At 72.7% G+C, this 41,229-nt stretch carries 31 protein-coding genes (1 of these 31 running past the window's edge); 19 read left to right on the forward strand and 12 right to left on the reverse strand.

Annotated features, from left to right (window positions below; all coding sequences use genetic code 11):
* Positions 1-743, forward strand: partial view of a discoidin domain-containing protein gene (locus tag ACWD4U_RS12415; protein WP_363450969.1) — the final stretch only. The gene continues 1,210 nt to the left of window position 1, outside the view; only the last 743 of its 1,953 coding nucleotides appear in the window; its start codon lies off the left edge, out of view; it ends in the stop codon at positions 741-743.
* A 43-nt stretch (positions 744-786) separates the two neighbouring features.
* Here the strand turns inward: ACWD4U_RS12415 and ACWD4U_RS12420 are convergent, their stop codons facing one another.
* Entirely contained in the window at positions 787-1,845 is a 1,059-nt protein-coding gene (locus ACWD4U_RS12420; protein ID WP_363450971.1) for an AAA family ATPase, read from the reverse strand.
* Positions 1,842-2,414: a nicotinamide riboside transporter PnuC gene (gene pnuC / locus ACWD4U_RS12425; protein WP_363450973.1), complete on the reverse strand. Its 573-nt coding sequence runs from the start codon at positions 2,412-2,414 to the stop codon at positions 1,842-1,844. Before pnuC ends, ACWD4U_RS12420 begins: the two co-directional genes overlap by 4 nt.
* A gap of 169 nt (positions 2,415-2,583) precedes the next feature.
* On the opposite strand from pnuC, the gene ACWD4U_RS12430 reads away from it, so the two are divergent.
* The 3 genes from ACWD4U_RS12430 to ACWD4U_RS12440 all read left to right on the forward strand — a co-directional run bounded on the left by ACWD4U_RS12430 (position 2,584) and on the right by ACWD4U_RS12440 (position 7,735).
* Complete coding sequence (locus ACWD4U_RS12430) at positions 2,584-3,966, forward strand: hypothetical protein (RefSeq protein ID WP_363450975.1); 1,383 nt, start codon at positions 2,584-2,586, stop codon at positions 3,964-3,966.
* 209 nt (positions 3,967-4,175) lie between these two features.
* Positions 4,176-5,894 (forward strand): ABC transporter ATP-binding protein, encoded by a 1,719-nt coding sequence (locus ACWD4U_RS12435; protein ID WP_363450977.1) that lies wholly within the window; start codon positions 4,176-4,178, stop codon positions 5,892-5,894.
* Between the two features lie 125 nt (positions 5,895-6,019).
* Positions 6,020-7,735, forward strand: a complete 1,716-nt coding sequence (locus ACWD4U_RS12440; RefSeq protein WP_363451049.1) for an ABC transporter ATP-binding protein — start codon at positions 6,020-6,022, stop codon at positions 7,733-7,735.
* A 166-nt stretch (positions 7,736-7,901) separates the two neighbouring features.
* On the opposite strand, the gene glgP is transcribed toward ACWD4U_RS12440, so the two are convergent.
* Positions 7,902-10,586 (reverse strand): alpha-glucan family phosphorylase, encoded by a 2,685-nt coding sequence (gene glgP / locus ACWD4U_RS12445; RefSeq protein WP_363450979.1) that lies wholly within the window; start codon positions 10,584-10,586, stop codon positions 7,902-7,904.
* Positions 10,587-11,562: 976 nt separating this feature from the next.
* Between glgP and ACWD4U_RS12450 the strand changes: the two genes are divergently transcribed.
* From ACWD4U_RS12450 to pyk, 8 genes are all read left to right on the forward strand, one after another.
* Entirely contained in the window at positions 11,563-13,518 is a 1,956-nt protein-coding gene (locus ACWD4U_RS12450; protein ID WP_363451051.1) for an alpha-1,4-glucan--maltose-1-phosphate maltosyltransferase, read from the forward strand.
* Complete coding sequence (gene treS, locus ACWD4U_RS12455; protein WP_363450981.1) at positions 13,515-15,218, forward strand: maltose alpha-D-glucosyltransferase; 1,704 nt, start codon at positions 13,515-13,517, stop codon at positions 15,216-15,218. Before ACWD4U_RS12450 ends, treS begins: the two co-directional genes overlap by 4 nt.
* 325 nt (positions 15,219-15,543) lie before the next feature.
* Positions 15,544-16,947: a maltokinase N-terminal cap-like domain-containing protein gene (locus tag ACWD4U_RS12460; RefSeq protein ID WP_363450983.1), complete on the forward strand. Its 1,404-nt coding sequence runs from the start codon at positions 15,544-15,546 to the stop codon at positions 16,945-16,947.
* A 45-nt stretch (positions 16,948-16,992) separates the two neighbouring features.
* Complete coding sequence (gene glgB, locus ACWD4U_RS12465; RefSeq protein WP_363450985.1) at positions 16,993-19,383, forward strand: 1,4-alpha-glucan branching protein GlgB; 2,391 nt, start codon at positions 16,993-16,995, stop codon at positions 19,381-19,383.
* A gap of 113 nt (positions 19,384-19,496) precedes the next feature.
* Positions 19,497-20,411, forward strand: coding sequence for an undecaprenyl-diphosphate phosphatase (locus ACWD4U_RS12470; protein WP_363450987.1), 915 nt, complete (start codon positions 19,497-19,499; stop codon positions 20,409-20,411).
* A gap of 103 nt (positions 20,412-20,514) precedes the next feature.
* Positions 20,515-22,653, forward strand: coding sequence for a phosphate acetyltransferase (gene pta / locus ACWD4U_RS12475; protein ID WP_363450989.1), 2,139 nt, complete (start codon positions 20,515-20,517; stop codon positions 22,651-22,653).
* On the forward strand, positions 22,650-23,855 hold the full coding sequence (locus tag ACWD4U_RS12480) for an acetate/propionate family kinase (RefSeq protein WP_363450991.1): 1,206 nt from the start codon (positions 22,650-22,652) through the stop codon (positions 23,853-23,855). The genes pta and ACWD4U_RS12480 overlap by 4 nt, the downstream gene beginning before the upstream one ends.
* A 112-nt stretch (positions 23,856-23,967) precedes the next feature.
* Positions 23,968-25,398 carry a pyruvate kinase gene (gene pyk, locus ACWD4U_RS12485; protein ID WP_363450993.1) on the forward strand — a complete coding sequence of 477 codons (1,431 nt, stop codon included), beginning with the start codon at positions 23,968-23,970 and terminating at the stop codon, positions 25,396-25,398.
* 76 nt (positions 25,399-25,474) lie between these two features.
* Here pyk and ACWD4U_RS12490 read toward each other — a convergent pair whose 3' ends face one another.
* The 4 genes from ACWD4U_RS12490 to ACWD4U_RS12505 all read right to left on the reverse strand — a co-directional run bounded on the left by ACWD4U_RS12490 (position 25,475) and on the right by ACWD4U_RS12505 (position 29,615).
* Positions 25,475-26,689 (reverse strand): hypothetical protein, encoded by a 1,215-nt coding sequence (locus ACWD4U_RS12490; protein ID WP_363450995.1) that lies wholly within the window; start codon positions 26,687-26,689, stop codon positions 25,475-25,477.
* A complete protein-coding gene (locus ACWD4U_RS12495) occupies positions 26,686-27,273 on the reverse strand; it encodes a DUF6114 domain-containing protein (RefSeq protein WP_363450997.1) in 588 nt (195 codons plus the stop codon). Before ACWD4U_RS12495 ends, ACWD4U_RS12490 begins: the two co-directional genes overlap by 4 nt.
* A 144-nt stretch (positions 27,274-27,417) precedes the next feature.
* A complete protein-coding gene (locus tag ACWD4U_RS12500; protein WP_363450999.1) occupies positions 27,418-28,065 on the reverse strand; it encodes a DUF6230 family protein in 648 nt (215 codons plus the stop codon).
* Between the two features lie 566 nt (positions 28,066-28,631).
* Complete coding sequence (locus ACWD4U_RS12505) at positions 28,632-29,615, reverse strand: tetratricopeptide repeat protein (protein WP_363451001.1); 984 nt, start codon at positions 29,613-29,615, stop codon at positions 28,632-28,634.
* 335 nt (positions 29,616-29,950) lie between these two features.
* On the opposite strand from ACWD4U_RS12505, the gene ACWD4U_RS12510 reads away from it, so the two are divergent.
* The gene (locus ACWD4U_RS12510) at positions 29,951-30,571 is read left to right on the forward strand and encodes a TetR/AcrR family transcriptional regulator (RefSeq protein ID WP_363451003.1); all 621 of its coding nucleotides are present in this window, start codon (positions 29,951-29,953) and stop codon (positions 30,569-30,571) included.
* A gap of 7 nt (positions 30,572-30,578) precedes the next feature.
* On the opposite strand, the gene ACWD4U_RS12515 is transcribed toward ACWD4U_RS12510, so the two are convergent.
* Positions 30,579-31,466, reverse strand: a complete 888-nt coding sequence (locus ACWD4U_RS12515; RefSeq protein WP_363451005.1) for a sigma-70 family RNA polymerase sigma factor — start codon at positions 31,464-31,466, stop codon at positions 30,579-30,581.
* 92 nt (positions 31,467-31,558) lie between these two features.
* On the opposite strand from ACWD4U_RS12515, the gene ACWD4U_RS12520 reads away from it, so the two are divergent.
* Entirely contained in the window at positions 31,559-32,329 is a 771-nt protein-coding gene (locus tag ACWD4U_RS12520; protein WP_363451007.1) for an SDR family oxidoreductase, read from the forward strand.
* A 53-nt stretch (positions 32,330-32,382) separates the two neighbouring features.
* Here the strand turns inward: ACWD4U_RS12520 and ACWD4U_RS12525 are convergent, their stop codons facing one another.
* The 3 genes from ACWD4U_RS12525 to ACWD4U_RS12535 form a co-directional block, all read right to left on the reverse strand.
* A complete protein-coding gene (locus ACWD4U_RS12525; protein ID WP_363451009.1) occupies positions 32,383-34,068 on the reverse strand; it encodes an acyl-CoA mutase large subunit family protein in 1,686 nt (561 codons plus the stop codon).
* A gap of 173 nt (positions 34,069-34,241) precedes the next feature.
* Positions 34,242-34,583 (reverse strand): DUF3817 domain-containing protein, encoded by a 342-nt coding sequence (locus ACWD4U_RS12530; RefSeq protein WP_363451011.1) that lies wholly within the window; start codon positions 34,581-34,583, stop codon positions 34,242-34,244.
* A 78-nt stretch (positions 34,584-34,661) separates the two neighbouring features.
* Positions 34,662-35,201, reverse strand: coding sequence for a MarR family winged helix-turn-helix transcriptional regulator (locus ACWD4U_RS12535; RefSeq protein ID WP_363451013.1), 540 nt, complete (start codon positions 35,199-35,201; stop codon positions 34,662-34,664).
* A 461-nt stretch (positions 35,202-35,662) separates the two neighbouring features.
* Here ACWD4U_RS12535 and ACWD4U_RS12540 point away from each other — a divergent pair, with 461 nt between their 5' ends.
* On the forward strand, positions 35,663-37,309 hold the full coding sequence (locus ACWD4U_RS12540; RefSeq protein WP_363451015.1) for a M4 family metallopeptidase: 1,647 nt from the start codon (positions 35,663-35,665) through the stop codon (positions 37,307-37,309).
* Positions 37,310-37,385: 76 nt separating this feature from the next.
* Here ACWD4U_RS12540 and ACWD4U_RS12545 read toward each other — a convergent pair whose 3' ends face one another.
* The gene (locus ACWD4U_RS12545; RefSeq protein ID WP_363451017.1) at positions 37,386-37,706 is read right to left on the reverse strand and encodes a DUF3817 domain-containing protein; all 321 of its coding nucleotides are present in this window, start codon (positions 37,704-37,706) and stop codon (positions 37,386-37,388) included.
* 171 nt (positions 37,707-37,877) lie between these two features.
* On the opposite strand from ACWD4U_RS12545, the gene ACWD4U_RS12550 reads away from it, so the two are divergent.
* The 4 genes from ACWD4U_RS12550 to ACWD4U_RS12565 all read left to right on the forward strand — a co-directional run bounded on the left by ACWD4U_RS12550 (position 37,878) and on the right by ACWD4U_RS12565 (position 41,113).
* Positions 37,878-38,654 carry a DUF2127 domain-containing protein gene (locus ACWD4U_RS12550; RefSeq protein ID WP_363451019.1) on the forward strand — a complete coding sequence of 259 codons (777 nt, stop codon included), beginning with the start codon at positions 37,878-37,880 and terminating at the stop codon, positions 38,652-38,654.
* 94 nt (positions 38,655-38,748) lie between these two features.
* Positions 38,749-39,390 carry an AIM24 family protein gene (locus tag ACWD4U_RS12555; protein WP_363451021.1) on the forward strand — a complete coding sequence of 214 codons (642 nt, stop codon included), beginning with the start codon at positions 38,749-38,751 and terminating at the stop codon, positions 39,388-39,390.
* Positions 39,390-40,040: an AIM24 family protein gene (locus ACWD4U_RS12560; protein ID WP_363451023.1), complete on the forward strand. Its 651-nt coding sequence runs from the start codon at positions 39,390-39,392 to the stop codon at positions 40,038-40,040. The genes ACWD4U_RS12555 and ACWD4U_RS12560 overlap by 1 nt, the downstream gene beginning before the upstream one ends.
* A 197-nt stretch (positions 40,041-40,237) precedes the next feature.
* Positions 40,238-41,113, forward strand: a complete 876-nt coding sequence (locus ACWD4U_RS12565) for an AIM24 family protein (RefSeq protein WP_449787178.1) — start codon at positions 40,238-40,240, stop codon at positions 41,111-41,113.
* The last annotated feature ends 116 nt before the right edge of the window (positions 41,114-41,229 follow it).

Genomic DNA, 41,229 nt, shown 5'->3' on the forward strand with positions numbered 1-41,229 from the left:
CGCGTCCGACCCCGCCGGTCGCGTCGGGCCCGGACGGCACCCCGCCGAGCGCGCCGGGCGGTCTTCGGGTGACCGGGCAGGGGGACACCACGGTGGCGCTGGCGTGGGACGCGGCCACCGACAACGTCGGGGTGACGGGCTACCGGATCCGGCGGGTGGCGGGCGGCACCGCCACCCAGATCGGCACCGCGTCCGGCACCTCGTTCACCGCGACGGGGCTGAGCCCGGCCACCTCGTACACCTTCGACGTGCTGGCGGTGGACGCGGCGGGCAACGTCTCGGCGGCCTCCAACCAGGTCTCCGCGACCACCACGACCCCGTCCGGCAACCTGGCGCTGCACAAGCCGACCTCGGAGAGCGGGCACACCCAGGTGTACGGCTCCGGGAACGCGGTGGACGGCGACCCGAACAGCTACTGGGAGAGCGTCAACAACGCCTTCCCGCAGTGGTTGCAGACCGATCTGGGCGCGGCGCTCGGGGTGCGCCGGATCGTGCTGTCGGTGCCGCCGGCCACCGCCTGGGGCGCGCGCACCCAGACGGTGGCGGTGCAGGGCAGTACCGACGGCGGGACGTTCACCCAGTTGCTGGCGGCCGCCGGATACCTGTTCGACCCGGCGACCGGCAACACCGCCACGCTCACCCTCCCCGCCACGGCGAGCGCGCGCTACCTGCGGCTGGTCTTCACCGCCAACACCGGCTGGCCCGCCGGCCAGGTCGCCGAGCTGCAGGTGTACGGCAGCTGACGGCCCGTCACCCGGTGCGGCCCCCCGGCCGTACCGGGTGCGCTCACAGGGCGGCGAGCACGGCGGCCACCCGCGCGGCCCGGTCGCCGGACACCTCGATCCAGGGCTGCCCGCTCGCCGCCAGCACCTCGCGGAACCGGCCGGTCATCCAGCCGCGCAGGTGCTCGCCGTCCCGCAGACCGTCGTCCTCGAACGGGACGCCCTGGTCCGAGGTGAGCACGTACAGCGCGCGGGGCGGCTGGGCGGCGGCCGCGGCCCAGGTCTCGGGGGCGGTGCGGCCGAGGTAGCGCTCCTCCCAGACGGCGGTGGCCAGCAGGTCGGTGTCGCAGACCAGCACCGGGCCGCCGCCCCGCGCGGCGCGTTCCTCGGCCTCCGCCTGCCGACGCCGCACCAGGGCGAAGTCCCGTTCGTCCCAGTCGAGTTCGTCGACGGTCGGGGCGGGCCGGCCGGCCGGCGCGGCGTGCGCCCGGGCGACCGCCAGCTTGGCGGCGGTCAGCTCGCGGCCGTACTCGGCCACCCAGCCGGTCAGTGCGTGCACCCCGCCGCGGCCGCGCAGGGCGGCGGCCAGGTCGCGGGAGAGCGTGGTGGTGCCGGTGGACTCGGCGCCGACCACCACCACCCGGCGGGCCAGCCCGGCCCGTACCGCGGGCTCCAGGTCGGCCCAGTGCCCGGCCGGGTCGGCCCGCACCTTGGTGCCGGAGACCGGGAAGGTGGCCCGGTCGACGTCCAGCACCACCGGCGCGGCGGCGAACCGGCGGGCCAGCTCCACCCCGTAGTCCTCGGAGCTGAACACCGCGTCGACCGTCTCGCCGGGCCGCAGCGCGGCGCGCATCAGTGCGACGTGGCCGTCCCAGATCTCGGGGTCCTCGTAGTCGACCGGGATGTTGTCGACGGTGCCGGCCACCCGGACGTGCGGCTCGCCCTGCCAGACCTCGCGGATCCAGCCGACCCGGTCGGCGAGCGGGATGGTCTCGTCGTCGGCGGCCATCACCACCACGGTGACCTGCTCGGCGGCGTCGGCGGCGCTGCGGATCAGGAAGTGGTGGCCGGCGTGCGGCGGGTAGAACTTGCCGATCACCAGCGCGTGCCGGAAGCGCGTCACGCGGCCACCGCCAGCGCGGGGGCCGGGCGCAGTTCGCGGTGCCAGGCGCGCAGGCCGAGCAGGCACAGGCCGAGGAAGAGCACGTACACGGCGGCGGTCGGCCACAGGCCCTTGACCGCGTAGAGCGGGATGTAGACCAGGTCCGCGGCGATCCACAGGTACCAGTTCTCGATCCGCTTGGCGTTCAGCAGCCACTGCGCGGCCAGCGACAGGGCGGTGGTCAGCGCGTCCCAGAACGGCGCCGAGTCGCCGGCCCGCTGCAGCACCAGGGTGAGCACCGCCGTCACGGGCACCACCGCGCCCACCGCCACCGCGAGTTCCCGCGCCCCGCCGCGCCGGATCGCCGGCCGCTCGCCCTCGGCGCCGCGCCGCAGCCAGCGCCACCAGCCGTACGCCGCGAGCCCGAGGTACACCACCTGCAGCCCGGCGTCGGCGTACAGCGCCGCCTGCGCGAACACCACGAGGAAGAACGCGTTGTTGGCGATCCCGACCGGGAAGTTCCAGACGTTCGCCCGCACCGTCAGCCAGACGCACACCGCGCCCGTGACGAAGCCCAGCCACTCGACCATTGCCCCACCTCACCTTTAACGTCAGAGTGACGATAAAGGGTGGGGCGTTCCGGACGCAAGACCGTTTCGGTGGCCGAAAATCGACGGCTCGTCAGTGCCCTCATCCACTACGCTTCCCGCGCCCGCGGCGTCAGGACGACGCCCGCTGGCCCGACACAGGGGGAACTCGATGAGAAGTCCACTGGGCACGCGCACCCGCGTCGCCCTCGCCGCGGCTGCCGCCACCACCCTGGCGCTGCTGGCACCCGGGAACGCCGGCGCGGCCGGCGGCGTCCCGAACACGCCGACCGACCTGTACAACGGTCTGCTCGCCTGCTCCACCGACGCGAGCGCGCCGGTGTACGTCGCCGGCCGGGGCGGGCTGGAGCTGGAGGGCATCGCCTCCCACACCGACCCGACGGCCAACCACCTCTCCGAGGAGTTCCGGTACTGGCCGACCGCCGACCCGGCGCAGCTCGGCACCGCCGTCCGCGACTGGGCGTACCCGGGCTCGGAGGCGTCCGTCGAGGTGACCGGCCTGACCGACGGCGCGACGTACGGCTGGCAGGCCCGGACGGTCGGTCCGGACGGCGCGGCCTCCGACTGGTCCGCCGCCTGCTACGTCGCCGTCGACGACACCACCCCCGCCGCCGCACCGACCGTCAGCTCGCCCAACTACCCGCAGGGACAGACGAACCAGCCCGGCGCGCCGATCCAGATCGACCTCGGCGCGAACGGCGTCGGCGACGTCGCCGGCTACCAGATCACCTGGTACAGCACCTTCTCCGTCCCGGGCGCCTCGATCGGCGAGCACGGCATCCCGCACTTCCTGGACCCGTTCGACGGCACCCACGGCGTCCGCGCGCAGACCGTCGGCGGCACCGCCCGGATGACCCTGGTCCCGCCGGCCGGCCTCAGCGGGTGGCTCACGCTCGACGTCCGCAGCATGGACCGGGCCTACAACGCCTCGCAGCCCACCCGCTACACCATCCTGCTGAAGCCGGACGCGCCCACCGTCACCCGGCTCTCCCACGCGACCCAGTTCGGCAAGCCGACCCCGTTCCGCCTGAGCCCCGAGCCGGGCCTGCAGGCCGCCAGCCCGGTGGTCAGCTACACCGTCACGCACTACGGCACCACGGTCACCACCACCACCGTCCCGGCCAACCCCAACGGCACCGCCGAGACCACCGTCACCCTGGACGGCCCGAGCGGCGACAAGCTGGTCGTCAACACCACCAGCGCCAACGGCTGGACCAGCCAGCAGACCTGGTGGGACAACGGCTACCTGGACTCCACCCCCACCATCACCTCGCCCCAGTACCCCGACGGCGGCGAGAACACCGGCCCCGGCACCTTCCACTTCGCCCCGAAGATCAAGGGCGCCCAGATCGCGAGCTACACCTACTCCTTCGACTGGGGCAACAACCCCATCACCATCCCCGCCGCCGCCCACGGCGAAGCCGACGTCATCTGGACCCCGCCCACCAGCGGCTGGTACCTCCTGATCGTCCATGCCACCACGAAGGACGGCGTGGCCCTCGACGACACCTACTACTCCTTCACCGTCGACTAAAAGCCCCGCCCCTCCGGGCCCCGAAAGGGGCCCGGGGAACGGCGGGAGTGCGCGGCGGTGAGGTTCACAGGGCGCTGCAAGGTCCGGGCGCATAGAGGCCTCCAAGACCCCCAGCCAGCCTGAGACCACCCGACACTCACCTCGCCGTTCCCCGAGCCCCCAAAGGAAATCCCTCGCTCGCCCCCACACAGCCCCACTAACCTCACTCCGTGGACGACCCGATCGCCGGCCACCCCGGCACCCCCGACGCCCGCAGCCCACTGCGCTACCTGTGGTGGCTGGTCCTCAGCCAACGCCGCCGCTGCACCCTCGGCACCTTCTACGGCACGGCCTGGATGCTCGGCCTCACCGTCCAGCCCTACCTGCTCTCGCACGCGATCGACGACGGGCTGCGCCCCGGCCGGCTCGGGCCGGTCCTCGGCTGGGCCGGCGCCATGCTCGCCTTCGGCCTGCTCAACCTGGTGCTCGCCTGGGGCCGCCACAGCACGATGACCAAGGTCCGCAACGACGCCACCTTCCGCACCATCGCCGTCGTGCTGCAGCACAGCGTCCGACTCGGCGCCGCGCTGCCCCGGCAGGTCGCCGCGGGCGAGGTGGTCACCATCGGCATCTCCGACGTCGGCCGGATCAGCCTGGCGCTGACCTTCATCGGACCCGGTGTCGGCGCGGTGATCTGCTACCTCACCGTCGCCGCGGTCCTGCTCACCATCTCGCCGGCCCTCGCCGCCGTCGTCCTGCTCGGCCTGCCCTTCCTGGCCCTGACGCTGCGTCCGCTCTTCGCCCGCCAGCAGCTCACCGAGACCCGCTACCGCGAGCGCCAGGCCCGGCTCACCGCCCGGTTCGAGGACCTGGCCGGCGGGCTGCGGGTGCTCGGCGGTCTCGGCGGCAAGGAGGTCTACGCCGCCCGCTACCGCGCCGACTCGCAGCGCCTGCGGCAGGACGGCTACCGGGTCGGCGCGGTCTCCAGCTGGATCCAGGCGCTCGGCAACGGCCTGCCGATCCTGCTGCTCGCCGCGGTCACCTGGCTCGGCGCCCGGCTCGCCGCCCAGGGCGAACTGACGATCGGCCAGCTCGCCTCGGTCTTCGCCTACGCGGCGGTACTGGTCGCCCCGGTCTACTTCCTGATCGAGAACAGCCAGGACATCGGCCGCGCCCTGGTCTGCGCCCGCCGGGTCGTCGACTTCCTCAACCTGCCGCCCGAGGCCGACCACGGCACCACCCAACCACCGCTCCACGAAGCCGAGTTGACCGACCCGGAGTCCGGCGTCCGGCTCGCCCCGGGCAAGCTGACGGTGCTCGCCGCCGCCCGCCCGGCCGACACCGCCGCCGTCCTCGCCCGGCTGGCCCGGCTCGCCGACACCGCCGCCGACTGGGGCGACACCCCGCTCACCGACCTCCCGCTGGCGACCGTCCGGGACCGGATCACCCTCGCCGAGAACGAGGCCACCCTCTTCGCCGGCCCGCTCCGCCGCCTCCTGCAGGGCCGCACCACCGCCGACGACGACACCCTCCGCGCCGCCCTGGCGGCCGCGGCCGCCCTCGACGTGGTCACCGCCCTGCCCAGCGGACTCGACGCCGAGATCCCCGCCGACGCCCGGAACCTCTCCGGCGGGCAACGCCAACGCCTGCGCTTGGCAAGGGCGTTGACCGCCGACCCGGAGGTCCTGCTGGCCGTCGAACCCACCTCCGCGGTGGACGCCCACACCGAGGCCCTGATCGCCGCCCGCCTTCGCGCCGCCCGCACCGGCCGCACCACCGCCCTCGCCGGCACCTCCCCGCTCCTGCTCGACCAGGCCGACACCGTGCACTACCTGGTCGACGGCAAGGTCACCGCCAGCGGCCCGCACCGCGAGCTGCTCCGCACCCAGCCCGGCTACCGCGCCCTGGTCTCCCGTGACGCCGACTCCCCCACCGAGGACGCCAGTTGAGCACCCCAAAGCCGCGCATCCCCCAACCCGCCACCCCGCCGACCAGCGCCCCACAACCCGGCATCCCCCAACCCAGCACCCCCCAGCCCAGCACCCCACAACCCGCCACCCCAAAGCCCAGCACCCTGCCGATCGCCTCCGCCCGCCAGGTCCGGCACGCCGCCCGCGCGCTGCTACGCCAGGACGCCGCCACCTTCACCGCCGTTCTCGCCCTCAACGGCGCCGCCGCCCTGCTCGGCCTGGCCGGCCCCTGGCTGCTCGGCCGGATCATCGACCGGGTCGGCGCCGGCGCCACCACCGCCGACATCGACCGCCTCGGCCTCGCCCTGCTGGTCTGCGCCGCGCTCCAGGTCCTGACGAGCCGTCAAGCCCGCTATCTCGCCCACCGGTTCGGCGAGCGCGCCGCCGCCCGGGTCCGCGAACAGCTGCTCGACCGGATCCTCGCCCTGCCCGCGGGCGTCGCCGAACGCGCCGGCACCGGCGACCTCACCTCCCGGGGCACCACCGACGCCGCCGCCGTCGGCACCACCCTGCGCGACGCCGCCCCCGAACTGCTGGTCGCCGCCGCCCAGGCGCTGTTCATCCTCGCCGCGCTGCTCACCGTCAGCCCGCTACTGGGCAGTTGCGGTCTGCTCGGCGTCCTCGGCGTCTCGCTCGGCGCCCGCTGGTACCTCCGCCGGGCCCGCGCCGCCTACCTCGCCGACGGCGCCGCCACCGCGGGCCTCGCCGAGACGCTCTCCGCCACCGCGAGCGGCGCCCGCACCGTCGACGCCCTCGGCCTCCAGCAGCAGCGCCTCGCCGCCGGCCGCGACGCGCTCGCCGAGAGCCGGCGCACCCGCCTCGGCACGCTGTACCTGCGGCTGCGCTTCTTCGCGGTGATCAACCTGTCCTACACCGTCCCCGCGGTGCTGGTCCTCCCGCTCGGCGCCCTGCTGGTCTCCGCCCACGCCGTCACCCTCGGCGCCGCCGTCTCCGCCGCGCTCTACCTGCGCCGCATCGAGGAACCGCTGGACAGCATCGTCGTCCTGCTCGAACAGCTGCAGAGCAGCACCGCCTCCTACGCGCGGGTCGAGGGACTCGCCGCCGTCCCGGTCCCGGCGCAGGCCGCCGCCCGCGAACCCGCCGACGACCGGATCCGCGTCACCGGCGCCCGCTACGCGTATCCGGACGGCCCCGACGTCCTGCACGGCCTCGACCTCGACCTGCGCCCCGGCGAACGCCTCGCCGTGGTCGGCCCCTCCGGCTCCGGAAAGACCACCCTCGGCCGCCTGCTCGCGGGGATCGACCGCCCGCACACCGGCACCGTCACGGTCGGCGGCGTCCCGCTCGCCGACCTCGCCCCCGAACGCCTACGCCGCCAGGTCGTCCTGGTCACCCAGGAACACCACGTCTTCCTCGGCACCCTCCGCGACAACCTGCAGATCGCCGCCCCCGACGCCGACGACGCCGCGCTCACCGCCGCACTCGACTCCGTCGGCTGGCAGCACGACCTCCCCGACGGCCTCGACACCGAACTCGGCCCCTCCGCCACCCGGCTCGACGGCGCCCAGGCCCAGCAACTCGCCCTCGCCCGGGTCATCCTGGCGGACCCCCACACCCTCATCCTCGACGAGGCCACCGCCCTGCTCGACCCGACCGCCGCCCGCCACACCGAACGCGCCCTCGCCGCCACCCTCACCGGCCGCACCGTCATCGCCATCGCCCACCGCCTGCACACCGCGCACGACGCCGACCGGGTGGCCGTCCTCACCGACGGCCACCTCACCGACCTGGGCCCCCACGAGACGCTGCTCGCGACGGACGGCCCGTACGCCAAGCTGTGGAACTCCTGGAACGCGTAAGTTGCACAATCCAGGGGCCCGGGGAACGGCGGGGGTGCGTGGCGGCGAGGGTCCCGGGGCCCGCGAGGTCTGGGTGCATGGACGTCTCCCAGGCCACCAGCCGACCTGAGACCACCAGACACTCGCCTCGCAGTTCCCCGAGCCCCTGTTCTGGCTCCCATGTGCCTTACCGCAGCACCCCCGCGTCCATCCCCCCCGTCTCCGCCGGGACCGCCACCAGGCCGAGCTCCGCGATGGAGGCGAGCCGGGGGTGGGCGGGCAGGACGCGGACGGTGTAGCCGAACGGGCCGGTGCGGGAGAGTTCGAGGTGGCCCTCGTAGCGGAGGCGGCCTTCGAGGTCGGCGCCGCCGACCGCGGGCTTGAGGGCGAGGGCCGCTCCCTCGGAGATCCGGTCGCTCTCGTCAACGCGTCCGGAGACCACCTGCACCTCGACGTCCTCGGGCTGGAGGCGGCCGAGGGCGACCTGGACCCGGAGGGCCAGGGTGGAGCCGAGTTCCTGGGCCTCGCCCGAGCAGTCGGCCTCGACGTGTTCGACCCGCACCGCGGGCCAGGCCTCGCGGACGGCGGCCTTCCACGCGGCCAACGCCTGCGCGCCCGCGTAGTCGCCGCCCGCGCCCGCCAGCTCGCGCCGGGCCAGCGCCGCCGGGGCGTACAGCCGCTCGACGTACTCGCGGACCATCCGCCCGGCCAGCACCTTCGGGCCGAGGGTCACCAGGGTGTGGCGGACCATCGAGATCCACCGGTGCGGCAGGCCGTCCGCGCCGCGGTCGTAGAAGCGGGCCGCGACCTGGTGCTCGATCAGGTCGTAGAGCGCGGCCGCCTCGATGTCGTCGCGCCGCTCGGCCTCCTTGCTCTCCGGGTCGAGCACGCCCTCGCCGGTGCCGCCGTCGGCGGTGGGGATGGCCCAGCCGTTCTGGCCGTCGTACCACTCGTCCCACCAGCCGTCCAGGATCGACAGGTTGAGACAGCCGTTCAGCGCCGCCTTCATCCCGGAGGTGCCACAGGCCTCCAGCGGGCGGAGCGGGTTGTTCAGCCAGACGTCGCAGCCGGGGTAGAGCAGCTTGGCCATCGCCATGTCGTAGTCCGGCAGGAAGACGATCCGGTGCCGCACCGCGGGGTCGTCGGCGAACGCGACGAGCTGCTGGATCAGCCGCTTGCCGCCGTCGTCCGCCGGGTGCGCCTTGCCCGCGACCACGATCTGCACCGGCCGCTCCGGGTCGAGCAGCAGCGCGCGCAGCCGCACCGGGTCGCGGAGCATCAGGGTGAGCCGCTTGTACGAGGGGACCCGCCGGGCGAAGCCGATGGTCAGCACGTCGGGGTCGAGGACCGCGCCCGTCCAGCCGAGTTCGGCCTCGCCGGCGCCGCGCTGCTTCCAGGAGGCGCGCAGCCGCCGCCGGGCCTCCTCGACCAGTTGGGCGCGCAGGCTGCGGCGCAGTTCCCAGATGTCGGCGTTGCCGATCCGCTCCAGGCCGGTCCACTGGCCGGAGGTGCCGACCGCCATGGCGGTCTCGGCGCGTTCCTGTCCGATCTCCCCGGCACCCAGGCGGACCACCGCCGGGTCGATCCAGGTCGGGGCGTGCACGCCGTTGGTGATCGAGGTGATCGGCACCTCGGAGGCGTCGAAGCCCGGCCACAGCCCGCCGAACATCTCGCGGCTGACCGCGCCGTGCAGGGTGGAGACACCGTTCGCCCGCTGGGCCAGACGCAGCCCCATCGCGGCCATGTTGAAGAGCTTGGGGTCGCCGCCGGTCCAGCTCTCGGCGCCGAGGGCGAGCACCTGCTCGGCCGGGACGCCGGGCAGCGCGGCGTCGCCGCCGAAGTGACGGGCCACCAGCTCGCGGTCGAAGCGGTCGATGCCCGCCGGGACGGGCGTGTGGGTGGTGAAGACGGTGCCGGCCCGGACGGCTTCCAGTGCGTCGGTGAAGCCGAGGTCCGGTTGGGCGGCGGTGAGTTCGCTGATCCGTTCCAGGCCGAGGAAGCCGGCGTGGCCCTCGTTGGTGTGGAAGACCTCGGGCTCGGGGTGGCCGGTGAGCCGGCAGTAGGTGCGGACGGCGCGCACGCCGCCGATGCCGAGCAGTATTTCCTGCAGCAGCCGGTGCTCGCTGGCGCCGCCGTAGAGGCGGTCGGTGACGTCGCGGTCGGCGGGGGTGTTGGCCTCGACGTCGGAGTCGAGCAGCAGCAGCGGGACCCGGCCGACCTGGGCGCGCCAGACCTGGGCGGCGAGGGTGCGGCCGCCGGGCAGCGCGAGGTCGATCCGGCAGGGGGTCCCGTCGGCCTCGCGCAGCAGGGTGACGGCGAGCGCGTCGGGGTCGAGCAGCGGGTAGCGCTCCTGCTGCCAGCCGTCCCGGCTGAGCGACTGGCGGAAGTAGCCGTGCCGGTAGAAGAGCCCGACGCCGATGATCGGCACGCCGAGGTCGGAGGCGGCCTTGAGGTGGTCGCCGGCCAGGATGCCGAGGCCGCCGGAGTACTGCGGCAGCGCGGCGGCGATGCCGTACTCGGGCGAGAAGTAGGCGATGCCGGCCGGCAGTGGGGCGTCCTCGTCGCCGAGCGGCGGCGCGGACTGGTACCAGCGCGGTCCGGTGAGGTAGTCGCGCAGTTCGTCGGCCAGGTCGCCGAGCCTCCGGAGGAAGCGCCGGTCGGTGGCGAGGGAGGCGAGTCTGGCCGCGGGCACCTCGCCGAGGAGCCGGACCGGGTCCTCCCCGACGGCGGCCCACACCTCGGGGTCGACGGAGCGGAACAGCTCCCTCGTTTCCGGGTGCCAGGACCAGCGGAGGTTCAGCGCGAGCTCGTGCAGTGGCTGCAGTTGTTCGGGCAGGACGGTGCGGACGGTGAATCTGCGGATTGCCTTCACGGCTTGAAGCGTAGACCCGCAGAAGCGCCTGAAGAGGTGTCAGAACACGTGCGTCACACCCATTCGGAGTACTGGTGAGATCGTTTCAGGCGCGCGGTGGCAAATCCCGGCGCACGAGGGGCGCACGCAGGGAAAAGACGCGCCGTCAGGTGTGAACTTCTGGGGACGAAGGTGTTTCCGGGATCTTTTTCAGGCTTGCATACCGGCTGAAACCGCGCGCCTACCCACCCGTAGCCCTTGCCCGTGATGCGAGGATGCAACAAGGTCGTGGGTGCCGCGGGGAGTGCTTTCCGGTGGACCCCCTGCTGCCCCGTGGCCGGTGCTTCCCCGTTGACGAACCCTCATCCCTTTCCCCCATTCGGCCTCAGTCGCCGTGTCCTCGCGTGTCCTTGTTCCCTGCCCGGTCGTTTTCCGGTGGGTTGGGTCACGCGGGGGCGTGAACCGTGCGGTGCGCGCCGGGACACGCGCGCATTCGGGTCGGTGTTCACCGCAGCCGCGGTCGGCGGGCGGGGTTGCCGGGTCCGTCGGCGCGGGCAGGCTTCGGCCGCACGTCCTTCCTCACCCAGCAGTCCTCCCGGTACTCCCCCAGGCGCCGCCTGCCGAGGGAGCTGCCGCCGATCTCGGGCAGGAGCTTGGCATGCACGGCGACACGCGGGACCACTCCACGGTGCCGACGGACGAAGCACCCGACACACCGTCAGCCGGGGAGCCCCCGGTGCCGGCCCCGCGCGCCGCGGCGGCCCGCAAGAGCGCGGCGAAACCCGCCGCGGCCGGCCGGGCCGGCGCCACCCGCAAGACCGCTGCGAAACGGACCACCACCGTCAGGTCCGGTGCCGGCAAGGGGAGTTCACCCACCGGGCCGACCTCCGCAGCCCCGGCCGAACCCGCCGCCGAGCCGGCCGCCGAGCGCCCCCGCCCGGCCGCCAAGCGCGCCGCCGGAACCCGAACCGCCCGCAAGACGACAGAGAGCGACACCGTGATCGGCCGCATTCCCGTGCTGGACGTGACCCCCCTCGTCGACGCCGGACGGCGTCCGGCCAAGGCCGTGGAGGGGGAGCGCTTCCTGGTCTCCGCCACGGTCTTCCGGGAGGGCCACGACGCGGTCGGCGCCAACGTGGTGCTGCGCGACCCGCGCGGGCGCTCCGGCCCGTGGACCCCGATGCAGGAGCTCGCCGAGGGCTCCGACCGCTGGGGCGCGTACGTCACCCCGACCGCGCCGGGCCGCTGGTCGTACCTGGTGGAGGCGTGGGGCGACCCGGTCGCCACCTGGAAGAAGCACGCCGCGGTGAAGCTGCCCGCCGGGATCGACACGGCGCTGGTGCTGGAGGAGGGCGCGCAGCTGCTGGAGCGCGCCGCCGCCGGGGTGCCGAAGAAGGACGGCCGGGCCCAGGTGCTGGCCGCGGTGGACGCGCTGCGCGACGTCAACCTGCCGCCGCTGAGCCGCTACGCCGCCGCGCTGGACCCGGAGGTGACGGCGCTGCTGGCCCGCCACCCGCTGCGCGAGCTGGTCTCGGCGACCCGCTCGCAACCGCTCCAGGTGGACCGCAAGCGGGCCCTGTTCGGCTCCTGGTACGAGTTCTTCCCGCGCTCCGAGGGCGCGGTGGTCGACCCCAACGGCGTGGAGCCGCCGGTCTCCGGCACCTTCCGCACCGCCGCCGAGCGGCTGCCCGCGGTCGCCGCGATGGGCTTCGACGTGGTGTACCTGCCGCCGGTCCACCCGATCGGCCGGGCCCACCGCAAGGGACCGGACAACTCCCTGACGGCGGGTCCGCGGGACGTCGGCTCGCCGTGGGCGATCGGCTCCCCCGAGGGCGGGCACGACGCGGTCCACCCGGACCTGGGCACCATCGAGGACTTCGACCACTTCGTCGCCGAGGCCGGGGCGCTCGGCCTGGAGGTGGCGCTGGACTTCGCGCTGCAGTGCTCGCCGGACCACCCGTGGGTGCACAAGCACCCGGAGTGGTTCAGCCACCGCGCCGACGGCACCATCGCGTACGCGGAGAACCCGCCGAAGAAGTACCAGGACATCTACCCGGTCAACTTCGACCAGGACTTCGACGGCATCGTCCGCGAGACGGTCCGGGTGCTGCGCTACTGGATGGGCCACGGGGTGCGGATCTTCCGTGTCGACAACCCGCACACCAAGCCGGTCAACTTCTGGGAGAAGGTGCTCGCGGACATCGCCCGCACCGATCCGGACGTGCTCTTCCTGGCCGAGGCGTTCACCCGCCCGGCGATGATGCACACCCTGGGCAAGGTCGGCTTCCACCAGTCCTACACGTACTTCACCTGGCGCAACACCAAGGACGAGCTGACCGAGTACCTGACCGAGCTGACCGGCGAGGCGGCCGCGTACATGCGGCCGAACTTCTTCGCCAACACCCCGGACATCCTGCCCGAGTACCTCCAGCACGGCGGCCCGGCCGCGTTCGCGGTGCGCGCCGTGCTGGCGGCCGTGCTCTCCCCCACCTACGGGGTGTACGCGGGCTACGAGCTGTTCGAGCACGAGCCGGCCAAGCCCGGCTCGGAGGAGTACCTGCACTCCGAGAAGTACGAGCTGCGGCCGCGTGACTGGTCCCGCCAGGACACCCTCGCGCCGCTGCTCACCGCCCTGAACCGGCTGCGCCGCCGGCATCCCGCGCTGCAGCAGCTGCGGAGCCTGCGCTTCCACCCCGTGGACAACGAGCGGATCATCGCGTTCTCCAAGACCGCCGTCACCGAGGACGGTCTGGAGGACCACGTGATCGCCGTGGTCAACCTGGACCCGCACCACGTCCAGGAGGCCACCGTGACGCTCGACGTGCCGGGGCCGCTGACGGTGCACGACGAGCTGACCGGCGCCACCTACGCCTGGGGCCGTCACAACTACGTCCGGCTCGATCCCTCTACCGGGCCGGCCCACCTCCTCACGGTTCGGAGGAACCCGCAGTGACAGTCAACGAGCCCGTCCCCGACACCTTCGCCGACACCCCCGCCCGGGACCGCGACCCGGAGTGGTTCAAACGCGCGGTCTTCTACGAGGTCCTGGTCCGCTCGTTCCAGGACAGCAACGGCGACGGCGTCGGGGACCTCAAGGGGCTCACCTCGCGGCTCGACTACCTCCAGTGGCTCGGCGTGGACTGCCTCTGGCTCCCCCCGTTCATGAACTCCCCGCTGCGCGACGGCGGTTACGACGTCTCCGACTACCAGTCGGTGCTCCCCGAGTTCGGCAACCTGGCCGACTTCGTGGAGTTCGTGGACGCCGCCCACGCGCGCGGCATGCGGGTGATCATCGACTTCGTGGTCAACCACACCAGCGACCAGCACCCGTGGTTCCAGGCCTCCCGCAGCGACCCGGACGGCCCGTACGGCGACTTCTACATGTGGGCCGACGACGACAAGCAGTACCCGGACGCCCGGATCATCTTCGTCGACACCGAGAGCTCGAACTGGACCTACGACCCGGTCCGCAAGCAGTACTTCTGGCACCGCTTCTTCAGTCACCAGCCGGACCTGAACTACGACAACCCGCGGGTGCAGGAGGAGGTGCTGGCGGCCCTGCGGTTCTGGCTGGACCTCGGCATCGACGGCTTCCGGCTGGACGCGGTGCCGTACCTGTACGCCCGCGAGGGCACCAACTGCGAGAACCTCCCGGAGACGCACGACTTCCTGCGGATGGTCCGCAAGGAGATCGACGCCAACTACCCGGACACCGTGCTGCTGGCGGAGGCCAACCAGTGGCCCGAGGACGTGGTCGACTACTTCGGCGACTTCGGCTCCGGCGGCGACGAGTGCCACATGGCGTTCCACTTCCCGGTGATGCCGCGGATCTTCATGGCGGTCCGGCGGGAGTCCCGCTACCCGGTCTCCGAGATCCTGGCGAAGACCCCGGAGATCCCCTCCGGCTGCCAGTGGGGCATCTTCCTGCGCAACCACGACGAGCTGACCCTGGAGATGGTCACCGACGAGGAGCGCGACTACATGTACGCGGAGTACGCGAAGGACCCGCGGATGCGGGCCAACGTGGGCATCCGGCGCCGGCTCGCCCCGCTGCTGGAGAACGACCGCAACCAGACCGAGCTGTTCACCGCGCTGCTGCTCTCGCTGCCCGGCTCGCCGGTGCTGTACTACGGCGACGAGATCGGCATGGGCGACAACATCTGGCTGGGCGACCGGGACGGCGTCCGCACCCCGATGCAGTGGACCCCGGACCGCAACGCGGGTTTCTCCTCCGCCGACCCGGGCAGGCTCAGTCTGCCGCCCATCATGGATCCGGTGTACGGCTATCAGGTGACCAACGTCGAAGCGCAGCAGAGCAGTTCGAGCTCGCTGCTGCACTGGACGCGTCGCATGATCGAGATCCGCAAGCTCAACCCCGCGTTCGGCCTCGGCAGCTACACCGAGTTGCCCTCCAGCAATCCCGCGGTGCTGGCCTTCGTGCGCGAGTACGAGGGCGACCTGGTCATGTGCGTGAACAACTTCTCGCGGTTCGCGCAGCCGACCGAACTGGACCTGCGGCAGTACGGGGGGCGCTACCCGGTCGAGCTGATCGGCGGCGTGCGCTTCCCCACCATCGGCGAATGGCCGTACCTGCTCACCCTGGCCGGCCACGGTTTCTACTGGTTCCAGCTGCGTCAGTCGCACACGAAGTAACGATCCCTCAGGCCCCGAACGGGACGTCAACCCTCCGCGGGCGCGCGCGCCGTACCGCGCGCCCCCGGAGGTCTTCGCACCACCGCGTACGGAGAACAGCCCAACGGCCACCCACACGAAGGCGTGACACCCGAGCCGCGGCTCGCGTGCCGTCGCCGCCGCGCCGCCGAAATCCGGAAGACTTTAGGGCCCGGCCACGACCCGTCGGGCAGCCGCCCGCTTCCGGGGAAAGGGAGTCATGTCCGAACCCTCCCGTTCTCAAGCCCACGTGCAACGTGAGCCGTCCGACGCCGCCGCAGGGCCGGTCGGGACGCGCGCGCCCGGGGTGCGGAGAACCACCGCGGGTGTCAGCGAGCTGGTCCAGGCGGCGCTGCCGCTGATCGCCGAATGGCTGCCCACCCAGCGCTGGTACGCCGGAAAGGGCCGGCCGATCACCGGCCTCACCCCGGTGGTCGGCACGCCGCTGCAGGTCGGTGATCCGGCGCTGCTGCACCTGCTGCTGCGGGTCGAGCACGGCACCGGGTCGAGCGCGAACGGCGACGTGTACCAGCTGCTGCTGGGCATCCGCTCCGAGCGGCCGGCCGCGGTCGGCCCGGGCGCGGTGCTGGGCCGCCTGGTGGGCGGCACCTACGACGGGGCGACGCTGTACGACGCGGTGCACGACCCGGAACTGACGGGCCGGCTGCTCGAGCACCTGGCCACCGGCGACCGGTTCGGCTCGCTGTCCTTCCGGCGCACCCCGGGCCCGGGCCTGCCCGGCAACATCCCCGGCCGGGCGTCCACCGCCGAGCAGTCCAACAGCTCGGTGATCTACGACACCGCCTTCATCCTCAAGCTGTTCCGCCGGATCAGCCCCGGCACCAATCCCGACCTGGAGCTGTCGCTGGCGCTCTCCCGGGCCGGCTCGACCCGCATCCCCCGGGTCGCCGCCTGGTTCGAGTGCCGGCTGGAGCGCTCCGAGCCCGCCACCCTCGGGCTGCTGCAGCGCTACCTGCCGGACGCCGAGGACGGCTGGGAGCTCGCCCTCGACCAGGTCGCCCGGCTGAAGGGCGACCCCTCGCCCGGCAACTTCGCGATCGAGGCGCACCGGCTCGGCCGGGCCACCGCCGAGGTGCACCGGGTGCTGGCCCGCTCGATGCCCACCGCCCGGCTCGACCGGGCGAAGATCGGCGAACTGGCCTCGGCGATGGCCGACCGGCTGGACTCCGCGGTCACCGCGGTGCCCGGCCTGCTGCGCTACCGCTCCGCGCTGCGCGCCGCCTTCCAGCAGCTGACCGACGCCCACCTGGACGGCCTGCAGGTGCAGCGGATCCACGGCGACCTGCACCTCGGCCAGGCGATGCGCACCCCGCAGGGCTGGGTGCTGCTGGACTTCGAGGGCGAGCCGGCCAAGCCGCTGGCCGAGCGCCGCCTGCCGCAGCCCGCGCTGCGGGACGTCGCCGCGATGCTGCGCTCCTTCGACTACGCGGCCGCCCACCTGCTGGCCGGCTCCCCCGGCCAGGACCCGGAGCTCGCCCACCTGGCCGCGGCCTGGGCGGCCCGCAACCGGGCCGCGTACTGCGCGGGCTACACGGCCGGCGGCGGCGCCGACCCGGCCGCCACGCCCGAGCTGATGCGCGCCCTGGAGATCGACAAGGCGGTGTACGAGGTGGTGTACGAGGCGCGGCACCGCCCGAGCTGGCTGCCGATCCCGCTGGCGGCGATCAACCGCCTGGCCCTGTCCGTCTGAACCCCACCGTCCCCACCGCAGCACCCCATCCAGGAGGACTCCGCCGTGACCCCGCTCGGTCCGCTCGACCCGTCCCTCTCGGCCGACCGCCAGTCGGCCGTCCCGGCCACCTTCCGGAACGGAGAGCGCGTCAGGAAGACCGGCGGGCCGGCTCCGGCCCGGGCCGCGCGGTCGGGCGCCGCGAAGGCGAAGCGTCCCGAACCGGCTCCCGCGCCTGCGGCCGCCCGCACCGGCGCCGCGCTCCGGCTGCCGGAGGCGCCGCTGCCGCCGTCCGAGGTGGAGCGGCTGGTCTCCGGGGCGCACCACGACCCGCACGCGCTGCTGGGGGCGCACGAGCTGCCCGAGGGCACGGCGGTCCGGGTGCTGCGTCCGCTGGCCGAGCGGGTGGTGGTGGAGACCGAGCTGGGCCCGGCGGAGCTGACCCACCAGCAGGACGGGCTGTTCACCGGCCTGCTGACGGGCCGGCGGTTCCCGCGGTACGGGCTGCGGGTGAGCTACCCGGGCGGGGAGCCGCTGGCGCAGGAGGACGGCTACCGGTTCGCGCCGACCCTGGGCGAGCTGGACCTGCACCTGATCTCCGAGGGCCGGCACGAGCAGCTGTGGCGGGCGCTCGGCTCGCACGTGCGCACGGTGGACGGGGTGACCGGCACCGCGTTCGCGGTGTGGGCGCCGAACGCGGTCGGGGTGCGGGTGATCGGCTCGTTCAACCACTGGAACGGCACCGCGCACCCGATGCGCTCGCTGGGTTCGTCCGGGGTCTGGGAGCTGTTCGTCCCGGGGCTCGGCGAGGGCGAGCAGTACAAGTACCAGATCCTGGCCCGCTCCGGGCAGGTGCTGGAGAAGGCCGACCCGCTGGCCCGGGCGGCGCAGTGCCCGCCGGACACCGCCTCGGTGGTGACGGTCTCCCGCTACGAGTGGCAGGACGCCGACTGGATGGCGCGGCGGGCGCAGACCGTGCACCACCGCGCGCCGATGTCGGTGTACGAGCTTCATCTCGCCTCCTGGCGGCCGGAGTTGACGTCCTACCGGCAGATCGCCGAGGTGCTGCCCGGCTACCTCGCCGAACTCGGCTTCACGCACGTGGAGTTCATGCCGGTGATGGAGCACCCGTTCGGCGGCTCCTGGGGCTACCAGGTGTCCGGCTTCTACGCGCCGACCGCGCGGCTCGGCTCGCCCGACGACTTCCGCTTCCTGGTGGACGCGCTGCACCGGGCCGGCATCGGCGTGCTGGTCGACTGGGTGCCCGCGCACTTCCCGAAGGACGACTTCGCGCTGGCCCGCTTCGACGGCGAGCCGCTGTACGAGCCGGCCGACCCGCTGCGCGCCGAGCACCCGGACTGGGGCACCCTGGAGTTCGACTACGGCCGCACCGAGGTGCGCAACTTCCTGGTCGCCAACGCGGTGTACTGGTGCGAGGAGTTCCACGTCGACGGCCTGCGGGTGGACGCGGTCGCCTCGATGCTCTACCTCGACTACTCGCGCGAGGGCGGCGCGTGGACGCCCAACCGGTTCGGCGGCCGGGAGAACCTGGACGCCGCCTCGTTCCTGCAGGAGATGAACGCCACCGTCTACCGGCGCTGCCCGGGCGTGCTGACGGTGGCCGAGGAGTCCACCGCCTGGGAGGGCGTCACCCGGCCCACCGACGCCGGCGGCCTGGGCTTCGGCCTGAAGTGGAACATGGGCTGGATGCACGACTCGCTGGTCTACATGTCCAAGGAGCCGGTGCACCGCAAGTACCACCACAACGAGATGACCTTCTCGATGGTGTACGCCTACTCGGAGAACTACATCCTGCCGATCTCGCACGACGAGGTGGTGCACGGCAAGCAGGCGCTGGTCTCCAAGATGCCCGGCGACTGGTGGCAGCAGCGGGCCAACCACCGCGCCTACCTGGGCCTGATGTGGGCCCACCCGGGCAAGCAACTGCTGTTCATGGGACAGGAGTTCGCGCAGGGCGCGGAGTGGGACCACGAGAGCGGCCCGCAGTGGTGGGTGCTCGACGAGGGCTGGCCGGCGCACGGCGACCACCGCGGGGTGCAGCGGCTGGTCGGCGAGCTGAACCGGGTCTACCGGGCCACCCCGGCGCTGTACGAGCAGGACACCGTCCCGGAGGGCTTCCGCTGGCTGGACGGCGGGGCGGCCGACGACAACGTGTTCTCCTTCGTCCGGTTCGCGGCGGACGGCAGCCCGCTGGTGGCGGTCAGCAACCTCTCCCCGGTGGTGCGGCACGGCTTCCGGGTCGGGCTGCCGCGGCTGGAGGGCGGCGAGCAGCTGTGGGAGGAGGCGCTGAACACCGACGCCGAGGAGTTCGGCGGCGCCGGGGTGGCCAACTCGCACCCGGTGAAGGCGGAGGCCTCCGAGTGGAACGGGCAGCCGCGCTCGGCCGAGCTGGTGCTGCCGCCGCTGGCCACCGTCTGGCTGCGGCCGGTTCGCTGAGGCGCCGGGTGATGTTCAGGTAAAAGGTCGGGGACCGTCATCGACCCGTCTACAGCGCTGTAGTAGGTTCACGCTCGCCAGAGAGAGCCCGCCACAGCCGCCGAGAGTGTGTGATGTCGTCCCTGACCTACCTGGAATCCGTCGGCGTCGGTCTGCTCCAAGGAGTCACCGAGCTCTTCCCGGTCTCCAGCCTCGGCCACTCGATCCTGATCCCCGCACTGATCGGCGGCCAGACCCAGCGCGACCTGGACGTCACGGCGGACGGCTCCCCGTACCTCGCCGTGCTGGTCGGCCTGCACCTGGCCACCGCGCTGGCCCTGGTGGTCTTCTTCCGCCGGGACTGGATACGCATCGTCCGGGGCCTGTTCACCTCGATCACCCGGCGCGAGATCAGCAGCCCCGACCAGAAGCTGGCCTGGCTGCTCGTCGTCTCCACCATCCCGGTGGGCATCGCCGGCCTGGCTCTGGACCACCTGCTGCGCGACGCCCTCGGCAAGCCCACGCCGGCCGCGTTCTTCCTCACCCTCAACGGCCTGGTGCTGTTCGGCGCCGAGCGGCTCAAGCGCGGCGGCGGCGGCCGGCGGCGGGCCGGCGACCATCAGGCGCACCCCGCGGGCCTCGACCCCGCCGTCGAATCCGACCGGCGGATCGCCCGGCTGACCTTCCGTCAGGGCGCCTGGGTCGGCTCGGCGCAGATCCTCGCGCTCTTCCCCGGCATCTCCCGCTCCGGCGTCACCATGAGCGCCGGCATCCTGCGCGGCCTGAACCACGAGGACTCCGCCCGCTTCTCCTTCCTGCTCGCCACCCCCGTCATCCTGGCCGCCTCCGCCCTCAAGCTGCCGGAACTCATGTCCCCCGCGAACGCCGCCGTCCGCGGCCCGCTGCTGGCCGGCTCCCTCGCCGCCTTCGCCGCCGGCTACGTCTCGGTGCGCTTCCTCACCAAGTACTTCGAGACCCGCAGCCTGATCCCCTTCGCGGTCTACTGCACCGTCGCCGGCCTCGGCTGCCTGGTGTACCTCAACGTGTAGTCCACCGTGCGGCCGTAGCGGCGGTGCCGCAGCCGAGCCTCCCTGTTGTACGACGGTATGGTCGGTATGACCGGCAGCCGGACGACGGACGGAGAGCTCCACCGTGGCGCGCAGTGTGTACGTGACCGGGATCGACCGGGGGGACGGCCGGCAGGCCGTCGAGCTCGGGGTCATGGAACTGCTCACCCGTCAGGTGGACCGGGTGGGCGTGTTCCGTCCGCTGGTGCACGCGGCGCAGGCGGGAGAGCCGGGCGCGGACCACGTGGTGGAGCTGCTGCGCGGCCGGTACCGGCTGGAGCTGCCGGCGGCGGAGATGTACGGGCTCACCTACGACGAGGCGGCGGCGCTGCAGGCCGCGCACGGGCAGGACGAGCTGGTGTCGGCGCTGGTGGACCGGTTCCACCAGCTGGAGCGGCGCTGCCAGGCGGTGCTGGTGCTGGGCACCGACTTCGCGGACACCAACATGCCGGACGAGCTGGCCTTCAACGCCCGGCTGGCGAACGAGTTCGGGGCCGTGGTGCTGCCGGTGGTCGGCGGCCGGCACGAGGACCCGCAGGCGGTGGTGGCGGAGGTGCTGGGCGCCCACCGGGCCTACCGCGACCTGGGCTGCTCGATCCTGGCGATGATCGCCAACCGGGTGGCGCCGGGCGCCAAGCAGCAGGTGCAGCACGCGCTGGCCGAACGGCTGCCGGTGCCGGTGTACGTGATCCCGGAGGAGCCGTCGCTGGCCGCCCCGACCATGGCGCAGCTGGTGGAGGCGACCGGCGCGCAGGTGCTGCTGGGCGACGCGGCGGGCCTGGCCCGGGACGTGCGCGGCTTCGTCTTCGGCGGGGCGATGCTGCCGACCTTCCTGACCGCGCTGACCGAGGGCGCGCTGGTGGTGACCCCGGGCGACCGGGCCGACCTGCTGATCGGCTCGCTGGCGGCGCACGCCGCGGGCTCCCCGCCGATCGCCGGGGTGCTGCTGACGCTCGATCAGCATCCGGGCCCGGAGGTGATGGCGCTGGCCTCCCGGCTGGCCCCGGGCACCCCCGTCGCGGCGGTGTCGGAGGGCAGCTGGCTGACCGCGGCGGCGCTCACCCACCTGGAGGGGCGGATCGGGCCGAACAGCCCGCGGAAGGCCGAGGTCGCCCTCGGCCTGTTCGAACTGCACGTCGACACCGCGGAGTTGACCAGCCGGATCGAGCTGACCCGGTCCGAGCGGGTGACCCCGATGATGTTCGAGCACGCGCTGCTGGAGCGGGCCCGCGCCGAGCGCCGGCACATCGTGCTGCCGGAGGGCACCGAGGACCGGGTGCTGCGCGCCGCCGAGGTCCTGCTGCGCCGCAACATCTGCGACCTGACCCTGCTCGGCGAGCCGGAGGCGGTGCAGCGCCGGGCGGCGGCGCTCGGCATCGAGTTCCCGCAGGCCGGCGAGAGCGGCGCCCAGCTGCGGGTGGTCGACCCGGCGGCCAGCCCGCTGCGCCAGCAGTTCGCCGAGCTGTACGCGAAGGCCCGGGCGCACAAGGGCATGACCGTGGAGCGGGCGCTGGACGTGGTCGCCGACGTCTCCTACTTCGGCACCCTGATGGTCCAGGAGGGCATCGCCGACGGCATGGTCTCCGGGGCGGTGCACTCCACCGCGGCGACCATCCGCCCGGCCTTCGAGGTGATCAGGACCGCGCCGGGCGCGGCGATCGTCTCCTCGGTGTTCTTCATGTGCCTGGCCGACAAGGTGCTGGTCTACGGCGACTGCGCGGTCAACCCGGACCCGGACGCGCAGCAGCTCGCCGACATCGCCATCCAGTCCGCGGAGACCGCCGCCCAGTTCGGCGTGGAGCCGCGGGTGGCGATGCTGTCCTACTCCACCGGCACCTCGGGCAGCGGCGTGGACGTCGACAAGGTCCGCAAGGCCACCGAGCTGGTCCGCCGGCTGCGGCCGGACCTGCTGGTGGAGGGCCCGATCCAGTACGACGCGGCGGTGGACGCGCACGTCGCGGCGACCAAGCTGCCGGGCTCGGCGGTGGCGGGCCGGGCGACCGTGCTGGTCTTCCCGGACCTCAACACCGGCAACAACACCTACAAGGCGGTGCAGCGCTCGGCCGGGGCGGTCGCGGTCGGCCCGGTCATGCAGGGCCTGAACAAGCCGGTCAACGACCTCTCCCGGGGCGCCCTGGTGGAGGACATCGTCAGCACCGTGGCGATCACCGCCATCCAGTCCCAGAAGCCCGCCGCGAACGGCCCCGCAGGAGGCGCGCAGTGACCACCGGTACCCGAGTCCTGGTGCTGAACGCCGGGTCCTCCTCGGTGAAGTACCAGCTGATCGACATGCTCGACGGCGCCCGGCTGGCGTCCGGCCTGGTGGAGCGGATCGGCGAGGCGAACGGCCGGCTGCTGCACCAGCCGCTCACCGGCGAGCGGCGCGAGACCCGGCAGGTCTTCGCCGACCACGGCGGGGCGCTGAAGGCGGTGGCCGAGGAGCTGGCCGCGGACCTGATGGGCCTGGACTCCCCCGAGCTGGCCGCGATCGGCCACCGGGTGGTGCACGGCGGGCTGCGCTTCACCCGCCCCACCCTGATCACCGACCCGGTGGTCGCCGAGATCCGTCGGCTGATCCCGGTCGCGCCGCTGCACAACCCGGCCAACATCACCGGCATCGAGGTGGCCCGCGCGCTGCGCCCGGACCTGCCGCAGGTCGCGGTCTTCGACACCGCCTTCCACGCCACCATGCCGGAGTACGCGGCCCGCTACGCGATCGACCGGAGGACCGCGGACGAGCACCGGGTGCGCCGCTACGGCTTCCACGGCACCTCGCACCAGTACGTCTCCCGGGCCACCGCCCGGCTGCTGGGCCGCGACCCGGCCGAGGTGAACGTGGTCGTGCTGCACCTGGGCAACGGCGCCTCCGCCTCGGCGGTGGCCGGCGGGGTCTGCGTGGAGACCTCGATGGGCCTGACCCCGCTGGAGGGCCTGGTGATGGGCACCCGCTCCGGCGACGTCGACCCGGGCCTGGTGTTCCACCTGCACCGGGTGGGCGGGCTGAGCATCGATCAGATCGACGACCTGCTCAACCGCCGCAGCGGCCTGCTCGGCCTGTGCGGCGACAACGACATGCGCGAGGTGGTCCGCCGCGCCCAGGACGGCGAGGAGGACGCCAAGCTGGCCTTCGACGCCTACGTGCACCGGATCCGCCGCTACCTGGGCGGCTACTACGCGGTGCTCGGCCGGCTCGACGCGGTGGCCTTCACCGCGGGCGTGGGCGAGAACTCGGCGGAGGTCCGCGCGGCGGTCTGCGCCGACCTGGAGGAGCTCGGAATCGCGGTCGACCCGGAGCTGAACTCGGTGCGCGCGCCGGGTGCCCGGGTGATCTCGCCGTCGTACGGGCGGGTGACCGTCGCGGTGGTGCCGACCGACGAGGAACTGGAGATCGCCCAGCAGACTTTCGCGCTGGTCCACGCGGCGTGAGCCCGGCGCGGGATGACTACCCGTCAGTATCCCACCCCTCGGAATGTTCGTTGGCGATATCTGACGATGCGAACCGAATGTCCCGATAACACGAACGGATAGACTGACGGATATGCGCCGAGCGAAAATTGTCTGCACCCTGGGTCCTGCGACGGACTCCTACGAACAGCTGAAGGCCATCGTCGAAGCGGGCATGAACGTCGCCCGCCTCAACATGAGCCACGGCTCCCACGCCGAGCACGAGGACCGGTACCGCCGGGTCCGCCAGGTGTCGGAGGACACCGGCCGCACCATCGGCGTACTGGCCGACCTGCAGGGCCCCAAGATCCGTCTGGCGACCTTCGCCAACGGGCCGGTGACCGTGGACAACGGCGACACGTTCACCATCACCACCGAGGACGTCCCCGGTGACCAGTTCGTCTGCGGCACCACCTACAAGGGCCTGCCCGGCGACGTCCAGGCCGGCGACCCGATCCTGATCAACGACGGCGTCATCGCCCTGGAGGTCGTCAGCGTCGACGGCCCGCGGGTGAAGACCGTGGTGGTCGAGGGCGGTGTGCTCTCCAACAACAAGGGCATCAACCTGCCCGGCGCGGCGGTCAACGTCCCCGCGCTCTCCGAGAAGGACAAGGACGACCTGCGCTTCGCCCTGCAGCTGGGCGTCGACATGGTCGCGCTGTCCTTCGTCCGCAACGCCGCGGACATCGACGACGTGCACAAGGTGATGGACGAGGTCGGCATCCGCGTCCCGGTCATCGCCAAGATCGAGAAGCCGCAGGCCGTCGAGGCGATGGAGGAGATCGTCCTCGCCTTCGACGCCATCATGGTGGCCCGCGGCGACCTCGCGGTCGAGTACCCGCTGGAGAAGGTGCCGCTGGTCCAGAAGCAGCTGATCACGCTGGCCCGCCGCAACGCCAAGCCGGTGATCGTCGCCACCCAGATGATGGAGTCGATGATCCACGCCTCGCGCCCGACCCGCGCCGAGGTCTCCGACGTCGCCAACGCCATCCTGGACGGCGCCGACGCGGTGATGCTGTCCGCCGAGTCCTCGGTGGGCAAGTACCCGGTCGAGACCGTCAAGACCATGAGCCGGATCGCCGAGAAGGCCGAGGAGGAGCTGCTCTCCCAGGGCCTGCAGCCGCTCAACCCGGGCCGCAAGCCGCGCACCCAGGGCGGCTCGGTCGCCCGCGCCGCCTGCGAGCTTGGCGACTTCCTGGACGGCAAGGCGCTGATCGCCTTCACCAAGTCCGGTGACACCGCCCGCCGGCTCTCCCGCTACCGCTCGCCGATCCCGGTGATCGCCTTCACCCCGGACATCGCCACCCGCAACCAGCTCTCGCTGAGCTGGGGCGTCGAGGCGCACGTCTCGGAGCAGGTGGCCACCACCGACGAGATGGTCGAGCAGGTCGACCGCGAGCTGCTGAAGATGGGCCGGCTCGCCGACGGCGACACGGTGATCGTCACCGCCGGTGTGCCGGTGGGCATCCCGGGCACCACCAACATGGTCCAGGTGCACCACCTGGGCACCCGCGACGGCTCCTGAGCCGACACCGCCGAACGCCGCAGGGGCGGGACCCGAGGACCGGGTCCCGCCCCTGCGGCGTTCGCGCGACGTTCCGTCAGCCGTCGTACGGCGTCTTGTCGTTGAACAGGCGCATGCCCGGGATCTTCAGGTCGCCGCCGAACTGGCCCGCCTGCACCGCCTTGGCGTCGGTGAGGGTGAGGTCCAGCGGGATCGGCACCGCGCCGAGCAGGTCCCACAGCCACTTCGGCAGGGTGTCCGGGGTCAGCGTGATCGGGCCCAGGTCGATCGGGATCGGCAGGCCGTAGATCGCCGCCAGGTGGCCCGAGAGGCTCTCCACGTACATGGTGACCGGGCCGTTGCGCATGGTCGAGGTCGACCCCTCACGGCTCTTCACGTGGAAGGTCAGGCCCTGGACCTGGATGGTCGACATGTCGAGGTTCTCGATGTCCACGCTGTCGGTGGTGAACTTCAGCACCCGCTTGGTGCCGCTCTCGGTGGTGACGTCGTAGACGCCGTTGAACACCGAGCCGTGCAGCGACAGCCGGGTCGAGTGCAGCACCCAGTTCTGGTCCGGCACCACGTCGCCCTTGGGCGCCGCCAGGGCCGCCACGTGGCGGGTGTCCAGCTGGCAGTTCGGGCCGACCGAGGCCGACGCCGAGGCGGTCGGCTTGGCCGCCGACCGGGCCGAGCCCGCGACCGACGCCGAGGACGCGGCGGACGGCGCGGCGCCGCCCGCGGCCGGGGTGGCCGAGGACTGGCCGGTGACCGGCGGGGCGGGCGTCGCCGGCGGCTTGGCGGACGCCGTCGCGCTCGGCGTCGCCGCCTTGGTGCTCGGCGTCGGAGAAGGCGTCGGGGTCGGCGTCCCGCCCGGGTGGAGCAGGCCGCCCAGCAGGTCGTCGATCAGGCCGGCCGGCTGCACCGCGCCGCTCGCGGCGGGCGTGTTCGGGGTGGTGTAGACCGCGGACTGCACGGTGCCCGCGGCACCGGTGAAGACCGCGGGGACGGCGGCGGCGCTGCCCGCGGGCGCCTGCTGCGCCGAGGAGCGGGTCACCGAGGTGCCGGAGTCGGGCAGCACCTTGATCTGGCTCTTCGGGACGGGCGTCTCCTTGAGCACCGCGTCCGGCGTGCTGGCGCACTTGCCGGTCGGGGTCTCCGCCATCGCCAGGGTCGGCGCGTACGCCGCGCCCACCAGCAGCGCGGTCGGCACCGCGGCCATCGCCAGCGCCTTGCCGCGCAGGCGCGACCGGACGCTCTCCCGCGGCACCGCGTGCCGCGGGCCGGGGACGGCGGGCTGCTCCAGCTCGGTCACCGCGGCTCCCCCTCGGCGGGCGGCTGCTGCTGCGGCGCGGCGCCGTACTCCAGCGGCTGCTCGACGGCGGCCTGCGGCAGCTGCGCGGTCGGCGCGGCGTCCGGCTGGGCCGCCTGCTGCGCGACGGTCGCGCCCGGGGCCTGCGGCGCCGAGGCGGCCTCGGCGGTCTGCGGCAGCGGCTTCAGCGGCGCCCAGGAGACCAGCAGGCCGCCGGCCAGCAGGCCGGGGATCAGGCCCATGCCGAAGCCGCCCAGGTTGGAGACCGGGATGGAGATCAGCGCCAGGATGGTGGTGGCCACCCCGCAGAAGATCCGCACCAGCGGCTGGAACCAGGCGGTCAGGCCGAGCGCGATCAGCAGCAGGCCGATGATCATCGAGCCGGCGCCGGCCGTGGTGGACATCGCCACGGTCAGGTTGCCGAGCTTCAGGTGCGCGTACGGGAAGTACAGGATCGGGAGGCCGGCGAACATGGCCAGCAGGCCACCCCAGAACGGCCGGGTGCGCCGCCACCCGCGGAACCTCAGCCGGAGGCGGCTCATGCCGCCCGGGCCCTCGGGCCAGGCTTCGGCGGTTGCGCTGGACATGGTGCGACTCCTCGATGGTGGGTCCGAGGGGAAAGACGGATGGCCCCGGCCTGGCCGGGGTGCGGTCCGAGGGGGCGGCGGGTCGCCGCCCCCTCGGACCCGGGTCCGTCATCTGGGCCCGACTGGCGGGCCGTCAGATGCGGATCAGTAGCACTCGATGCCGGCGCCGGAGCCCTTGACGATGTTCAGCTTCAGGCCGTTGAGCGTGAAGGTGCCCGCCGAGGTGGCCCAGGCGGTCTGCTGAACGCCGGTCAGGTGCGCGCTGTCGGCACGCTGGGCGAAGCCCTGGCCGCCGGTCGGCAGCTTGCCGCCGTCCGCCTTCAGCTTGTCCACGGCCGACCCGGTCAGGGTGGACGCGTCCTGGCCGATGTTGATGTTCTTGAACTCGGCGTCCGCGTTCAGCTGGTTGAGGTCGATCAGCAGCTGCTTGGCGTCGACCTGCTTGGCCACGTCGTCGCTCTGACCGGCGTTGAGGACCAGGGTCCAGTTGCCGAGCGGGCCGAGGTTGGTGACCACGGACTGGCACAGGCCCTTGATCTTGGCGTGGTCGAACGCCGAGATGGCGATCGGGTGCGGGGTGCCGTTGGCCTCCACGTCCACGCCGCCGAACTGCGAGAAGCCCTCACCGTTCAGGTCCTGCGCGGTCACCTTGAACTGCTGGCCCGACACGCTGAACGAGGCGGCCAGCGCGTTCGAGGCGAGCGAGACGCCGATCGCGGCGGTGGCGGCGACGCTGGGCACCATCGCCAGGGCGAAGCGCTTCCAGCGGGTCTTGCCGTAAGACTGGGACATACGAGTCCTCCTTCTAGGACGTACATCTCCGGCCGTTTCCGGTGCGTCCCGCACGAGGTCCGGCCCGGGATGGGAGAGAGCTACGTCCTCGGTAGCGGAGAGCGCCAGTGCCGTGGGACGGCGTCGGGCGATCACCCCCGAGCGACAACCGTGCGACCGAGCGGAGTGCGCGGCCGCGGAGGCCAGGAACCGCCGCGTGGGATCTGCGGTTACCCCCCTGTCCTCACCCGGTGGGGACCCCTCGTCGCCGAGGGACCGGGCGTCGCCGATCGTGCTTGAATCCCGGGCGAAGCACAAGGGGTGCGTTACTGACGGGTAATCCAACAACAAGTGCGTTCGATCATGGAATCGAAGGCGAGTTTGCGGAGAGTGACGAAACTGGCCTGCCGCCTGGACGTCACCCCCTGGAAACACCGACGAAACACCCCCCTCCGATCACCTGGAGTGACCGAAGAGGGGTGATATCAAGATTTGGTAAACCTGCCGGGATTACCCTCGAAAGTCGTCAAATCGCCGCCGACACCGCAGGTCACCAACGGTGTCACCCGGTGCCGTCCGGCGGTCCGTCAGAACAGCACCCGGGCCAGCGCCTGACGGGCCGCCACCGTGCGCGGGTCCTCCGGGCCGATCACCTCGAACAGCTCCAGCAGCCGCAGCCGAGCGGTGTCCCGGTCGTCGCCGAAGGTCTTCGCCACGGTCGCCACCAGCCGCCCGAAGGCGTCCTCGACGTGCCCGCCGACCAGGTCCAGGTCGGCCGCCCGGAGCTGGGCCGCCACGTCCTTCGGATCGGCCGCCGCGTCGGTGCGCACCTGCTGGGGGTCGAGCTTCTCCACCCGCTGCAGCAGCTCGGCCTGGGCCAGGCCGAGCTTCGCCTCGACGTGGCCGGGCCGCTCGCCCAGCACGTTGCGGTACGCCTGGATCGCGCCGCCCAGGTCGCCCCGGTCGAGCGCGTCGTGCGCCGCCTCCAGCGCCGGGTCGGACGGCACCCGCGGCGCCGCCGGCTCCACCCCGCCGTCGCCACCGGCCGCCCGGCCGACGATGCCGAAGCGCTGCTCGGCCACCGCGATCAGCTGGTCCAGGATCTTGCGGACGTTGGCCTCGTTCTCGGCGCCCTGGAACAGCGGCACCAGCTGGCCCGCCACCACCGCCATCACGGCGGGGATGCCCTGGATGCCGAACTGCTGGGCGATCAGCGGGTTGGCGTCCACGTCGATCTTGGCGAGCACGATCCGGCCGGCGTACTCCTCGGCCAGGCGCACCAGGATCGGGCTGAGCTGCTTGCACGGGCCGCACCACTCGGCCCAGAAGTCCACCACCACCGGCACCTCGGCGGACCGCTGGACCACCTCGGTTTCGAAGGTGCCCTCGGTGACGTCGAGCACCAGGGGGTAGTCGGCGAGTGCCGGGCCGTCGCCCGCGGCGGCCTGCCGGGCCCGCTCGGCCCTGGTCTGCTCGGCCTTCTGGGCGGCCTCTCCGGCCGCCTTCACCGCGGCGAGGTCCACCGCGCCGCGCAGGGCGGAGCTGTCGATACGCGAATTCCGTGACTGCATGGCACCATCCTCCCCCGCCGGAGCACCTGACGGGCGCCAACCGCCCGGAAAAGACCGGGACGAGCCGCCCGCCGTGCGCGGGAGGTCCGACCGGAACGCGGGTCCCCACCCGCGCCGCGCGCCCGCCCGATCCCAGAGGGCGGGGCACGATGGTTGTCGCTCTTTCGCTACTCGTCGTAGCGTATCTGCCCCTGGGGCACTCCCCGCAAGCCCCCCTGGCCCTCCGGACGCGTGAGCTGAACCACTTTCCGCGGCGGGGCGGGTGCCGGGTACGGCGGGAGGTCGCTACCGTGGGGCCTCCAAGTTACTTCTGAGTAAATTCGCTAGGAGGCCCGGTGGCCCCCACCACCCCGGTCCGCGGCAAAGGCCGGCCGCGCAGCGCCGCCGCGGACCTCGCCATCCTGGAGGCCACCCGCCAGGCCCTCGCCGAGCTCGGCTGGGGCGGCCTCACCATGGGCGACGTCGCGGTGCGCGCCGGGGTCGCCAAGACCACCCTCTACCGGCGCTGGCCGTCCAAGAGCGAACTCGTGGTCGACGCCATCGCCAGCCTCTTCGACCAGCTGGAGTGCGCCGACCTGGGCAGCCTGCAGGCCGACATCGAGGCGGTGGTCGCCCAGTTCGCCGAGCTGCTCACCCGGCCCGAGACCCAGGCCGCGCTGCTCGCCCTGTTCGCCGAGGGCACCCGCGACCCGCAGCTGCGGCTGCGGATCCGGGAGCGGATCGTCCAGCCGCAGAAGGTGCTGGTGCAGCTCGGCCGGGCCAACGCGCAGGCCCGCGGCGAGATGGACCCGGACCGCGACCCGGCCACCGCCGACGAGGAGATCGACATCATCTTCGACACCATCGCCGGCACCGTCGAGCACCGGCTGCTGGTGAGCGGCGAACCCGTCACCGCGGAGTGGATCCGCCGCTTCACCACGCTGCTGCTCAACCCCCTGCCGGGGCTGCTGCGCTGACGACCCGTCAGCCGTCCAGGCCGGCCAGGTCGAGGGCGGCCAGCCGCACCGGGTCGTTCAGCACGTCGATCTCGGCGACCAGGCCGTCGACCACCGTGAACGCCATCACCGACACCGGCCGGCCGTCGATCACCGTCAGCACGCCGTAGGCGCCGTTCACCAGCACCAGGCGCGCGAACGGCACCAGCGCCCGGAAGCCGGCCGCCGAGGACGCGATCGCCGCGCCGCCGCGCAGCACCCGGTTCAGCTCGGCCAGCGCCGTGCCGCCGTCCGCCCGCAGCACCGCGTCCGGGGCGAGCACCCGCAGCAGTCCGTCGAAGTCGCCCTCCCGGGCGGCGGCCAGGAACGCCTCCACCGCGGTGCGCTGCGCCGCCGGGTCGCGGTCCGGCTCCGGCGCCCGCTCCTTCACCCGCTTCCGGGCCCGGCTCGCCAGCTGCCGCACCGCCGCCGGGGACTTCTCCAGCAGCGGCGCGATCTCCTCGAACGGCACCGCGAACAGGTCGTGCAGCACGAAGGCCAGCCGCTCGGCCGGGCCCAGCGTCTCCAGCACCACCTGCAGCGCCAGGCCGACCTGGTCGCCGAGCAGCGCCGCCCGCTCCGGGTCCTGCGCGTCCGGCGCGGCGAGCACCGGGTCCGGCACCCGCGGGTCGTCCAGCGGGTCCTCGCGGCGGCGCTCCCGGCTGCGCAGTTCGTTCAGGCAGACCCGCGAGGCGACCGTGGTCAGCCAGCCGCCGAGGTTGTCCACCTCGTCCTCGGCGTGCCGCTCCAGCCGCAGCCAGGTCTCCTGGACGGCGTCCTCGGCCTCGCCGAGCGAGCCGAGCATCCGGTACGCCACCGCCCGCAGCCTGGGCCGGTGCTCCTCGAACCGCTCGGCGAGAAGAGTTCCCCCGCTCACCTGTCACATCCCTTCCTCGGTCGGGGTCATGGAGGCAGACACCCACTGTGGCAGGCCGGACGATCACTCCGGCGGCCGGATCGGAGACCGACATGACCACCCCCGCCACCCTCCTGGTCACCGGCGGCACCGGCACCCTCGGCCGGCTCACCGTGCCCCGCCTGCTCGCCGCGGGCTTCACGGTCCGGGTCCTCACCCGCGGCGAGCACCCGGACGCCGACGGCGTCCGGTACGTCCGCGGCGACCTGGTGGCCGGCACCGGCCTGGCCGCGGCGCTGGACGGCGTCGACGCGGTGCTGCACCTGGCCGGAGGTGCGAGGGGCGACGACACGGCGGCCCGCCACCTCGCCGCGGCGCTGCGCGGCAGCGCCGTGCGGCACGTGGTGATGGTGTCGGTGATCGGCGCGGACCGGATGCCGCTCGGCTGGTTCCGGGCGAAGCGGGACGCCGAGCGGGCGCTCGCCGACAGCGGGGTGCCGTGGACCGTGCTGCGCGCCGCCCAGTTCCACGACCTGGTGTTCACCATGGCCGCCAGGCTGGCCAAGCTCCCCGTGCTGCCCGCCCCCGGGGGCCTGCGCTTCGAGCCGGTGGACGCCCGCGAGGTCGCCGACCGCCTGGTCGAACTGGTCCTCGGCGAGCCCGCCGGGCTGGTCCCCGACCTGGCCGGCCCGCGCGCCTACGCCTTCGCCGACCTGGCCCGCGGGTACCTCACCGCGACCGGCCGCCGCCGCCTCGCGCTGCCGGTGCCGCTGGCCGGGAAGGTCGGGCGCGCCTACCGGCAGGGCGAGAACCTCGCCGCCCCCGAGGCCGCGCACGGCGGCCGCAGCTGGGAGGCGTTCCTGGCGGAGCGGCTGGCCGCGTAGCGCCGCCACGAGGAGCGGGGGCAGAGGCGGACGCCCCTGCCCCCGACGGACCGTCAGAACATCGCGTTCTCGCGGTAGGTGCCCCACTCGTCGCGCAGGGCGTGGCAGATCTCGCCGAGGGTGGCCTCGGCGCGGACCGCGTGCAGCATCGGCTCGATCATGTTGGCGCCGGAGCGGGCGGCGGCCAGCATCGCGTCCAGGCCGGCCCGGACGGCGGCGTCGTCGCGGTGCGACTTGCGCTCGTTCAGCACCCGGACCTGCTCGCGCTCCACCTCGTGGCTGACCCGGAGGATCTCCAGCTCGGGGGTGACGGTGCCGGGGTGGCAGTTGACGCCGACCACCCGCTTGTCGCCCTTCTCCAGGGACTTCTGGTACTGGAAGGCGGCCTCGGCGATCTCTCCGGTGAACCAGCCCTCCTCGATGCCGCGCAGGATGCCCGAGGTCATCGGGCCGATGGGGTGGTCCGCGGTGGCCTTGTCCAGGATCCGCTGGAAGATCTCCTCCGCCTGGGCCTCGATCCTGTCCGTCATCGCCTCGACGTACCAGGAGCCGCCCAGCGGGTCGGCGACGTTGGTGACGCCGGTCTCCTCCATGATCACCTGCTGGGTGCGCAGGGCGATCTCGGCGGCCTGCTCGCTCGGCAGCGCGAGGGTCTCGTCGAGGGCGTTGGTGTGCAGCGAGTTGGTGCCGCCGAGCACCGCGGACAGCGCCTCGACGGCGGTGCGCACCACGTTGTTGTAGGGCTGCTGGGCGGTGAGCGAGACGCCCGCGGTCTGGGTGTGGAAGCGCAGCCACTGGGCCTTGTCGGTCTTGGCGCCGAAGTGGTCGCGCATCCAGCGGGCCCAGATCCGGCGGGCGGCGCGGAACTTGGCGATCTCCTCGAAGAAGTCGAGGTGCGCGTCGAAGAAGAACGACAGGCCGGGGGCGAAGACGTCGACGTCCAGGCCGCGGGAGAGGCCGAGTTCGACATAGGCCAGGCCGTCGGCGAGGGTGTAGGCGAGCTCCTGCGCGGCCGTCGCACCGGCTTCGCGGATGTGGTAGCCGGAGACCGAGAGCGGCTTGTACGCGGGGATGCCGCGGGCGCAGTGCTCCATCAGGTCGCCGATCAGGCGCAGGTGCGGCTCGGGGGCGAAGAGCCACTCCTTCTGCGCGATGTACTCCTTGAAGATGTCGGTCTGCAGGGTGCCGTTGAGCACGGCGGGGTCGACGCCCTGGCGTTCGGCGGCCACCAGGTACATGCAGAAGATCGGGACGGCGGGGCCGCTGATCGTCATCGAGGTGGTGACCTCGCCGAGCGGGATGCCGGCGAACAGCACCTCCATGTCGGCGGCGGAGTCGATGGCGACGCCGCAGTGGCCGACCTCGCCGAGCGAGCGCGGGTCGTCGGAGTCGTAGCCCATCAGGGTCGGCATGTCGAAGGCGACCGAGAGGCCGCCGCCGCCGGCCTCCAGGATCATCCGGTAGCGCTCGTTGGTCTGCTGCGCGTTCCCGAAGCCGGCGAACTGCCGGATGGTCCAGGTGCGGCCGCGGTAGCCGGTGGGGTGCAGGCCGCGGGTGTAGGGGTACTCACCGGGCCAGCCGATCCGCTCGAACCCCTCGACCTCCTGCCCGGCGGGCGGGCCGTAGACCGGTTCGACGCTCTCGCCGCTGAGCGTGGTGAAGTCCGCGTCCCGCTTGCGTGCCTTGTCGTACCGCTGCTGCCAGCGCTGCCGGCCGGCCTCGATCTGCTCGGCGTCCATCGGCTCCGACTCCCGCTCCGTGCGGCCGTCCTCGTGGGGCGGCAGAGAACTACTAGGATGTCCTAGCAATTTACTCGGACGTCCTAGTACCTGTCGATGCCTGGCGGCCGAATGCACGAACGCCCCTCCCCCGGCGGTCCGGGGAAGGGGCGCTGCGACGTGCGGGCGGCGGGTCAGACGCCGGCGGTCTCGGGGGCCGGAGCGGCCGGGGCGAGGGCGGCGGCGGCCTCGCCGGCCACCTTGCGCTCGGCGACGAAGGAGGCGAACGGGATGCAGCCGGCGGCCAGCGTCAGGACCATCCGGCCGAGCGGCCACTTGAGCTTCTGGCCGAGCAGGAAGGTCACCACGAAGTACCCGATGTAGAGGTAGCCGTGCAGCATCGCGACGTAGGTGGTGGCCTCGGCGCCGGTGTCGAAGGCGTACTTCGCGACGATGAACCCGCAGAACACCAGCAGGGCGACACCGGTCGCGATCGCCAGGGCCCGGTACCAGCCCAGCAGGGGTGGGGTCTTCATCTCTGTCCTCGCCTCACTCGGCCACGTCTCACCGGCGCGCCCCGCCTGGGCGCACCGCTGCATCGAGGGTAACCGCCCCTACGCGTCGTCCCCGCCGGGGCCCTCCTGGCGCGGCAGGGCGAAGTCGCCGGCCGCGACGCGCAGCGGGCGCAGCAGGTCGAAGACGTTCTGGCAGTCCTGCTCGTCGTAGCCCTCCAGGCCGAAGTCGACGGCCATCAGCTCGCGGGTGGCCTCCTCGACCACCTTGCGGCCGCGCTCGGTGATGGCGGCCAGGACGCCGCGGCCGTCCAGCGGGTTGGGGCGGCGGGTCACCAGGCCGGCGCCCTCCAGCCGGTCGACGGTGTTGGTGACGCTGGTGGGGTGGACCATCAGCCGCTCGCCGATCTTGGAGAGCGGGAGCTCGCCGGCCCGGCTGAAGGTGAGCAGCACCAGGGCCTCGTAGCGGGCGAAGGTCAGGCCGTAGGGCTTGACCACCGCGTCGACCCGGGCCAGCAGGATCTGGTGCGCGCGCATCACCGAGGTGATCGCCGCCATCGACGGCACGCTGCCCCAGCGCCGGGTCCACAGCTCGTCGGCGCGGGCGATCGGGTCGAAGTCGAGGGAGAGGGGCTTGGCCACGCACCCCACCGTACTCGCGGGGGGCGGGCGGGGTAGCAGGTGTCCACGATGGCAGACAAGGCCACCTCTTGGCGGGATCACGCCAAACAGATGGACAACGCCGCCCGGCGGCCGTTTACACCGGATATTCCGGCAATATTCAGTGAACGGACGGGAGTTGGGCGGATCCCCAGACCGCGCCGCATGGTTCGCGGCTAAACCTCTGCTTTTCCGACTTCGACATTGCGGGTCCACTGGCGAGAGTTTGCCAATCGTTGCCGAAGTGCTGTTCCCGCATTTGAACGATCGTCATGCTTCTGGCCAGCCCCGTTCGACGCCGCCGGCCCCACCCCACCGGCAGCAGTCGTCTGACCGCACGGAGCTGCACGTCAGCACTCGTTCCGCCCCAGCAGGCACTGACCCCGGTGCCCCGGAACGGCGTGCGACCGCGCACACGCGGTTGATCCGGAAGGAATCCGTTCGTGAAGCGAAAGCTCGCTGTCGGAGCCGTTCTCTCTGCCTCGGCCATCCTGGCCTCCGCGATCCAGGTGAGCGCCGGGATCGCCCAGGCCGTCCCCAACCCGGCCGCCCAGAACGTCGCGGGCCAGCACCGCGGCGAGCTGCTGGCGCTCGCCGCCGCGCAGGCCCCCGGCGCGGCCAAGACCCTGGGCCTCGGCGCCCAGGAGAAGCTGGTCGTCAAGGACGCCGTCGTCGACGCCGACGGCACCCGCCACTTCCGCTACGAGCGCACCTACAACGGACTGCCGGTGCTCGGCGGCGACCTGGTGGTCCACCAGGACGCCAAGGGCCAGGTCCGCTCCTCCGACCTCGCAGTGAAGGGCAGCCTGGCCCCCGCCTCGCTGAGCCCGAAGCTGACCGCCGGTCAGGCCTCCAACAAGGCCGCCGGCACGGTGCAGGCCACCGTCGGCCAGGCCGGCGACGCCGACGAGGCCGTGATCTCCTCGGTCTCCGGCGCCGGCGCCGCCCAGCTGGTGATCTTCGCCGCGGACGGCAACCCCCGCCTCGCCTACCGGACCACCGTCGAGGGCATGCGCGCGGACGGCACCCCCAGCCGTCAGATCCTGGTCACCGACGCGGACAGCGGCGCGGTGCTCTCCACCCACGAGGAGATCCAGACCGCCAACGCGACCGGCACCGGCAACGGCGTCTTCGTCGGCAACGTCTCGCTGACCACCACGCTGTCCGGCAGCACCTACTCGCTGAAGGACGCCACCCGCGGCGGCCAGTACACCACCACCCTGGCCGGCAAGACCTCGGGCAAGGGCACCCTCTACTCCAAGACCAGCAACACCTGGGGCAACGGCACCGTCTCCAACGGCGAGTCCGCGGCCGTGGACGCGCAGTACGGCGCGGCGGTCACCTGGGACTTCTACAAGAACACCTTCGGCCGCAGCGGCATCCGCAACGACGGTGTCGGCGCGTACAGCCGGGTCCACTACGGGCGCAATTACGTCAACGCCTTCTGGGACGACAGCTGCTTCTGCATGACCTACGGTGACGGCTCGTCCAACACCCACCCGCTGACCGAACTCGACGTCTCCGGCCACGAGATGAGCCACGGCGTCACCTCCAACACGGCCGGCCTGAACTACTCGGGCGAGTCCGGCGGCCTCAACGAGGCGACCAGCGACATCTTCGGCACCATGGTGGAGTTCTACGCCAACCTGTCGAAGGACGTGCCGGACTACCTGATCGGCGAGCTGATCAACATCAACGGCAACGGCACGCCGCTGCGCTACATGGACAAGCCCTCCAAGGACGGCGCGTCCGCCGACTACTGGTCCTCCACGGTCGGCAGCAAGGACGTCCACTACTCCTCGGGCGTCGCCAACCACTTCTTCTACCTGCTGGCCGAGGGCAGCGGCGCGAAGACCATCAACGGGGTCAGCTACAACTCGCCGACCTACAACGGCTCGACCATCACCGGCATCAGCCGGGCCAAGGCCCAGCAGATCTGGTACCGGGCGCTGACCGTCTACATGACCTCCACCACCAACTACAAGGGCGCCCGCACCGCGACGCTGAGCGCGGCGGCCGACCTCTACGGTTCCGGCTCGACCGAGTACAACACGGTCGCCGCCGCCTGGGCCGCGGTCAACGTCAACTGACGCACCCGTCCCGGAAAAGCCCGCGGCGGTCGGGCCTCCCACGAGGAGGCCCGGCCGCCGCGCACCACGTTGCGGGTCAGGCGGTCGCCGGGGCGGCGACCACCTCGCCGCGCTCCTCCCGGGCCAGCATCCGCTCGGCGAAGAACCCGCCGGTCGGGAGCACCGAGAGCACGAACAGCAGGATGCCGCGCTTGGGCTCCCAGCGGCGCTGCTGCCAGGCCTGGGCGAGGAAGACCACGTACAGGATGAACAGGATGCCGTGCACCATGCCCATCACCGGCACGGCGTCGAAGCTGGTGGTGCGCTTCAGCACCGAGCAGATCAGCAGCAGGATGAAGGACAGGCCCTCGGGGCCGGAGACCAGGCGCAGGCGGTGGACGGCGGCGACGCTCTTCACGGGGGTTTCCTCACGGGGGCACGGGCGGGCTTGTACGGACAGCTTGTGAATGCACGCACAAGCCGTGCCTATTATCACCGACCTGACAACGCCGACGGACGGACCCCCTATCCTGCTGTGCTGCGCGCGGCCTGAGCGGCAGGCCCGCACCACCCACGGGGGACGAGCGACATGTTCAAGCGGGACTGGAACCGCCACACCTGTGCCCGGCGCGGCCACATCACCTACGCGCCCGACGAAGCGGGGCTGCGCGCCCGCCTGCACACCGAGACCTCGCTCGGGACCGCCTGGCGCTGCCTGCGCTGCGGCGACTTCGCGCTCGGCGAGCCGCACGGCTCCGGCCCGGCCGAGAACGCCCCGCTGGTCCCCCGCGGCAAGGCGCTGCGCGACCTGTTCATCCTGCGCTTCCTGGCCGTCGAGCGGCTGCTGCGCGGCCTGCTGATCGTGATCGTCGCCTGGGGCGTGTGGAAGTTCTCCAACAGCCAGGACGCGGTGCGCCGGATCTTCGACGAGAACCTCTCCGTGCTGAAGCCGGTCACCGAGCACTTCCACTGGGACCTGGAGCACTCGCCGATCGTCGACACCATCCGCAAGACCTTCGACTACAAGCACTCCACGCTGCTGTACGTCGCCGTCGCGCTGGTGGTCTACGCGCTGGTCGAGATCGTCGAGGCCTTCGGCCTGTGGTGGGGACAGCGGTGGGCGGAGTACCTGACGGTGGTCGCCACCGCCGCGTTCCTGCCGCTGGAGGGCTACGAGCTGACCGAGCACGTCAGCGTGCTGAAGATCTGCACGCTGCTGCTGAACATCGCCGCGGTGCTCTGGATCATGCTCTCCAAGCGGCTGTTCGGGCTGCGCGGCGGCCGGGCGGCGTTCGAGGCGGAGAAGCACTCGGCCTCGCTGCTGGAGGTCGAGGAGTCCGCCGGCGCCGTCCCGCAGGCGGCCTGACGGCGCATCGGGCCGGTACGGGTTTTGTACCGGCTCGGTACCAGCCGTCCGCGCCCCCTCCCCGCACGGGGCGGGGGCCCGATACATTCACCGGGTGGCACAGTTCCGACTTCAGGGGTCAAAGGTCCTAGCCGTCGATCTGGCAGGGGACACCGTCAAGGCCCGCAACGGCTCGATGGTCGCGTACACCGGGCAGATGGGCTTCAAGAAGCTCTCCGGCGGCGGCGACGGCCTGCGTGGCATGGTCACCCGCCGGCTCACCGGCGAGCGCATGGAGGTCATGGAGGTGAGGGGGCAGGGCACCTGCTTCTTCGCCGACAAGGCCACCGAGATCAATCTGGTCCGGCTGAACGGCGAGACGCTGTACGTCGAGTCGGACAACCTGCTCTGCACCGAGGCGACGCTGCACACCGGCACCTCCTTCACCGGGCTGAACGGCATGGCCAGCGGCAACGGCCTGTTCACCACCAAGGTGGAGGGCCAGGGCTGGGCCGCCGTCACCTCCAAGGGCCCGGCGGTCATCCTGCGGGTCTCGCAGGGCATGCCGCCGCTGCGGGTCGACCCCGGGGCGTACGTCGCGCACACCGGCAACCTCAACCGGTCCCTGAAGTCCGGTGCGGGCTGGACCACCCTGATCGGCGAAGGCGGCGGCGAGGCGATGCAGGTCGAGTTCACCGGTGAGGGCCTGGTCTACGTCCAGCCCTCCGAGCGGATGACCTTCGGGGGCGACGTCTGATGGCCTTCACCCGGATCAACAACAAGATGATCTCCGCCCAGGTGATCCCCGGTCAGCGGATCTTCTCCCAGCGCGGCTCGATGCTCGGCTACACCGGCGAGGTCACCTTCAAGCCCAACATGGCCGGCGGCCAGGGCGGCGTGATGTCGATGATCGGCCGCCGGGTCGCCAACGAGGACACCCCGCTGATGACCGTCGAGGGCCAGGGCACCGTGATGTTCGGCCACGGCGGCCACCACGTGCACCTGATCGACCTGACCGGCGACGCGCTCTTCGTCGAGGCCGACCGGCTGCTCGCCTTCGAGGGCAGCCTGCAGCAGTCCACCATGTTCATGGGCCAGCAGGGCGGCCTGATGGGCGTGGTCCGCGGCCAGGTCACCGGCCAGGGCCTGTTCACCACCCAGCTGACCGGCAAGGGCGCGGTCGCGGTGATGGCCCACGGCGGCGTCGTCGAACTCCCCATCACCCCCGGCCAGCCGGTGCACGTCGACCCGCAGGCGTACGTCGCGCACCGCGGCCAGGTGACCAACAAGCTCTCCAGCGCCGTCGGTTGGCGCGACATGATCGGCCGGGGCTCCGGCGAGGCGTTCCAGCTCGAACTCTCCGGGCAGGGTGCGGTCTACGTGCAGGCCAGCGAGGTGAAGCTCTGATGTCCTACCCCCCGCAGCAGCCCCCGTACGGGCAGCAGCCCTACCCGCCCCAGCAGCCCCCCTACGGCCAGCAGCCGTACCCGCAGCAGGGCGGCTACCCGCCGCAGGGCCAGCCGTACCCGCCGCAGGGGCCGCCGCCCGGGTACGACCAGCAGCAGTACCAGCAGGCCTACCAGCCCACCCAGGCCGGCCAGCCGATGCCCCCGCAGCAGCAGTACCAGGCGGGCCCCGGCGGCCAGTTCGGCGCGCCGCTGCTGCAGGCTCCCGGCGGCGAGGGCCCCAAGGTGTGGGACCCGTCGAGCCTGCCCGCGAACGACAACGTCAACCCGTACTGCTTCTCGGTCGACCTGAACGGCGCGTACTACCTGCAGAAGGGCAAGATGATCGCCTACTACGGCGAGATGCGCTTCTCGGGCGTCGGCCGCGGCGTCATCGACCAGATGCTGGAGCGGAACTTCAACTCCCCGCTGCACGCCTCGGACTGGGTGGTCGCCGAGGGCCGCGGCAAGCTGCTGCTCGCCGACCGGGCCTTCGACCTGAACTCCTACGACCTGGAGAACGGCAACCTGACGGTCCGTTCGGGGAACCTGCTCGCCTTCGAGCCCTCGCTGCAGCTCAAGCAGTCGATCATCCCCGGCTTCCTCACCCTGATCGGCACCGGCAAGTTCGTCGCGGCCTCCAACGGCCCCGTGCACTTCGTCGAACCGCCGATCCGGGTCGACCCGCAGGCCCTGGTCGGCTGGGCGGACTGCCCCGCGCCCTGCCACCACTACGACCACAGCTACATGCACGGCCTGATCGGCGGGCTGCGGCACCTGACCGGACTCGGCGGCGCGAGCGGCGAGGAGCACCAGTTCGAGTTCATCGGCGCCGGGCAGGTGCTGATGCAGTCCACCGAGACGCTGATGGCCGACCGCTCGGTCGGCGTCGTCGCCGCGGAGGCCGGCGTCCCCGGCTCCGGCGTCCCGCACCAGGGCGCCGCCGGCCACGGCGCGCAGCAACAGCTCCCCAACATCCCCGGCCTCGGGAACCTCGGGAACCTGGGGGACCTGGGACGGCGCTTCGGCCTGTAGGCACCGTCGGACGGGGGTGGGGGGGGGGCGGGGCGCCCCCCCCCCCCGCCCCCCGGGCAGCCCCCGGCAGGGACAACCGCGGGGACCGGAACCGCACGGGCGCGCGCGGCGCGGGG

Source organism: Kitasatospora sp. NPDC002522, assembly GCF_053595195.1.

Excerpts from the sequence above, each read along its gene's own strand:
- ACWD4U_RS12495 (WP_363450997.1), bottom strand. The coding sequence starts at position 27,273 with ATGTCCAGCGCAACCGCCGAAGCCTGGCCCGAGGGCCCGGGCGGCATG.
- ACWD4U_RS12500 (WP_363450999.1), bottom strand. The coding sequence starts at position 28,065 with ATGTCCCAGTCTTACGGCAAGACCCGCTGGAAGCGCTTCGCCCTGGCG.
- ACWD4U_RS12430 (WP_363450975.1), top strand. The coding sequence starts at position 2,584 with ATGAGAAGTCCACTGGGCACGCGCACCCGCGTCGCCCTCGCCGCGGCT.
- ACWD4U_RS12525 (WP_363451009.1), bottom strand. The coding sequence starts at position 34,068 with ATGGACGCCGAGCAGATCGAGGCCGGCCGGCAGCGCTGGCAGCAGCGG.
- ACWD4U_RS12530 (WP_363451011.1), bottom strand. The coding sequence starts at position 34,583 with ATGAAGACCCCACCCCTGCTGGGCTGGTACCGGGCCCTGGCGATCGCG.
- pyk (WP_363450993.1), top strand. The coding sequence starts at position 23,968 with ATGCGCCGAGCGAAAATTGTCTGCACCCTGGGTCCTGCGACGGACTCC.
- ACWD4U_RS12550 (WP_363451019.1), top strand. The coding sequence starts at position 37,878 with ATGTTCAAGCGGGACTGGAACCGCCACACCTGTGCCCGGCGCGGCCAC.
- ACWD4U_RS12520 (WP_363451007.1), top strand. The coding sequence starts at position 31,559 with ATGACCACCCCCGCCACCCTCCTGGTCACCGGCGGCACCGGCACCCTC.
- ACWD4U_RS12505 (WP_363451001.1), bottom strand. The coding sequence starts at position 29,615 with ATGCAGTCACGGAATTCGCGTATCGACAGCTCCGCCCTGCGCGGCGCG.
- ACWD4U_RS12470 (WP_363450987.1), top strand. The coding sequence starts at position 19,497 with ATGTCGTCCCTGACCTACCTGGAATCCGTCGGCGTCGGTCTGCTCCAA.
- pnuC (WP_363450973.1), bottom strand. The coding sequence starts at position 2,414 with ATGGTCGAGTGGCTGGGCTTCGTCACGGGCGCGGTGTGCGTCTGGCTG.
- ACWD4U_RS12560 (WP_363451023.1), top strand. The coding sequence starts at position 39,390 with ATGGCCTTCACCCGGATCAACAACAAGATGATCTCCGCCCAGGTGATC.
- ACWD4U_RS12565 (WP_449787178.1), top strand. The coding sequence starts at position 40,238 with ATGCCCCCGCAGCAGCAGTACCAGGCGGGCCCCGGCGGCCAGTTCGGC.